The organism is Cypionkella sp., assembly GCF_034376685.1.
GTDB lineage: Bacteria > Pseudomonadota > Alphaproteobacteria > Rhodobacterales > Rhodobacteraceae > Cypionkella.
In genome coordinates, this window is the sequence record NZ_JAXMJJ010000067.1 from 1 (window position 1) to 57,671 (window position 57,671).

Consider the following 57,671-nt stretch of genomic DNA (forward strand, 5'->3'; position numbering starts at 1 on the left):
GCGCAGTCGATGAAAACCAGTTCACCCTCAGTGCCAAAACAACGGCGTGCCACGGTCTTGGCAAAACTGGTTTTCCCCGATCCGGTTTCGCCTGACACGATCAAAGGCAATCCAGCATTCACCAGACGCGTCGCCCGATCCAAGGCTTGCGAGGTAATTGGGTCGATGCGCAACTCCTCCTCGACCAGATCGGTCGTGTGCAGCGGCATAATTGGGGGGGACGGGGCAAAGCTGCCCGGCACCACAGCTACACGTTGCTGCCGGGTTTCTGGTGTTGCCAACACGGCTTGCAGCGTTTTACCGGCAAACCCCATGCTGACAGGGCGATGGGGGCGAATGTCAGACAGCGCGCGCCCCAGATCGAACAGCTCTTCCGCGCGGGCGCCAATCAGTTGATCAACCGGGCGGCCCAACAACTTGGCCAGATGCGAGCTGGCGCTGAGGATCAGGCCATTGTCGTCCAATGCAATGCGGCCTTCTTCCGCCAGATCGGCGGTCTCGGTATTTTCCATCAGGCGCAGCATGTGGCTTTGCCGGTGCAGACGGCCGAAATAGCCGTTCTCAATCCGGCGGGCGGAGCGTTCTACGATGTTTTGCACGACGCGGTTCATCCGCTCATCGCCACTGCGCGCTGTGGTGACATTGATCACACTTTCAATCATGCCATTCCGCCCGAAAACCGGCGAGGTAAGGCAGGTCAAAGATTGGGTCGCCACGCCGTAGTGCTGGCTGCCAACGATGGACACAGACTTGCCGATGTTAATGCAGGTGCCGACACCATTGGTGCCCTGACGTTCCTCGGTCCAGACAGAACCGGGCAGAACCCCCTGCCCCGCCAGATCGCCCAAGTATTGATAATCGCAGCGAAACAACAGCATCACACCCTGCGGCGAGGCCAGCGATACCAAGTATTCACTGTCCACAAGCCGCAAAAACAGCCGCTCCACCTCTGGCTCGGCGATGCGCAGAAGATCTTCGCTGGCCCCCATCAGATCACGCATTTCAGAATGCGCCAGCACTTCGGCGCGCGGCACACGGTCGGGCAACAGGTTGTAATCCGCCAGACAGCGCTTCCAGGAGTCGGCGACGACTCCGGGCAAGGTTAACTGGCCCTCCAACCCGCGCGACCGACATAGACTTGCAATTTCATCCTGCACCGGGTCTTGCGACAGGGCAGGCCTCGTTTCAGCGATGTTCCACATAATGTCCCTCCCAAGACATTGACGGGATAACTTCAACACACTTTTCAGCGTGGTTTAGGCATACTCCCTGCTAGCCAGTTTGGCCGGCCCTCCATTGATCCAGATCAGCGGATCAAAGCCATCCGCGCCGCAACGCAGGCCAAGCCGGACATCCTCGATACGGCTGACAAAGATGGTCTGATCGTCATATTCGTGCGCCCCCAAAACATTGCAGAAGAAACAAGCGGTCGCCGTTTCGAGATAGGGCAAACCATGCGGGCCGGGCCGCCATGCGTCAGAGGTGAAGCGCTCGGCCCGTTGGTCGCTGCGGCTAAAGCGATCCAAGATATCAAGGTCGCAGCTGGCGATCTGGTTCAGGCAAAACAGTCCGCTGTCCCGGATCACCGGATAGGCTGAGGCGCTGTGGCTAACCGCAACGATCATCGAAGGCTGCTGGTTTGAAAACGGCACTGCGGTGGTGACCGCCAGCCCGTGATAGCGGCCCTCTAGGTCGGTGGTGGTCAGCAATGCGACATTGACCGCCGAGGCGCGCAGCCCTTGCCGCAGCGTTTCGGTGAACGCGGCATCTGTCTTTCGCATTTGCTGCGTCACGCGTCGCCTCCCCCTTGTCGCCAAAATTCCAGTCTCGTCCGATCCCTTGTGGCGATCATAATAGAGCCGAGTAGCGCTTGCGGCCTATGCCTCAGTTGCGACGCAGTAGCCAAGATCACTGTCTCATCTGAGACAGTGCCGATGAGACAGTTGCTCTGCACAGTGCTGTCGCAGAAGGCACAATTGTCTAACCCCGTACGCGCGTGGTCCGATCCCTTGGCAAAACCGAAAGAGAAGTCTTTCGGCAGATACCTTTAGAGGAGGAACACCATGGCAAATTCACAGTTTTCACTGAAGGGCCGCGTCGCCCTTGTCACCGGCGGCGGGCGCGGCATTGGTGCTGGCATCGCGGTGGCTTTGGCACAAGCGGGTGCCGAGCTGGTCATCGCGGATTACACGATGGCTTTGGCCGAAGAAGGCTGCGCCAGCGTCAAAGCCGCAGGCGGTAAAGCGACCGCGCTGCAAGTTGATGTGCGCAGGCCCGAAAGCGTCAAGGCGATGATCGCGTCGATTGAAATGCAGCATGGGCGGCTGGATGTAGCGGTCAACAACGCGGGTATCGTCAGCCTTGGCAGCGTGACTGAACTGACTGTCGAGCAATGGGACGATGTGCTGGACGTCAACCTGCGCGGGGTATTCCTGTGCACCCAAGCCGAGATTGACCTGATGCGGAAGGCGCAGTTTGGTCGGGTGATCAACACGGCATCCATTGCAGGCAAAACCGGCTTCCCGCATCTGTCGCACTACAGCGCATCAAAGTTCGGCGTCATTGGCTTTAGCAATGCCGTAGCCAAGGAAGTGGCGAAAGAGGGCATCACGGTGAACGCGCTGTGCCCCGGTATCGTCGGCACTGGCATGTGGCGCGGGGAAACCGGGCTTTCTGGCAAATGGGCGCTGCCGGGCGAAAGCGAAGAAGCTTCGTGGGAACGTCACCAAGCCAGCTTCTTGCCGCAGGGCGTGGCACAAACGTCGGAAGACATGGGGCAAATGTGCGTCTTCTTGGCCTGCGCACCGCATGTGACGGGCCAAGCCGTTGCTGTTGATGGTGGTTTCTCGCTGTAATGAAATAGGGCGCGCCAACCGTGGCGCGCCCTATTGCTAACGCACAACGTTGGCGCGCATCAACTGCACGATCTGATCGGGCTCAACACCGAACCGCTGCAACACCTCTTGGCTATGCTCACCAATCGCAGGTGGCGGCAGATGGACCGATCCCGGGGTGCGATCCAGCTTGATCGCCAATCCGGGGCCGATGTAATCGCCCAGCGCCACCGTCATTGCGCGGGTTTTGGTATGCGGCAGGGCAAGCGCCTGATCAACGCTGAGAACAGGCGCACAAGGCACCCCCACAGCCATCAGCCGTTCAAACAGCACCATGGCATCGTGACGCAACAGCAGCGGCTCTAGCCGCGCGCGCAGCGAAATCCGATTGATCACGCGTTCGCCGTTGCTGCGATAGAGCGGATCGGCGCTCAGGGCATCGTCACCCAATTCACCGCACAGCGTCTTGAACTGCCTGTCATTGCCGACGGCCAGAAACAGCTTGACGGTGGCCGTGGGGAACAAATCATAGGGCACGATATTCGGGTGACCATTGCCGGTGCGGATGGCCTTGCCACCGTTCAGCACGTTTGAGGCATGAGGGTGTAGCATGGCGATGGCGGTGTCATACAGCGTCACCTCAACCATCTGACCCGTGCCCGAGCGATTGCGCTCTAGCAGTGCAAACAGGATCCCCATGCAGCCATACATGCCGGTGCAAGTATCGACGATCGGCACGCCAATGCGGCAGGCGTCATCTTCCGGATTGCCATTCACCGCCATCAACCCCGACATCGCCTGCAAGGCCGCGTCATAGCCCGGCATGCCGCCATATTCTCCGGTTTCACCAAAACCACTGACCCGGCAATGCACCAGCCGTGGGAAACGCCGGGTGATTTCGGACAGGTCAGTGACGCCCCATTTGCGCCAGGTGCTCATCTTGAAATTCTCGATGAAGACATCGGCGGTTTCCAGCAGCGCAAACAGCAGGTTGATGCCGTCAGCGGTCGAGAAGTCGATGGCCAGATCCTTCTTGTTGCGGTTCAAGCCCAAATAGTAAGGTGCTACCCCATCGACAAAAGGCGGGCCGAAACGCCTTGTGTCATCGCCGTCGAATGACTCGATCTTGATGACCTCTGCGCCATGATCGCCCAGAAGCTGGCCAGCAAATGGCCCCGCAAGCACGCGGGAGGCGTCCAGAACGACGGTGCCGTGCAGCGCACCAAGTGGGGATGCTGTCATGGAATCCTCATGATTCTAAAAGAAAAGCGAAAGGGGCGCGATAAAGCGCCCCTCCTTGTGATGTAGGCATGGCGTCACAGATCCTTGCGCATTTTCCGCCAAGCGATCAGCTGCGCCACTGAAATTTTCAGCAACCCCGACCGTGCCGCAAAGTTATCAATCTGCGCTCCCTGCATCATCGTGCCATCCGGGTTGACGAGTTCGCACAGCACTCCCACCGGCACATGGCCAGCAAGACGCACCAGATCAAACGTTGCTTCGGTGTGGCCCTCGCGAACCAGAACGCCGCCTTCGCGTGCCCGCAATGGGAAGATATGGCCGGGGCGCCGCAACCCGTCTGGTTGCGGCGTCTCGTTTGCTAAAAGCCGCAACGTCAGGGTGCGGTCTTTCGCCGAAACCCCGGTGCCGCACATCCTAGCATCGCAGGTGACGGTGAACGCCGTCGCCTGCGGATCAGTGTTGTTCGCAACCATCGGCGGAAGTTGCCATGCGTCGGCCTGTGCACCGCTCATCGCAGCACACAATATCCCGGTGGAATGGTTGACCATGAAGGCCACCATGCCATCGGTGATCGTGGAGGCCGAGGCGATCAGATCGCCTTCGTTTTCACGCGTGTCATCATCGACGACAATCACCATGCCGCCAGCCGCGATGATGTCGATGGCAAGGCTGACCTGATCTTGTTTGACCGGATAAGGTAATGCGTAGACCGGTTCGACGGCCGGGGCAAAGTTGGTGTCGATGTTCATGGTGTTCTCCTACCGTTGATCCGTTGCGGTCAGCCTGCGTTGATGACAGGCAGAACGTCTTCGGCCAGACGACGCATCGTCAGGCGTTCGCGTTCACGGTTCTTGCCAGAGCCGTCCATCGCCGCCTTCAACAGCACGTTCCAAGGGCCAGAGCGCTCACGCAGGTCCATGATCTTGTCGATCACCGTCTTGCGCGATCCGTAGATGACCGAGGCCTTCACGATCGATTCAACGGTCACGTCAGCGTCATCCATCGTCGGGATCGGCTTGATGACGGCGGTGTAGTTCGCCACCTTCAGCACTTCCCACAGATAGTCAAAGTAGTAGAAATCCGAACCTGCCGGATCCAGCAGCCAATCTTCAGCCTGCGCGTCGCTGTCGGCGATCAGGATGTTGCGGGCGACTGACCAGTCCTTGCCATCGGCCTTCTTGCCGACAGCTTCGCAGCCTTCGACATATTTGTGCCAGTGGTTGATCACGGTACTTTCCGGCGAGAAGTTGGCGGTGATCGGCTTCCAGCCCATCTTCACGGCATGCGCGACAGAGTTGCCATCCGGCGACATCGACGACAGCGAGATCGGCGGATGCGGCTTGGTGAAGGGTTTGGCCATGTAGCCCACGCCCAGCTTCGGGATGATGTTGTCGGTCAGCTTGATGGTCCAGTGCTTGCCCTTGATGTCGTAGGGCGGATCTTGCGACCAGATCTGCTTGATCATACCGATGGATTCAGCGAACTTTTCAGCGCGAACTCCGCCGTCCAGCACGTCGAACAGTTCCATGTCAGACGCCAGACCGCCCGGCCCAATCCCCATCATGAAGCGACCCTTGCACATGTGATCGAACAGTGCAGCTTGGCCTGCGATCTGTGCCGGATGGTGGTTGGGCAAGCAGATCACGCCGGTGCCAAACCGGATATTCTTGGTCTGCGGCAGCACAGAGGCCATGAACATCATCGGCGCGGTGATTGGTTCTGTCGAGGCAGAGTAATGCTCGCCGATCCAGGTTTCCGAGAAGCCGAGCTGATCCGCGTAGATGATCTTTTCAGTGTTTTCTGCCAGAACGTCGACAAGCGGTTTATCTGCCGGGTGCAGCGGCATGTGGAAGAGTCCGATTTCCAAGATTAGTCCTCCCTTGGTGGTCTGATGCCCAGTGCGGGCGTTGGTTGTTCGCAGCGTCAGGCGATGGCGCGCAGATGTCGGCGCGTGCCATTCAGCCAAATGATCGGCGCAGGGTTTTGCGCCATGGGTTCGGGCAGGATCACGTCATCGACCTGACCGAAGAAAACGGTGTGGGTGCCGAAATCATGCGCGGCCGCAACCGTGCAGACATGGACGGACAAGGCGCCGCGCAGGGTGGGCAGGCCGCCCAAACCCTCGGCCCAATGCTCGGGCGTAAAACGGCGCTCGCGCATGTCGCTGCGCGAAAAGCATTCCAGCAAGCCGCCGTGATCGTCATTCATCAGGTTCAGGCAAAAGCGGCCCGTGCGGCTGATCACCGGAAAAATCGACGCGCTGCGGTTCACCGCCACCATCATCGAGGGCGGCTCCATCGACAGCGACGCGGCGCTGGTCACTGCCATGCCGTGAAAACCACCGCTTTCATCGCGTGCCGTCACCAGCGAGACAGAGGCGGCAGCAACCCGCATGCTGGAGCGAAAATCGTCCGTCAAGGAGTGTGGCTTGGTGGCGTGCAGCGTCATGGCGGTCTCCGAACTGTTCTGGTCGCGAGGCTGCCGAGATTCGTTTGGGGCCTGTTGATAGTCCGAACCTTATCAATTGGTTATGATGCCGATACTGGCCCAGATGCGCTACTCCGGGGCGTCCGGCCTGTCTCACTTAAGACAGTTGTGACAGTGGATCATCAGCCGCACACACGGTCTGGATTAGGCCCCTGCGCATCTTGCGACGTCATTGCGCGCCGACACTGGGCCTGACCCGTCTTGCAACTTTGCCCCGACTTGCATCCCAGCATGGAGACCCCGCGATGACCCTGACAGCCTATCCTTCCATCGAGATCATCATTGGCGGTCGTCGAATCGGCCCGCAAAACCGCCCCTCCCGCGATGTGATCAATCCGGCCACAGGTGCGGTTCTGGCCCAGCAACCCGCCGTCACGGCTGAGGAATTGATAACGGCGGTCGAAACCTCGCAGGCAGCGTTTTTGCAATGGAAAGACCGCTCGGCCTTGGATCGCAGCGGTATTTTGCGTCGCATGGCCGAGTATCTGCGCCGCGATGAGCAAAGCATCGCGCAAAACCTGACGCAGGACATGGGCAAACCCTTGGCCGAGGCTTTGGCCGAGGTGCGCTCGGCCGCCGATTACATGGATTGGCACGCCGAGGAAGGCCGCCGGGTTTATGGCCGGATCATTCCGGCACGACTGGCCGGGGTGCAGCAGGTTGTCACGCGTGAGCCGGTGGGCGTCTGTCTTGCCATCGCGCCGTGGAACTTTCCTCTCAGCCAATCCATCCGCAAAGTTGCTAATGCCTTGGCGGCGGGTTGCACGGTGATCCTGAAGGGGGCGTCGGAAACGCCCTCCAGCATTATGGTGATCGCCAATCTGCTGGAGGAAGCCGGGCTGCCAGCGGGCTGTCTCAACATCCTTTGGGGCGATTCCGCGATGATATCTGAGACGCTTCTGGCGCATCCTGATGTGAGGAAAATCAGCTTCACCGGCTCAATTCCGGTTGGCAAACATCTGGCGGCGCTGGCTGGTCGGCATATGAAACGCGCGACGATGGAGCTGGGTGGCCATGCGCCGGTCTTGGTGTTTGACGATGTCGATGCAGAAGCCGTGGCGCGCACTCTGGCGCTGGGAAAGCTGCGCAACGCCGGGCAGGTTTGCATCTCGCCGACCCGGTTTTATGTGCAGGGCAAGGCCTATGATCGTTTCATGCCCGCGCTGGTCGATGCGTTTGAAAAGATCAAGGTGGGCAATGGCTTGGATGCAGGCACCCAGATGGGCCCGTTGTGCCATGCAGGCCGCGTGGCCGCGATGGAAGGCCTGATCGCCGACGCGCGCCAGAACGGTGCAAATGTCGCGACAGGCGGGCAGCGGATCGGCAACGAAGGCTTCTTCTATGCCCCGACAATCGTTGAAACGCCGGATGACCGCATTGCGCTGATGCAGGAAGAGCCCTTTGGCCCCATAGCCGTGGTGTCACGTTTCAGCACCCCCGAACAGGCGCTAGCGCGAGCCAATGGCCTGCCCTTTGGTCTTGCGTCTTATGTGTTCACCAACTCGCTGGAACGCGCCGATATGGCGGCGGCACAATTGCAGGCGGGAATGGTCAGCATCAACCACTTCGGCCTTGCGCTGGCCGAGACGCCGTTTGGCGGTATCAACGACAGCGGCTACGGCAGCGAGGGCGGGATGGAAAGCTTTGACGGCTATCTGAACACCAAATTCGTGTCGCGCCAATCACGTCCTGTGCGGTGACGATGATGTCCGTTCAGTTTGAAATGGCCTCTGGGGCCGCCATTCTCACCTTTAACAATCCACCGCTGAACGTGGTCGGCAAAGCCCTGCGTGTAGGTTTAGCCGAAGCGCTGGAGCGCGCGGTTGCCGCAGGTGCCGAGCGGATTATCCTAACCGGGGCTGGTCAAAATTTCGCCGCAGGCGCCGATGCAAAGGAGTTCGATCACCCGGCGCAACCGCCGCATCTGAATGATGTGCTGGCGAGCTTGGTGATGCTGCCGATCCCAACCATTGCGGCGATCCATGGCGCGGCTTTGGGTGGCGGCTTGGAAATTGCTTTGGCCTGCCGCTATCGCATTGCCACATCCGACGCGATGCTTGGTTTGCCCGAAGTCACCCTTGGCATCATCCCCGGCGCAGGCGGCACCCAGCGTTTGCCGCGCTTGATCGGGCTGAAAGCGGCGCTTGATCTGATCTGGCAGGGCCGTCGGATCAGTGGGGCCGAGGCGCTGGCTTTGGGCGCGATTGACGCCGTTTCGGATGATCCCTTGGCCGCCGCAAAGGCGCTTGGCAATGATGTGCTTGGCAAGGCATTGAACCCCGATTTCCGGCCCGCCCCCACAGCTGACCCCGAGGCCGTTGCTTCCGCGCTGGCACAGGCCAAGAAGCGCGCTTTCGGGCAGATCGCGCCGCCCTTGGCGATTCAGATGATCGCCGACAGCGCCAGCCAAACCATCGAAACCGCGCTTCTGCGCGAAAGGCAAATCTTTCTCGAACTGCGCGCCTCGGATCAAGCCCGCGCGCTGCGCCATGTGTTTTTCGCCGAACGCTCGGCACAGTCGCAAGGCAAGTCCTATCCAGCCCCCAAGCGCGACATCAACGCGGCCATCGTGGTGGGTGGTGGCACAATGGGGGCGGCAATTGCCTACACCCTTGCTTTGGTTGGCATTGCGGTGACGGTGGTGGAAACCGATACGGCAGGGCAAAGCCGTGCCAAGGCCAATGTCACCGGCCTGATCGCGCAGGGCGTGGCACGCGGCACACTGACCCAGGCCCGCGCCGATGCGGTGACCGCGCGGATCAATTTCACTATAGGTTACACGGATCTGCCGCCCGTCGATCTGGCGATTGAAGCGGCGTTTGAGAACATGGCGGTCAAGCAGACAATCTTTGCCGCTTTGCAAGCAGCCCTGCCCGAAACCACGATCCTGGCCAGCAACACATCCTATCTGGATGTCAACATCATTGCCCAAGGTATCAGCACCCCGGGACGTTTCCTGGGCCTGCATTTCTTTGCACCCGCCCATATCATGAAGCTGCTGGAGATCGTAAAGGCAACCCAGACCGCGTCGAAAACCTTGGCGGCAACCTTTGGTTTGGCCAAACGCTTGGGCAAAATTCCGGTACTGGCAGGCGTTTGCGATGGCTTCATCGGCAACCGCATTCTGACCCGCTATCGGCAGGCCGCTGATCTGGAATTGCTAAACGGTGCCCAGCCAAAAGACGTTGATCAGATCATGCAGAAATTCGGCCTGGCGATGGGGCCGTATCTTGCGCAAGACATGTCCGGGCTCGACATCGCCTATGCCAATCGTCAGCGCCAAAATCTGCGCCACCGTACCGATTTGCGCTATGTCACGATTGCGGACACGTTGGTCGAAGACCTGAAGCGACTTGGGTGCAAAACCAACGCAGGTTGGTATGACTATGACGCGGGCGAAGCAAAGCCTTCCGCACGGGTTGCAGCTTGTATTGCTGCCGCCTCGGCCAAGGCAGGGATTTTGCCGCAGGCCTCGCGGCTTGAAGATATTGCTGAACGCCTGATGCTGGCGATGATCTCGGAAGCTGTGGCGATTCTAGACGAGGGCATTGCCGCCCGTCCGCAAGACATTGATCTGGTGATGGTACATGGCTACGGCTTTCCGCGCTGGCGCGGCGGCTTGATGCATTATGCTGACAGTTTAGGACCCACGCTGCTGGTGGAGCGATTGGAAAGACTGACTGCCAAAGACCCACTGTCATGGTCGGTGCCGCCGTTGTTGCGCAAACTCGCCCATGACGGCCGCAGCATTGACAGTCTGAACCACCCAGGAGCCAAGCCATGACCGAGGTTTTCATCTGCGATTTCGTCCGCACCCCGATTGGCCGCCATGGCGGTGCCTTGGCGATGCTGCGCGCCGATGATCTGGCTGCGGTGCCGTTGGCGGCCCTCTTGGCGCGCAACCCCAATCTGGACCCTGCTGCGATTGAAGAAGTGTGGATGGGCTGCGCCAATCAAGCAGGCGAAGACAACCGCAACGTCGCCCGCATGGCGGCGCTGCTGGCGGGTATGCCCAGTTCGGTGCCCGGCGTCACGTTAAACCGGCTGTGCGCTTCGGGGCTTGAGGCTGTATTGACCGCCGCCCGGGCCATTAAGGCGGGCGAGATGGATTTGGCGATTGCGGGCGGCGTGGAAAGCATGTCGCGCGCGCCGTTTGTGATGCTGAAGTCCGAAGCCGCGTTCTCGCGCAGCGTGGCGGTAGAAGATACCACCATCGGCTGGCGCTTTATTAATCCCAAAATGCGGGCAGCCTACGGCGTTGATTCTATGCCTGAAACGGCCGAAAATGTCGCCACAGATTTCGGCATCCGTCGCGAGGATCAGGATGCTTTTGCGCTGGCCTCGCAACAAAAGACCGGGCGCGCAATAGCGTCGGGCCGCTTTGCCCGCGAGATTGTTGCAACAACCGTCAGCCTTGGTCGCGGTAAATCGCAGGAAGTAACCCAAGACGAACACCCCCGCCCCGACACCACGTCCGCAGATCTGGCCAAGTTGCGCCCCATTGTCTCGCCGCAAGGCTCGGTGACGGCGGGCAATGCCTCGGGCGTCAATGATGGTGCGGCGGCCTTGCTGTTAGCCACGGCCCGCGCGGTCAAGCTGCACGGCTTGCGCCCAATTGCACGGGTGGTGTCAGGGGCGTCGGCAGGGGTTGATCCGCGCATCATGGGCTATGGGCCGGTGCCAGCGGTGCAAAAGCTGCTGGCGCGCGCAGGGCTGACCGAGGCCAACATTGATCTCTTTGAGGTGAACGAGGCCTTTGCGGCACAGGTGCTGGCCGATCTGCGTGCGCTGCGGATTGCCGATGACGATCCGCGCGTCAATCCGAATGGCGGCGCGATCGCTTTGGGCCACCCCTTGGGCATGTCGGGCGCACGGATTGCGGGCAGCGCCGCGTTAGAGCTTCAGCTGACCTCGGCGCGCCGTGCCGTGGTGTCGATGTGCGTCGGCGTCGGGCAAGGCGTGGCCCTGCTGCTTGAAGGCGTCTGACCGTTAGCCCCAAATCCCCACGCTTCCAAAAGCCCTGCACCCGAAAGGTTGCAGGGCTTTTTCAGGACCGCACCCCAGCAAAAAGCCCAGACGAGCATCGCTCGTCTGGGCATCTGCACGTTAGGTCTGACCACCCAAGGCGGGAGAACCCGGTGTCAGCGGCGCAGATCGATCAAGATTTTCAACTGGGTGCCAGCCGGATCAAGCAAGGCATCAAAGCCGTCCTTGATTGCGGTCTCCAGCGTCACGGTTTTGGTCACAACCTTGCGCGCCGGGATTTGTCCCGAAGCAATAAGCCGCATCACGCGCGGCCAGATCTGTGCCGGATAGGCCCAGGATCCGCGCAGGTCGATATCCTTATAAACCACGCTGAACCAGTTGATCGGAGCCTCGCCCGCATGCAGACCGATTTGCACCACAACACCCTGTTTGCGCACCGCATCCACACAAGATTGCAGCGCAAGCGTGTTGCCCACACATTCCAACGCCACATCACAACCGACATTGCCTTCGGTCGCGGCGCGCACGGTATCGCCCACCGATTGCTCACGCGGGTTAATGGTGATGACGTCGGGCAGGATCTGTTTGGCAATCGCCAGACGGGTGATGTTAGGGTCTGAGACAAACAGTTGCACCGCACCAGCCGCGCGGGCAGCCAACAGGGTCAACAGACCAATCGGACCAGCCCCCGTCACCAGAACCGCATCGCCTTCTTTGACACCACCGCGTTGGCAACCATAAACTGCAACCGCCGTCGGCTCGACAAGCGCCGCGTCTTCGTCGGTCAGCGCATCGGGCACCTTGTAGACGTTGTACCCCTTCAGCAAGCACGCCTCGGCCATACCTCCGCCCAGCCAGCTCAGACCCGCAAGCGCCATCGTATCCGAAAGGTTGAACGCGCCGCGATCCAGATAATAGTCGCCACTGCGCGGCGTGATGAACGGCTGCACCGAGACCCGGTCGCCCACCTTCACATGGGTCACATCCTTGCCGACTTTGGTGATGACGCCGCCATATTCATGGCCCAGAACCTGCGGCCCCGACACACCGGTGATCGGATGTGGCTCTTTCGGAATGAAGATCGGGCCATAGGCATATTCATGCAGATCGGTGCCACAGATGCCGACGTAGCGATTTTCCATCACCACCTCGTCGGCAGCCGGTTCGCCCGGCGTGGCGATATCTTCAACCCGCAAATCCTTAGCCGCGTGAAAACGCAATGCCTTCATATCCATATCCTCCCTGATGATGAGACTTCGCGTCTCCAAGCTGCGCCACACATCACATCGGTGCCGAGGGAGAGCTAAGCCTTCAAGCATCCGGTAATGGTGGCGCATGACAGTTAGGCGCGGATTTTGGCATCGGAACAATTGTCTCTTATGCGACAGCGGCGCACGCAAATCTTGACGCAGCTGCGGCACTGACCATGCCCGCAAGCATTTGTTATTGACAGGATTTGAAACACCGCAAAGCGGCTTTGCCGCAGCGGTTAAACTGTAGCGCACCACTACCCTGTCGCACACCATTGGAAGGACGCCCGTCCCATGAGCCTCGACCCCGAAACGCTTGCGCAATTCCTCGATACCCTTGATCGGTTCGTGCGCGAACGCCTTGTCCCGCATGAGGCGCAGGTTGCCGATGCTGACGCGATCCCGCCCGCCGTTATTCAGGAAATCCGCGACATGGGGTTGTTTGGCCTGTCGATACCGGAAGAATTTGGCGGCCTTGGCCTGACTATGGCCGAAGAAGTGCAGGCGGCTTTTGTGCTGGGCCAAACCTCACCAGTGTTTCGCTCGCTGGTCGGCACCAACAATGGCATCGGATCACAAGGCATCATCATCGACGGCACGCCAGAGCAAAAGGCAAAATATCTGCCGAAACTGGCCTCGGGCGAGATGATCGCGTCGTTTGCGCTGACCGAGCCGGATGCCGGATCGGATGCTGGTTCCTTGCGCACCTCGGCCGCCAAAGACAGCGACCATTATGTGTTGAACGGCACCAAGCGCTATATAACCAACGCGCCGCACGCAGGGCTTTTCACCGTGTTCGCGCGCACCGATCCCTCCAGCAAAAACTCATCGGGCGTCACCGCCTTTCTGGTCGAGGCTGGCACGCCGGGCCTGTCGCTCGGTGCGCGCGACAAGAAGATGGGGCAGAAGGGCTCGCACACCTGCGATGTCATTTTGGAAAACTGCCGGGTTCCGGCCAGCACCATCATCGGCGGGCCTGCGCGGGAAAATCAGGGCTTCAAGACTGCGATGAAAGTGCTGGACCGTGGCCGTTTGCACATCTCGGCGGTTTGTGTCGGCGCAGCAGAGCGGCTGATCCGCGATGCGTTGGCCTATGCGATGGAGCGTAAGCAGTTCGGCGAACCGATTGCCGAGAAACAACTGATCCAGGCCATGTTGGCCGACAGCCGCGCCGAAGCCTATGCCGCGCGCTGCATGATCGAGGAAACCGCACGGCGCAAAGATGCCGGGCAAAACGTGTCAACCGAAGCCGCCTGCAGCAAGATGTTTGCTTCGGAAATGGTCGGCCGCGTGGCCGACCGCGCGGTGCAAATTCATGGCGGCGCGGGCTATATGGCCGAATATGCCGTCGAGCGGTTCTACCGCGATGTCCGCCTGTTCCGCATCTATGAGGGCACGACGCAAATTCAGCAGATTCTGATCGCCCGCAACATGATGAAGGCAGCAGCGCAGTAGCCCGAAATCCTGCTAGGAAGCTATGCCGTTATGGCATAGCCTACATCACCAACTGGCCACACATGGGACCACAGGTGAAGCGCGAGATTGAGCAGTTACACCGCCGTTTCGAACCGAACGCCGCGCCCATTCCGGCGCTGGTGCAAGACAGTTGGGCGCGCTGTCTGGACACCTATCACCTGCTGCCCGATGCCCGCCGCCACACCACTGTTCTGACCCATGGTGAATTGCGCGAGGCTGTCGAACAGCAGGCCGATCTGGTGCTGTCGGCTACCCCGGAAATCAACCGCCTGTTCCAACGGCTGGTGCAGGGCGAACATATCGTCTCGCTGGCCTCCTCCAATGGCACCAAACTGCTGTTTCGCTGCGCACCGCCCCGTTTGGCCGATCTGAACGCGGCAGGGGTGTTGCCGGGGTCAATCTGGTCTGAGGAAGCCGAGGGCACCAATGGCATCGGTCTTTGCCTGAAGCTGGGACGAGCGGTATCCGTTGTCGGTGGCCAACATTTTCATCAATCCCTGAAGGGGCTGACCTGCTCTGTCGCGCCGATCTTCGGCTTGGGCGGTCAAGTCGAGGCCGTGCTGAACGTATCGTCTTTGCAGCCCGAAACCGATCGGAGCGCGCATCTGTTACAGAGCATCGTCGAACGCGCGGCATGGCGGATCGAGATTCAGCATTTTCGCAGGCGCAACAGCCAGCGCCGCCTGATCAATCTGGCACATGAGGCCGATTTTGGCGATACCGCGGCCCAAGCCTTGGTCGCGATTGATGAGGCTGGGCGCATTGTCGATCTGACGTCGAACGCCCCATCAATACTGCGACAGCCGCGGGCGGCATTGCTGGATCGCCGCATTGATCATGTGCTGGAACTGGGCAGCCATTCCGATCAAATGGTGGTTTCGCAACCAAGCGAAGACCTGTTTGCGCGCTGGGAAGCCCCGGCGAAGCGTCACGCGCCGCCCACACGCACCCAACGCCCGCTGCGCCAAGGCTTGGCTTGGATGCCCGATCCGCGTCACCATGAACTGATGGCACGCGCCGAACGTCTGCTTGCCGGCAACCAGCCTTTGATCATTTTGGGCGAAACTGGCGTCGGCAAAACCCTGTTCGCGCAAGCCCTCGCTGATCGTATCCCGCGCCGAAGCCTGTTTTTGAACTGCACAGCGGACCCAAGCGAAACCTCCGCGGCCCTGCGCCAGTTGCAGGCGGAGGCCGATTATACTTTGGTTCTGGACCATGCCGATGAAATGCCGCCAGCCTTGCAAAACCAGCTGCTGGCGCTGTTGGCAGACGATGACGTCTTGGGTTCGCGCGGCATTTCGCTGATCACGGTTAGCAAGAATGGCCTTGCCGCTCAGGTGAACGAAAATCGACTGCGCAGCGATTTGGCACATCGGCTGGATGGTTCAGCGCTTTGCCTGCCGCCGCTGCGCCAATCTGTGAATCTGACTGAAATCATCACCGCGGTTTTTGCCACCGAGGCCAGTTCGGTTGGGCGTGCTTTGTCACTCAACCCCGCCGCATTGGCGGCCCTGCTCAGCCACCATTGGCCGGGTAACCTGCGTGAGCTGCGCAACGCCCTGCGGCACGCGGTTATACTGGCGCAAGATGGGGTTGAACTGGCTGACCTTCCGGCCAGTTTTGCTGATGCCGCAGGCCTCCATGATCTGCAAGCCCGTTCCCAAGCCGAGGCCGCGCGAATTGAAGCAGCCCTACGCCATCACGGTGGCAACGTGGCCGAGACGGCGCGCTATCTGGGGATGTCGCGCGCGACGCTGTATCGCAAAATCCAGATCTCGCAGGTGCGCAAGCCGCATTAAATGGTTCGACCCCGACGAGTGACGGCACCAAGACCAAGTTCAGGCACAAAGGTTAGGCGCTGCGGCGTACATAGAACGCGGCGGCCACGACGATCACCACACCTTTGATGATGATTTGCAACTGAATGGGCATCCCCATTAGCAACACCGCGTTGAACACCACAACCAAGATGGCAGCCCCCAGCAACGCGCCGGGAATAGTGCCGCGCCCGCCCGAAAGCGCCACGCCCCCCATCACCGCCGCCACGATGCTGTCAATCTCGAACCCCCGGCCTACCCAGTTGTCAACGATGCCAACAAAGCCCGACAAGATCAGCCCGGCCAGTGCCGCCAAGCCGCCCGAAAAAACATAGCACAGGATGGTGACACGGTCAGAATTGATGCCGAGTAGCCGTGCGGTGACCGGATTTCCCCCGGTGATATAGACCTGACGGCCAAAGATGGTTTTGGACAGCAATACGCTAAAGACTGCAGCCAGCACGACCATGATGATCAGGTTATACGGCACACCGTGGAAAAGCTCTGACCCGATCACCCGGAAAAACGGCGGCACGTTGCCCGAGGGCGCACCTTGCGTATAGGCCGAGCGCATGCCCTGCAACACGATCATCGTCGCCAAAGTTGCGAGGAACGGCGAGACATTGCGCTTGGCCACCAACAAGCCGTTTGCCAGCCCCGTGGCCAAACCAACCCCAATCGCCAGCGCAAACACCGCCAGCGTGTCACTGTCTTGCCCGCTGAAGCTGGTGGCGATCACCGCAGCCGTCGCCATCACCGAAGCCACAGAAAGATCCAGGCCGCGCACCAAAATCACGCAGGCCTGCCCGATCACCACAATACCCAAAGGCGCTGCCTGTAACAACATATTGGCGATATTGCCACCGCTTAGAAAGCTGGGCGAAATCAGCGTCGACAGCACGATCATCACCAAAAGCGTGACATGCAGGCTGTAGCGGCCAAGAAAATCTTTCGCCGAAAACGTCGCTTTGGGCATCGCACCCGAGGTTTCAACTGCCTGTGACATCAGAGCTTCCTTTTGTTTTCGACATAGACCGACACCGCAAGGATCACGATCACGCCTTGCACGATCAGTTGGTAATGCGACGAAATATCCATGAAATTCAGCACGTTATTCATAAGGGATACAAGGTAGACCCCCAGCAATGTTCCAATCACACCGCCTCGCCCGCCACTCAGCAAGGTGCCACCCACCACAACCGGGGTGATTGACGTCAGCGTGAAGTTTTGCCCGGTGTAGGGTTGCCCGACGCCAAAGCGTGACACCAGAAAGATCGCTGTCAGCGCGGCCATAAAGCCCGAGAAGCCATAGACAAAGAACATCACCTTCACCCGTGGCAGGCCCATCAACTTGGCGCCTGCAGCGTCGTCGCCTATGGCGTAGATGTAGCGGCCAAACGGTGCATAGCGCAGATAGGCCGCAACGATCAGGCTGAGCGCTATCGCAATCAGTGCGCCCGCAGGCACACCCCAGACGCGGCCAAACGCCAGCCAGTCAAATCCCAGCGGCATCTTTCCCGCAGGCCCGTTGGTGTAAAGCAGAGTGATGCCCTGTAGCGCCGCCCCCATGCCAAGCGTTACGATCAACGGATGCACCCGCAGCCAGACGATGGCGGCTGCGTTCAGCAAGCCAACTGCAATGCCGACACCCAGCACCACTAAAATAGCGATGGCCACCATGCCCGGATCGCCGTTGGTAATGCCCGACAACAGCACCCCGGTCAGGCTGATGATCGAGCCCACCGAAAGGTCGATCCCGCCCGTCAAGACCGCAAGTGTTTGACCTAGGCTGACGATGGCCAGCGTGGTGGATTGCTCAAGGATGTTCATAAAGTTCGCCACCGTCAAAAAACGGTCAGAAACCACGGCCCCTATGATGGTGAGGATGATCAACAGACCAACCACGATCAGTTGGTTGCCATTGGTTTTGGCGAAAGAGCGACGGCTTCTTGGTGCCAGCACGGTCATGGAATTTCCCTTCAAGCGGCAAGGTGTTGGGTGGCAAGTTGCATGATCCGCTCTTCGGTCACGTCGACGCCGGACAATTCGCCAGTGATGACACCCTCGCGCATCACCACGACACGGTCGGCCATGCCGATGACCTCGGGCAACTCCGAGCTGATCATCAAAACCGCGATGCCCTTGGCGGCAAGTTCGCGCATGATGCGGTAAATCTCGGCCTTCGCACCAACGTCAACGCCGCGCGTCGGCTCATCCAGGATCAGCACGCGGCGACAGGTGCGCGCCCAGCGCGACACCAGAACCTTTTGCTGATTGCCGCCAGACATCGTCATCACCGGGTTTTGCGGCCCCCGGCAGGCAATTTGATACGAGGCGATTTCTTCCCGCGCGATGGCGTTTTCGCGGCGATGATCCAACATGCCCCAACGGCTGACGGCAGACAGATCTGCAGCAGAAATGTTGGCGGCAATATCCAGCAGCATGGCCAAGCCCTGCCCCTTGCGATCTTCGGTCAAAAGGCCAACCCCTTCGGCAATCGCCTGCGCCGGGGTGATGTGGCGGAACGTTTTGCCGCCGATCACCACTTCGCCCGCAGCCATTGGCAAGCCGCCAAAGATCGCCAAGGCAAGTTCGGTGCGCCCAGCCCCGACCATCCCGGCCAAGGCCGTTACTTCCCCGGCGCGCAGTGCAAGCGAGGCATTCAGCACCCGGCCTTTAACAAAGACGCCGCGCGCCTCCAGCACGATCTCGCCCTGCCCTGCCGAAACTTTCGGCGGGAACAATTCCGACATATTGCGCCCGACCATCAGTGATACCAACTGATCGCGCGTCACGTCTTTGGTGTCGCAGCTTTTGACGAATTGGCCGTCTTTCATCACCGTCACCCGGTCGGTGATTTCAAAGATTTCCTCCAGCCGGTGCGAAATATAGATAATCGCCACCCCATCGGCCTTCAACGCGTTCAGGCGCTGAAACAGCAAGGCAACCTCTTTGCCAGAAATAACGGCTGTCGGCTCGTCAAGGATCAGCAGTTTGACCTTGTGCACCATCGCCTTGGCAATCTCGACCATCTGCTGATCGGCAACGCTCAGTTCAGCCACCAGACGATCCGGGTCGATGTCTACGCCCAAACGGTGCAGCAAGTCCTGTGCGTCTTTGAAAGTCTGCTTGTGATCAACGCTGCCCAGCAGGCCGCGCCGCTCATGACCAATAAAGATGTTCTCGGCCACCGACATATGCGGAAACAACACAAATTCTTGATAAATAACGTGAATACCCGCAGCCTTCGCCTGTCCCGGCGAGGCCCAGTGCGCGATTTCGCCATCAAATTCGATAGAGCCTTCGTCGGGCTGAAAGACACCTGCGATGATCTTGGTCAGGGTCGATTTGCCTGCGCCATTCTCGCCCACCAGAGCATGAATTTCGCCCGCGCGCACATCCAGCGTCATGCCCGAAAGGGCTTTCACGCCGGGAAACGATTTCGACAGGTTTGAAATGGTCAGCATATCTTTCTCCCGAGAAGATGCCGGGGCCTGTGATGGCCCCGGCGTTTTGGCTTACTGCGGATAGTTGATCGAGAAGGTGTTCGGGTCGTAATCCGGCCCCATTCCACCGGTCACCAGCAGATCCGCCGGGCCATCCAGAACGACCATGTCCTTGATGCCCAAACGGGTGTCGATTGACGGGGTATTGTCACCCTCGGTTACCGCGATCTGGCTGTTGATCTCAGTCACGCAAGGCACCTGCGCGCCATTCAAAACTGCCAGCGCAGACTTGATCGCTTCACCTGCCATTGCTGGCGGATAGCCGACTTCCAGTAACGGAACCTTGTGCTGCAACGCCAATTGCATCGGCCCGTTCACGTCAGCCGTGGTGTGCGGCGGAATAGTGCCATCGGTCCAGCCCGCATCAACGAAGGCTTCAATAGATCCAGGGGTCATCAGACCATGCGCCGACCAGACCGCATTGATGTCTTTGCCGTACTTCTGGATCATCGAAGCCATGACCTGCTTGGATTTCACCGGGCTCCAGTCGCCATAGACCGTGTCGATGATCTTGATGTCGGGATATTGGTTGAACACCTGCATCGCGGTCTTCATGCGGATTTCCGACGGGCTAGAACCGGACTGGCCGCCCAGCATGATCACATTGCCCTTCCCATTCAGCTTCTCGACAATCCACTGGGCAAACAAACGGCCCGAGATCGCGTCGGATGCGGTCACGAAGGTGACAAAGTTGTCAGACTCAATGCGGCGGTCGACCATAACCACCGGGATGCCAGACTCCATCACACGGGTCACGGCCGGGTCCAAAGCCTGCGCGGTGTTTGCCGAAACGATCAGCAAATCAACGCCGCGTGACACCAGATCCTGAATGTCAGCAACCTGCTTGCTGTCATCATGGCCAGCATCGGTGATCAGAAGTTTCGCAATCTTGTCCTTGTTCTCGGCAGCCGCTTTCATCATCGAATGCAGCGCCACAACGCGCCAACTGTCGCCCAGACCAGCGTTGGAAAAGCCAATCGTATACGGGCCTTCCTTTTTATACTGCGCGGTGTCTTTGAAGCAGACATCCTGCGCCGGGTTGAACAGGAAAGTGCGCGGCGCACCGGTATAGGCATTGTCCGCAAAGGCTGCCGTCGCAAAGGCGGACAGCACGACAGGAGCGGCGAACCGCTTAAGCATGTTTTTCATTATTCCTCCAAGTGTTGTTACCCCGCGCCTGAAGGCCTCCACCTTCACAGGTGGCGCGGGCATTTGACCGATTTTTCCTTTGTCGGTGTGCAAAACCGCGCGGCGGCTACCTCAACGACACTCCTTCGGCTTTAGACATGGTTCGCGATTGCAAGTGGCGCTCGTCTTGCAAGACAGGATCAACGGTTTGACCCAAGGCTTGCCGATAACCTCGGTGCAAGCTTTTGATAGGCTGGCAGCGGCTTTCTGAGAACTGTCTCTTGTGCGACAGCCGCCCGTCAGCGCAGCGACACAAGTGTCGCAATGCCGCGCCTCTACGCAACAATCAGTCGCGGTGGCGCAAGACGCTCCTGACAACTGGGTTTGCAAAAAAGATAAAGCTGATACCAGCCGTTTCACTCGTATCAACTTTCTTTTGATGCAAAGTGGCTTTGCAGAAGCGGGCACGGCAGCTGGAAAAGGCTTGGGCGAGCGCCGACACCGCCCACTGAAAAGCGATCCACACGCCATGCCGCGCCGGATCGCTGGTTTTCATCGAAGCCCAACACCTGTTTTCAGATGGCGGTAGGGGAAGCAACGCAAGGCACGCAAACCTCTACTTGGTGAAACCATCAAACCGGGTGAAATATACCGCACCAAACCCGTCAAGGATCGCGCGAGCGGCACTATCGGGGGTGCCATAGACGATAAAGCTTTGCACCGCAGCCAAGGCTGTGAAGGCGTCCGCAAATTGGGAGAATGTCTTGGTAACATGATGCAGCACCGCCGCCGAATCCCGATAATGCTAGATGATATGGATCGAACTTTGATCCGCGCCGACGCTGTATTCATAGGCCATCGACCCAGATTCTGTTCGCGTCATTTCGACCAGCGGTCTTACAACGGCTTTGAATTTACTTAGATTTATCGGCTCAACACGAAATACGCAGACCCAATAGATATCTTCGGACATGTCGATCCCCTCTGGCGATTGTTGCAAATTGAACGCGCATCACCAAAGTGCCGAAGCCGCAACCGCTGCAATTGTGAGATCTGCGACAGATAGAGTGATCCGATCTGTCGCACTGTTAGATTTGTCGCCCAGCTTCCGTTGAATGTCTGTGCGCTATCCCAACCATGATAGGCCGCTTGTGATATCGCAACGTGCTTGAACGCGGTCGTAAGCCGGTCTTGCTGACTGATCGCGCGTCTCGCCTTATTTGCAAAATTTCCAAGACAGGTGTCTACAAAGCTGCAGGCTCCTCAGAACTATCGCCGCCGCAGCCAGACGGGCAGAACAATCCCGTCAACGATCTCGAAGATATCGGTTTCGGTCAGGTGCTGGAAGGTGATCATCATCTCGTGGCGAGCAAGATCCACCGGCAACCGGACCAGCCGCGGGGTGAGACCCTTGGCCTCAATCTCACCCCGGGCGACCGCTCGATCCACAATTTGCTGGGTCGGATATCCTGCGCCCCCCACCTGAGACCGCATATCTGCAAAACTGGCGAATGCGGCCTCCAGATCCTTGCGCATCTCATAGATCAGCCGCACCAGTTTCGGCGATGATCGCCGCCCGACTTGCCGTAGCAAAAGCAGCAGTTCTTCCCGCACACTGCCAAGATCAGGCACCTCTATCGGGTTCTGAACCGCATATCGGGCGATCGCGGCAGAAGCGAGTTTCGCAAGGCTATCCCAGCGGCGGCTCAGAACTGGACGGCTGGTTCCCGCGCGGCGCGCCACCGCTTCTAAGGTCAGGTTTTCATAGCCATGTGCGGCAAGTTCCTCCCAAGTCGCATCAAGAATGGCTGCTTCCAAAGCCGCACCCCGCCTGCGCCGCGTCTTCTCATCACCGGTTTCCGTCATCGCCATGCGTCGCCTCTCCGATAACTCTGCGCTCACCGTGCCTGATGCCGCCATAAGCGCATCAGTGCCTCGCAGTTGCATTACCATTCTGCCGCACCCAACGCCACGTCGCGGCGGTAATCGCACGGCGGCACAACTGAACCTGTCGCCTCAATTTCACGCATCGCACATCGCTCAGAACGCCCAAAGCATACTATCGCCCGCCAAATAAGATGCAGTTAAGAATCCTATTGACAGAGACAATCGCCATGCAAGATACATCACAGCATCTTAATGGCAGCAAGGCATGACCGTGAACCGACACCCATCTCCAAACCAGCCGGGTTTGTTTCGCAACGGGCAGATGCCCCTGCCCCCAGAATTGCATCTCGAACAATGGAGCCGAACATGAAGAAACCAACCCCAACTCGCCTTGCACGACTCGGTGCCGTCTGTCTGACGCTCACCAGTACGGCGATGGCCACCAACGCGGCGGCTCAAGACCGCATGATCTTCGGCCTAGGGGCCGCCAATGGCCCCGAGTATCAAGGGTCCGACACAACAAGCACCAAGGCCATCCCGCTGATCGACATCGCCCGCGGGCCCTTTTTCATCAACCTGCGCAATGGTATCGGTATCAGCCCGCTAGAGTATGGCGACTTCAAGTTCGGGGCGAGCGTCGTCTACCTTCCCGGTTTCGATCTGCGCTACGCGCTCGGTGAAGTCTCCGGCAGCGCAGGTGCCCGCCTGTTTACAGACTGGCAAAGCGGTGACGTCAATGCCACGTTTGGCCTCACCAAAGCTGTGTCCGGCGACCTGAAAGGCACGCTTGCGGATGCGAGCCTGTCCTACCGCTACAACGTGACGCCCAAACTCACGCTGATCCCGGTCATCGGAACCACCTGGTCGGATGGCGATTACAACCAGAGCTATTTCGGCGTCACACCGACGCAGGCGACGCGTTCAGACATCGACTCCTTCACGCCCGGTAGCGGGTTCAAGGATGTCTCGATCGGGCTGACCGCAAACTACCGGGTCACCGAGCGTGTCAACCTGACGGCCTCGGCGACGATGTCCAAGTTGCTTGGCGACGCACAGGACAGCCCAATCGTCTTCGACGATACACAAAGCTTCGGCTTCATAGGGCTTTCCTATCGTTTCGGTGGATAGGGCACCATTGTCCGCCGCAGTGCGACGCTGAGAGCATACCATGTGTGTCGCCCAGCCGCAGTTATAGAACCAAAAGCACGCGTCCGGTAACGCCCCGGCTTTCCAGCATGGCATGGGCACGGGCCGCCTCGGCCAATGGCACTGTCGCATAATGCGGTGCGGTCATGCTACCATCTTGCACCCAGCCAGCGAGGGCCGCGACGGCATGTCGAAGGGCGGGGCCGTCGAGCGTTTCCGACGAGTATCCTGTCAAGGTGATCGGTCGGATCAGCTCCCAAAGGTCGAGGCGCACATCACTTCCCCCCACAGCACCGACAAGCGCCAGAACGCCACCGGGCCTCGCGCAAATGCCATGGTCAAAGGTGGCCCCGGCCGCTGTTCGATGGCCGCCTTTTGGAAGTGCTGCCAGGCCACGCCACCGCTACCGTCAGCATCCACGCCCTCTGGCCCGAGACACGTCATCTGGCCCGAGACACGTCATCTGCTGGCACGTGTCCTCCATGTGGTCGATGTTTTGACACTGCGCGGATGTCACGGGCAGTTGTGACTACATTGCACTCGAATGACCCTTTTTAGACTTCGCTACCGCGGGCAACGCCTCACAATGCGCCGCTTTGAGCGGGGTGTTTCCTTGGCATGTTATTAAAAGTGCATTGCCACCAGCACCCGCCGAGCTTGGTATATGCACCAGCAAGAACACTGGCAGGGCTGGCTGACCGCTTATGACGGGCCGGGGCCTATGGCCGCAATGAATGGGCCAGCTGTGACGCGAAGTTCATCTGGAACCACATTCAATGCGCCCCGATGCTGTTCTGGCTGGCTGAGACGCTAGGACTACCAGAAGCCGATCTGGACCGCGCCTATCAAAACATCCTAGCCGCACCCAGTCGCAACGCCTCACAATGCGCCGCTCAGCGCAGAGTGGTTCCTTGGGAAGTCATTGAAGCCGCACTGCCGCCAGCACCGCGAAGGGCGCCGATAGCCAAGCTAAAGGCTCTTGTGGCCCGCATCACGCGAAAATCCGATAAACTGACATAGAGTCGGCAAATGAAGCTGGCCTAAGCGTTTTTCTATGATGGGTCGGTAGATGATTACATCTCGAAAATTCTGAATTATTCAATGATTTCAAGGATATTTGGCGGATCGATAGGGATTCGAACCCTAGAGACGGTTCCCCGCCTACACACTTTCCAGGCGTGCGCCTTCGACCACTCGGCCACCGATCCGTTGCGGGGTGTTTAGCCTGCAACTGCGGCGGGGCGCAAGGGGGGGAGATTTGGTTTTCTTGGCGATTTCGTCAGATTTTCCGCCCCTCTGCATCCGGGCCTAGTCAATCAGCAGCAAGGACACCCGACGGTTTTGTTTGCCTTTGTTTTCAATCTTGCCGATCTCGACCCGACCGATCTCGGCAGTGCGGGCGACATGGGTGCCGCCGCAGGGCTGCAGATCAACCTGCGCCTCGCCCTGCCCGATCCGCACCAGACGAATGCGGCCCTGCCCCATTGGTGGGCTGACCGACATTGTTTTGATAAGCTGCGGATTCGCCAGCAATTCGGCATCGCTGATCCACGATTCCGTGATCGGAAGATCACGCTCGATCAACAGGTTAAGCGCGGCGTTGAGGGCGGCCACATCTTGCGGTGGCTCTGGCATCATGAAGTCGAGACGGCCTTTGTCGGCACCGATCTGTCCGCCCGTCACCGGCAACGGGATCACCACCGAGAGCAAATGCAGCGCGGTATGCACCCGCATATGGCGGTGGCGGCGGTGCCAGTCGAGGCGCTGGGTGATTTTACTACCGACCGGCGGCAAGGCGGTGGCCTCGGCAGGCACCAGGGCTATCAGCCCGCCTTCGACCTTCACCGCAGTGGCAATCGGCATCCTGCCGCCGGACCACGCGATCAGGCCGCTGTCACCGGGCTGCCCGCCCGCTGTGGCGTAAAAGATCGAGGCATCCAGCACGATGCCGCCCTCCGGCGTATGGGCCAGCACGGCGGCCTCGGCCTCGCGCAGATAGGCGTCGTCGCGAAACAGCAGATGCGTGGTCATACGCCAGTGTCCTTGGCTTTTGGGCGGCTTTTAGGGGCGGCGTCCGGCTCGGCCAAAAACACAGCAACAGCGTCCAATGCGGCTTGTTCCTCGGCCTTGGCTTCGGCATCCGCCGCAGCCTCATCCGCCAGCCGCTTCAGATAATCGCGATGGGCGTTCGAGAACAGGATACCCTCGGCCCGGAAACGCTCGGCAATCTGGTGGTTGATCTCGGACCGCACGGCGACCTGAAAATTGATGTCGCGGATGATCATGCGGATCTCGAAATTCATCAGCTCAGCCGTGAAGCCCATCAGCGCAATAACCGGCGGTGGCGTCAAAATCGCCAGAGGCTGCGCCTCGACGATCTCCCGCAGGATCGCCTCGACCAGGCGGCTGTCCGAGGTGAACGGCACCGAAACCGGCACGATTACCCGGCCCGACAGATTGAACCGCGTCCAGTTCGTCACCCGCCCGGTGATCAGATCCGAGTTCGGCACGATCACGTCAGAGCGGTCAAAGGTCTGGATCCGGGTCGAGCGCACCGAGATCGCCTTGACGATGCCGGACGTGGTGCCAACCTCGATCCAGTCGCCCTCAGACACCGGACGCTCCACCAACAAGATCACGCCTGACACGAAGTTCGACACAATCGTCTGCAGGCCAAAACCGATGCCCACCGACAGGGCCGACGCCACCAAGGCGAAGCCCGACAGATCAATCCCCGCCGCGTTGATCGCCAGCAGCGCCGACAGAAAGATCCCGGCATAGCCCACGCCTGACACGACAGCATTCTGGCCGCCCTGATCCAGCGAGGTGCGCGGCAGGATCGAAGATTTCAGCCCACCCTGCAACAGCCGGGTCACCGCATAACAGATCGCGAATACCGCCGCGAGGATCAGGAAGCTGGTCGGCGAAATCCGCACCCCGCCCAGCGAAACGCCGCTGCGGAACGAACCCCACAACTCCACCAGATCGACCACCCGCGCGCCCCAGATCAGGGCCAGCAACGGCAGCGCCGCAAGCGCAATCACGAACCCGGCCAGCAGCGGCATCAGCGCATCGTGGCGCGCCTCAGGCGCGCGGGTGAAGGTGACGTAAAGCTCGGCCACAAAGCCTTGCAGAACCACCAGCATCGCAAACAGCGACAGCGTGTTGATCGCAGGCCAGATCAGCGCGTTTGCCGCACTGACATAGCCGATCACGCCCAGCGTCGGGGCGATCACCGCGATGGCGATGGCGGCAGAAGACACCCAATACACCAGGGTCGAGCGGAACGCCGCATCCGCGTCGCCCTGCCCCGCCGCGCTTTGGCGCCGCAAGATCTGGCCCAGCCGAAACAGCGCCAGCGCCGCGAAGATCTGCAATGGCACGACCAGCACCGAAATCGCCGCATCGGTCGCCTGCGCCACCTGCTGTGCGCGATCTGCCGCGATGTTGCTGGCCGATCCGCCCAGAAAATTGGCCGCGCGCGGCACGATCCACGCCGCCACCAGATCGTAAAGCGCCACAGACACGCCCAGCAGCACCGCTTGCAGACGGCCCTCTGTGCGGCCTTCCACGCCAAAGCCAAGCGCACTTTCCTGCGCAGGGTCGGCCGGAAAAATCCGGTTCGCCAGCCAGCGCGTCAGGAAGATCACCAGCACCACAGCCGGCAAGGTTTCGAACAGCGACAGGATGATCGGACCAAACAGCGAGGTGCGCTCCAGCGCCATCCACAGCAGGATCGCCCCCGCCACCGGCAGCACCACCTGCCCCAGCGAGACAAAACCCGAGATCAGGTTGCGCCCGCGCATATGGGTCTTGGTCAGCAGCCAATAGGTCAGCCGCCGCATCCAATGCCCGCCCCGCACCAGCAGGATCATCGCGGCCAGCAGCAGCCCCACAATCAGCGGCGCGTTGTCGCGCAACTGATCGACGTTCATCGGCCGGGTGAAACGCCAGCGGGTTTCATCCCAGATCCACTGCCCCATCCAGCGAAACATCGACACCGCAGGCGGCCAGTTCACCGGATTGACCGCAGAGGGCGACAGACGCAGCAGTTTGTCGGCCTGACGTTCGCGGATCAGCTTGTCTATCGCGCCGATAGTGCTGTCCGCGCGGGTGGAGGACTCGGCGGCGGTCAGCACGGGCACTTGCAGCTTGGCCAGCGCGTCGTTCAGATCAACCCGCCGCTTGGCAATGCTCGGATCCTCGGTCTGACCCTCGGTCGGCGTCGGACCAAGCGCTGCAATCTGGTTTTTGACCGTGGCGATCTGGTCCGCATTCACCCCCTGCGCAGCGGTGAACGTAGAGCGCCACTTCACCATTTCGGCGCGCATACTGCTCAGCCGCTCATCACTGACCTCGGCTTTGGCGACCAGATCTTCGGTCTGCGACACAATGCTGTCAAAGGCTTTGTAATCGCTTTCCGCAGGCGCGTCTTGCGCCAGAACGGCCCCAGTCTGCGCCAGCGTTGCCAGCAGCAGCGCCAGAACTAGCAGACCCCTGCGCAACATCAAGCCAATCATGCGTCTTCAAACACCGTCGGGATATTCGACGGCGCACGGTCCAGCCATTGCGGCACCGGCAACCCCTTTTCCTTCAGGAACGCCGGGTTATACAGCTTGGACTGATAGCGGTTGCCATAGTCGCACAGGATGGTGACGATGGTATGCCCCGGCCCCATTTCGCGCGCCATCCGCACCGCCCCTGCGATGTTGATACCGGACGAGCCGCCCAGACAAATCCCCTCATCCTCCAGCATTTCAAAGCACAGGGGCAGCGCCTCGGCATCTGGGATGCGATAGCTGAAATCCGGGGTGAAGCCTTCCAGATTGGCGGTAATCCGGCCCTGCCCGATGCCTTCGGTGATCGACGTGCCGGGCGCATCGAACTTGCCGGTGGTGTAGAACGCGTGCAGCGCAGCACCTTCCGGGTCGGCCAGACCGATCTTCACGCCCTTCGGCTGCAACGCCATGCCGACGCCCGCCAAAGTGCCACCAGAGCCCACCGCACAGATGAAGCCATCCACCTTGCCGCCGGTCTGCTCCCAGATCTCGGGGCCGGTGGTCTCGATATGGCTCAGCCGGTTGGCGACATTGTCAAACTGATTGGCCCAGATCGCGCCGTTCGGCTCGGTCCGCGCCAAAGCCTCGGCCAGACGGCCCGAATAACGCACATAGTTGTTCGGGTTCTTATACGGGGCCGCTGGCACCTGCACCAATTCAGCACCCGCCAGCCGCAGCATGTCTTTTTTCTCTTGGCTCTGCGTCTCAGGGATCACGATCACGGTGCGAAACCCCATGCTGGCCCCGACCAGCGCCAAACCAATCCCGGTGTTGCCCGCCGTGCCTTCGACAATCGTGCCGCCGGGCTTCAACTGGCCTTTGGCGACCGCATCGCGGATCATATACAGCGCCGCGCGATCCTTCACCGACTGACCGGGATTGAGAAACTCGCATTTGCCCAAAATCGTGCAACCGGTGATCTCAGACGCCCGTTTCAGCTTCAAAAGCGGGGTGTTGCCAATCGTGTCAGCCAGGTCACTGTGAATCCGCATCGGGTCCATCCTTTATACCGTTGCCAAAGGAATAGGCGAGCGCACAGGCAAACTCAAGCGCAGCCCCACCGAAAAGGAAATCCGCGCGGCTTGTGCAAGCGGCGTTGAACCGCGTTCCAGCAATCCCCCGCCAGCCCAAACAATCCCCACCCATGGGCTTTCATACTGGCTTAAATATTCCCGCCGGAGGCTTCGACGCCTCCGATAAGCGCTGCCATCAGGCGCTCTACCGCATGCCTCAGCAATCGGCCCGCACATGCAGCATATGGGACGCAGCGCCCGCCGCATTGGACACCAGCGCATTGTAAGCCGGATCAAACCCCACCCAACGGCAGGTCTGCGCGACAGCCAAAGCCTGCTGTGCCATTGCCGCACGTTGTGCGACCGAAAGGTTCAACTGGTGGCCGCAGAGGCCTTCATCAATCGCGCCAATCGTGCAGATCGCCAACCGGCCGTTTTTACCATTGTAAACCTCTGGTCCCATGATCGAGCGCAGCGTGTAGACATCCACCCCCTGCAATGCCGCTTCCCTCTGCCAATCCGCCTCAGACACCCCCGCCCCGCCAGCGGGCGATGCCCAAGCGAACATGAACATCAGCGGCGTCAAACCGTCATTCTGGCGGGTAAGCTCTGGGCCTTTCATCCATGTCACGCGATACGGCCCCACAATCGCTTCGGTCTTGCTGCCAGCGCCGAAATTACCAGAACCCGCTCCGACGCAAGCGGCAAGCAACCCCAACGCACCCAAACCAAGCGCCCGCATCCACAGTCTCCGCATACTAAACTCCTACAATCCCACCATTTCACGGGCCATATAGCCCTGCGCCACTGGCCCCCACAACTTCTAACAAGACATTAACGCCGAAAACCAACCCCTTGATAATACGGCACAACCCTATCGGTCCACGCGCGGACCACAAAAGAAAAGGGCGAAGCCTTCCAGCCTCGCCCCCCATCTTTTTCTAAAATCGGCTTCAGATCACTTAAACAACCCGTCCGCCTTCAGACCCGCATAGCACTCATCCAACGAGGTCTTGGCCCGCGCGATCAACACGTCGATTTCTTCCGGCGTGATCACCAAAGGCGGCGCGATGATCATCCGATCCCCAACATGCCGCATGATCAGATTGTTGGCAAAGCAACGCTCGCGGCAGCGATAGCCGACCGTCCCGGTATCGCTGGAAAACTTCGCCCGCTTCTCTTTGTTCGGGGTCAAGGCAATCGAGCCCATCAACCCCACCAGCTGCGCATCCCCCACCATCGGATGATCCGCCAGTGCTTCCCATTTCGCTTTCAAATAGGGATGCGCCACATCGCGGACATGCTCGACGATCTTCTCTTCCTGCATGATCCGCAGGTTCTCCAACGCCACCGCCGCCGCGACCGGATGGCCGGAATAGGTGTAGCCGTGGTTGAACTCATCCGAACCCAGCACCGCCGCCACCTCATCACAGACAATTGAGCCGCCAATCGGCTGATAGCCCGAGCTGAGCCCCTTCGCGATCGTCATGATATGCGGCTTGATGCCAAAGGTCTGGCTGCCAAACCAATTCCCAGTGCGACCAAACCCGGTGATCACCTCATCCGCGATCAGCAGGATGCCGTATTTGTCGACGATACGCTGGATTTCCGGCCAGTAGGTCGACGGCGGCACGATCACCCCACCCGCGCCCTGAATAGGCTCGCCGATGAAGGCCGCGACGTTTTCGACGCCAAGGTTCAGGATCATCTTTTCCAATTCCTGCGCCCGCATCAGCCCGAAAGCCTCGGGCGTCATATCGCCACCCTGATCCCAATAGTTCGGCTCGCCGATATGGACCACGCCCGCAATCTTGCCACCATGGGCATGGATGCCTGACATGCCGCCCAAAGACCCGCCACCGATGGTCGAGCCGTGATAGCCGTTGGTCCGCGCGATGATGATGCGCTTTTCCGGCTGGCCCTTGATATCCCAATAGCGCCGCACCAGACGGATGTTGGTGTCATTGGCTTCCGAGCCCGAACCGGCAAAGAACGTGTGGTTCATGCCTTCTGGGGCCAGTTCGGCGATCTTGGCGGCCAAAGCGATGGCCGGCACATGGCTGGTCTGGAAGAAGGTGTTGTAATAGGCCAGCTCATCCATCTGCCGCTTGGCCACTTCGCCCAGTTCCGGGCGGCCATAGCCGATGTTGACGCACCACAGCCCCGCCATGCCATCGATGATCTTGTTGCCTTCCGAGTCGGTCAACCAGACACCCTTGCCCTGCGTCATGATCCGCGCGCCTTTTTTACCAAGGGCGGCGTTGGCGGTGAACGGGTGCATGTGGTGGGCTGCATCCAGCGCCTGAAGTTCAGCCGTCGGCATGTGGTTGGTGATTTTGTTCATCGCATGACCCTCTTGATACGCGCGGGCCATGCCGATTCCGGTGGCCTTTGGATCAGGATATGATCAAACGCAGCGGGGTTCAAGAAATTTGATCAAATTATTGCAGGACGCAGAGAACCGGCTAAATCTCACCGCGCTGCAAGGCCGCGCGCACCTGATCAACGCCTTGGCCAATATCGCGGTGAATCGCTGCGGCCACACCAGCAGCATCGCCCGAACGCATCGCCGCAAGCGCCTCTTTGTGGCTGTCCGGCAGGCTGGTCGCCCCGGATTTTGACGACACCACCCGCAGGCTTGGGCCAAAGCGCAGCCAGAGCGAGCGTGCCATATCCAGCAGAACCCCCGGTCCCGCCGCCTCATACAGCGCGAAATGGAAGGCATGGTTGTTTTGCAGATAGGCCGAGACATCATCGGCACGGATCGCGGCATCAACGCGGGCGTCAATCGCCGTCAAACGCTCGATTAGCGCAGGCGACACCGCCGCCGCCGCCAGTTCCGCCAGACGCGGCTCGATGGTCAGTCGCGCGAAGGCCACTTGCGCCAGATCCGAGGCGGTAAGACGCGGCACCGTCACGCGGCGGTTGCCCTGCGGCAGCAGCGCCCCCTCGGCGGCCAGTCGGCGGATCGCTTCGCGCACCGGAGTCATCCCGGTCACCAGCCCAGCGGTCAGGCCCTGAATCGTCACCGGTTGACCGGGTTCCAGCACGCCAAACAGGATCATGTCGCGCAGGCGGGCGTAGGTGACCTCATGGGTCGGGATTTTACGGGCGTCTTCGGTCATGCGGCCTGCACTCATTGATCTGACCGCCGTTTATGACGGCAATGGGCCATGTTGCAAGCCCGCCGTTTGTCACGCCGTGGGATGATAGCCAAAATGGGTGAAATCGGCACTCCAGCCCTGCCCGGTCAAATCATAGGCCACCATGCCCACGAAAGCCCCAGTGAACGAGGCATGCTCGCCGCGCCCGCCTTCATCCGAGATCACCGACGCGTCGAGCACAGGGCCAAGCGGTTGCGGCGCGCCATCTTGCGCCCAGAAGAACTGCTGGGTGGCGCGGTCAACTTTGACCGACAGCGTGATCGGACCATCGGGCACCGGCACGGGATCGGTGAAGGTCAAAGCCTCGGTCGTGTCGCCAATGCACGAGACGATGCGGGCACAGCGACCGATCTGAGGCTCATGCGTGATCAAAGCGGCGTGGAATTTGTGGCGGTTGTAATAGGTGGTCAGCCCCGCCGCGCGTTGCCAGTTTGGCGGATCGGCGAGGATAGTGGTCTCGGCGCGATAGGCCTGATCTTCTTGGCGGCGGGCAACAAGCGCTTGCTCAAACCAGCTGCCCAAGCTTTCGCGGCCAGTCAGGCGCAAGGCTTGCCCGGTCATCTGAAAAATCCGCGCAGGATACGGGGTGCGCAGCCATTGGAATTCAGGCGGCAGAGTGGTGGTCAGATCATGCACGGTCGACGGCCCCGCCACGCGGGCAGGCCCCGGCAAGGTGGCAGGCGGCACCAGCCCGCCGCCTTCAAGGTAAAGCCAATCCTCGACCCAGACGCATTTCGCCAGCCCGGTCTCACGTCCCGTTGCACAGAACGCGCCATGCGGCCCCTGCACGGGTCGGCCACACAGATAGCTGTGAAAGGCCTCGCCCTCGGGTGTCTCAAAATATTGGCCGTGGCCAACCCGCTGGATCGGATTGCCGGGGGCAAAGCGCGCGGTCATCAGGTGCTGATTGGGATGAGTCTCATACGGGCCGAAGATCGAGCGCGACCGCGCCATCGTCACCGCATGATCATAGCCGGTGCCGCCCTCGGCGGTGGTCAGGTAATACCAACCATTGCGCTTGAAGAGATGCGGCGCTTCGGTCAAGCCCAGCGTGGTGCCGGTGTAGATCGTGGCAACCTCGCCCAGCAGGCCCTGTGCGGGATGCCATTCCTGCAGCTCAATCCCGTCAAAGCGATCCTGCGCGGGGTTCAACCCGCTGCCTTTGGGCCGATGGTTCCAGCGCATGTTGCTGAACCATTTGCGGCCATCGTCGTCGTGAAACAGCGACGGATCAAACCCCGACGAGGTGACATAGATCGGGTCCGACCAATCGCCGTCAATCGTCTCGGATGTGACGATGTAGTTGTGGGCATCCTTGAACGCGCCGTCGAGGCGTTTTACATCGGTATAGACCAGCCAGAACCTGCCATCGGCATGGCTGAGGCACGGCGCCCAGATGCCGCAACTGTCCGGGTTGCCACGCATATCCAACTGGCTGGCACGGTTCAAAGGCCGCGCCACCAGCCGCCAATTCACCAGATCACGGGAGTGGTGGATTTGCACGCCGGGATACCATTCAAAGGTTGAGGTGGCGATGTAGTAATCGCCCCCCACCCGACAGATCGAGGGATCGGCATTGAAGCCACGCAACACCGGGTTCTCGATCATGGGCATCCTCTGTGCAAAAATATCCCACGGGGGTGCGGGGGTGTGAAACCCCCGCATCGTTTATCGCAGCAAAGCCCACGCCTGATCCGGCCCCAAAGCCGCAGGCCGGGTGCAGGTCGTGGTCAGGGTGATGAACTCGCCCGTCTCGCCAGACCGCAAAGCCGCCGTCATCACATCAACGCCGTGCAAGGTCCGTTCCAGCGAGCAGCGCGCATCGCGCCCCTCAGTGATCGCCAGCACCATATCCGCCATGCCTGCAGTGCGGTAATTCGCCTGATCCTCGCCGCGATGGCCCTGCTGGTTGACGATGCCGAAAGGATGATCCCAAGCCTGAACCGTGTGCAGCACGCCATCGCGCCCGGCCATTTCCAGCGGCCCGCCGAAGAAGTTCGGGTCGGGGACATAGAGCGTGCCCTCGGTTCCGTAGAGTTCGAAATGGTTACGCTTGTGGTGCCAAACGTCCCAAGACGCCGAAAAGCTGATCGTGGCACCCGAGTGGAACTCCAGCAACGCCTGAATGTTGCTGGGGGTTTTCACCGCAATCTCTTGCCCCGCCTTGTCACCCGACCCGATCACCCGCGTGGGCGTCGCCGCCGACGTCAGCGCCCCCACTCGGCGCACCGGGCCGAGCAGGTTGATCAGATTGGCGATGTAATACGGGCCCATATCCATGATCGGGCCCGCGCCGGGCAGATAGAAGAAATCGGGCGACGGGTGCCAGCTTTCCGGGCCGTGGCCTTGGATCGCGGCACAGCCTGTGGTGATGGTCCCCAGCTTGCCCTCGTCAATCAAGGCGCGGGCCTGCTGATGGGTGCCGCCCAAGAACGTATCGGGGGCGCAGCCAACAGCCAAACCCTTGCTGGCAGCCAGATCGCGCAAAGCCACGCCTTCGGCCAGCGTCAGCACCAGCGGCTTTTCCGAATAGGCGTGTTTACCCGCCTCCAGAATCCGCTTGGTCACCGCATAATGCGCGTCGGGGATGGTCAGGTTGATCACCACATCGACGTCATTATTCGCCAGCAGATCATCAACTGACTGCGCCTTGACGCCAAATTCCGCCGCCCGCGCCTGCGCGGTGGCCATGTTCATATCGGCCACCGCCCGCACTTCCAGCCCTTTGAACAAAGGTGCCAGCCGCAGGTACGAGGTCGAGATATTGCCGCATCCGATGATGCCAATGCCCAGATTTGCCATGATATATCCTTACAGCTTTTCCGCCGAAGCCAGCGAGCGGCGTGCAAAGCGCGCGTGGTCTGCGGGGTTGTCATGCTCCATCACGAAATTCGTGACGCCAATTTTGCGCAGCGCGGGCAGGATCGCCGTCCAATCCACCACCCCATAGCCGAGATCGGCCCAGCCATCTTCGGCCAGATTCTCACCCTTGGCCGCGATGTCTTTGACATGGGCTGCGACGATGCGGGACTTGTGATCGGCAATCCACGCCAACGGGTCGGCACCCCCGCGCACCACCCAAGCCACGTCCATCTCCCACGCCAGATCCGGGCCACCTTCGAACAAAGCGGTTTGCGGGATCGCGCCGTCTGCGGTTTTCACAAATTCAAAGTCGTGGTTGTGCCAGCCGAATTTCAACCCGGCATCGCGGATCGGCCCGCCTGCCTTCTGCAACCGCGCGCCCAGATCGTGCCAGCCTTTGCCGGTCGTCGGGCGCTCATCCGGGTGGATCCACGGCACGATCACCTGTTCCATGCCCAAGGTCTTGGCCACTTTGATCGCCCAATCCGGGGTATCCTCGACCTGTGACAGCCCAAAATGCCCGGAAGGCATCTTCAGCCCACAGGCGTGCAGACCCGCGTGCAGATCGCTCAGGCCCGCTTGATCGGCATAAAGCCCGCCGAAGCCTTCGACGGCGCGGTAGCCGGTTGCGGCCAGCATCTCCAAGGTTTTCGCCAAGGGCGGGAAGTTGCGCGAGGAATAGAGTTGATAGCTGAACATAAGTGCCTCCTCAGGCAGTCGGACCATAGGTCGCGGAATGAAGGTCTCGGATGGTGAAACGGGGCTCCACGCCAGATTGCGCGGGGGTGAAGGTGATGGTGTCGGGGTAGCCGGGGAACAGCGTCACGGCGTTGTGCGAGAACCGCCCCGGCAGGTCGGATTCCACCGCGACGAACAGCGCGAGGGCCTCGGCAGAGAGGGTGATTTCGTAGTGGCTATTGATCTTCTGAACCTGATGCGTCAGATGCGCAGGCAAAAGATCGTAGTGTTTGTAAGGCTTTGGCGCGAACGTATCGCCGGAAATCAGCGTGTCACCGTCTGACCATGTATAGGCCAGCATCTCTTGCACACCGAGATCGGCAGCGTCGATTTTCAGAGCGAGAACAGCGGTTTCGCCGACGTTTACCGTGGCTTCTGCCAAGTCGCGAATGCTGCCATCCATCGCCACAGCCAGCGCCTTCACCGTCACCTTCAGCGCAGGCCCGTCATTCACCGCACGCAATTCGATGCCACCGTCGACAGGAACCGCCGAAACCAGCACCGTTTGGAAAAACTGTTTCGCCATATGGTGCAAAAGCTTCCAGCCGCCGCCGTGATCAAGGCTGGACCACGAGCACACCGGCCAAGTGTCGTTCAACTGCCAGATCAGCGCCCCCATGCAATGCGGTTTCAGACTGCGCCAATGCGTGACGGCGGTTTTGATTGCCAATCCCTGCTGAACTTGGCTAAGGTAGACGAAATTCTCAAAATCCACCGGGAAGCGGAAATAGCGGAACATGGTTTCCGCAATCCGCGCATTGCCACCGGCGTTTTTCTGATGGCTCTCCATCACCGGGGCGGCGATGTTGAAATCCTTGGAGTCCGCGAAGCGGCGGATCACATCCATGCTGGGGTAGCTTTGGAAGCCAAATTCCGAGCAGAATCTTGGGCTTACATCGCGGTAGTGGTCGAAATCGCGGCCCTCATGCCAGACCGACCAGAAGTGCATGTCGCCCTTGCTATCATCATGCCAAGCATCGCCGAAATCCATCGGGCCGGGGCTGGGGCTGGACGGCCACCACACCGCATCCGGCACCGCAGCTTTCAACGCGGCTTCGATCGTGCGGTTCAGCCGATCATAGCCGACCAGATACAAATCCCGATTGGCACGGGTTTCGGGAAACCACGTCAGCGCCCCGATCAACTCATTGTCGCCGCACCACAGCACCAGACTGGCGTGGTGGTGCAGGCGCTTGGCTTGCTCGGTGACCTCAATCGTCACGTCATTCAGGAAGGCCGCATCGGCGGGATAGATATGGCAGGAGAACATGAAATCCTGCCAGACCATCAGGCCCAACTCATCGCACAGGTCGTAGAACCAATCCGGCTCGTAGCGCCCACCGCCCCAGACACGGATCATGTTCATGTTGGCATCCACCGCCGATTGCAGCAGATCGCGGGTGGCTTCCGGCGTAATCCGGCCTGACAAGGCATCCTGCGGGATCCAGTTCGCGCCCTTGGCAAAGATATCGCGGCCATTGATGCGGAATTTGAAACCCAGCCCTGCCGCGTCTTTGACATTGACCAAGGCGGCATCGCGCAGACCGATACGGCGGGTCAAGACCTGATCGCCAAAGCCGATCACTAGATCATGCAGCGGCTGTGCGCCCTGCCCCGCTGGCCACCACAAAGCCGGGTTTTCCACCACCAGCGCCGCCGCAGCCTGCCCGCGCTGCACTTTGGCTTGTGCGCTGACCCCACACAGGGCGAAGGACACATCTGCGCCCTCGGCCTCACCTTCCAGCTCTGCCGTCACCGTCACCACCGCGCGATGGGCCGCATGCGATTGCGCAACCCCGACCGCCGCGATGCGCGCCTGCACCAATGGTTCCAGATAAAAGTCGCCATAAACCCCGAAACTGCCCAGCGCGATGTTCCAATCCCAACCGAAATCGCAGGACGGCTTGCGCAGCATGTTTCCGTTATGGATCGGGGTGTTATTGGCAGAGAACGGCACGAAATACGGCTGTGCGGCTTGGCGCTTGGCAGCCTCCAGCTCGGGCGAGCGGAAGGTGATCGCGATGTCATTCGCACCCAGCCGAAGCACGGCAGACAGATCAACGCGGTAGCTGCGGAACATGCTGTCCGAGGCCAGCACCGTCACCCCGTTCACCGCGATTTCGGCCACCGTGTCCAGCATCGACACCACCAACGCCAGATCGCTGCGACTGACGTTAAAGCTGCGTTTCGCCACCCAATCGCGGCCACAAATCCAGCGCAGATCGTATTCGTTGCGGCCCCAATAGGGATCGGCAATCGCGCCCGCTGCATGAAGCGCGCTGACGCCATCCCCCGGCAAAGCGAAGGCGACAGAATATGCACCGCTTTCGTCAGAAAGCGTCCAGCCTTCGGCCAAATCCATCATCTTAGACCCGTTGTTCGCTCACTGTGTCGAAGATCGACGCCTTTGAGATATCCACCTTCAGATGCACCGGCGTGCCTGCCGCCATCCGCCGCTCCACGGGAACACGCACCGACATTTTCACCCCGCCCTCAGCCTCCAGCCAGACCAGACTGTCTGCGCCCATCGGCTCGTCAATCTCCACTACCGCCGGAATCGTGAGGCCCGGTTCGGCGTGGTCCTGAATCTGCAGATGCTCGGGGCGCAACCCAAGGATCGCTTTCGGGCGGTCCAAAATCGCACCGCCCTCATAGCCGGCAAGGTTGATCTTGGTGCTGGCGAATTGGAATGCCGTCCCGCCATCCGTCGTCGCCCCATGCAGGAAGTTCATCGACGGGCTACCGATGAAACCGGCCACGAACAGGTTCGACGGGCGGTTGTAAATTTCCTGCGGCGCGGCAAGCTGTTGGATCAGGCCACCGCGCATCACCGCAATGCGGTCGGCCAGCGTCAAAGCCTCAATCTGGTCATGGGTCACATAAACCATCGTGTTGTTCAACCGGCTGTGCAAGCGCTTGATTTCCACACGCAATTCGCTGCGCAGCTTGGCGTCCAAATTCGACAATGGCTCGTCAAACAGGAACACATCAACGTCGCGCACCAAGGCCCGCCCGATCGCCACCCGCTGGCGCTGACCGCCTGACAAAGCCGCAGGCTTGCGGTCCAACAACGGTTCAATCTGCAAAATCCCAGCCGCCCGCGCGATGCGTTTGTCGATTTCGTCCTTCGGCATCTTGGCGTTTTTCAAACCAAACGACAGGTTTCCGCGCACCGTCATCTGCGGGTACAAAGCATAGCTCTGGAACACCATGCCGATGCCGCGCTCACTGGGTTCGGCCCAAGTAACGTTCTTGCCCTTGATCCAGATTTCACCGTCGGTGATATCCAACAACCCCGCCAAGCAGTTCAGCAAGGTCGATTTCCCGCAGCCCGACGGCCCCAGCAGCACGATAAACTCGCCCTCTGCCACGTCGATATTCATGTTTTTCAGCACCGAAACCGAACCGAAATTCAAGCTCAGGTCTTTAACTTGGATGGAATGGGTCATGTGTCAGCCTTTCACGGCGCCAGCAGCAATGCCGCGAACAAAGAGTTTGCCAGAGACGAAGTAGATGAACAGCGGCACAAAGCCCGTCAGCAGCGTTGCCGCCATGTTGACGTTGTATTCCTTGACGCCCTGCACCGAGTTGACGATGTTGTTCAACTGCACCGTCATCGGGTAGATCTCGGGCTTGGTGAACACCACGCCGAACAGGAAGTCATTCCAGATCCCGGTGATTTGCAGGATCAGCGCCACCACGAAAATCGGCAGGCTCATCGGCACCATGATCTGAAAGTAGATCCGCCAGAACCCAGCGCCATCAACGCGGGCGGCTTTGAACAACTCTTCCGGCAAGCTGCTGAAATAGTTGCGAAACAGCAGGGTCAGGATCGGCATGCCGAAGATGGTATGCACAAGGATCAGACCGTAAAGCGTGCCGTAAATCCCCAACTCACGCAGCAGGATCACGATGGGATAAAGCATGATCTGATAGGGAATGAAGCTGCCGAAAATCAGGATGGTAAAGAACACTTCACTGCCCTTGAACCGCCAGTTCACCAGCGCATAGCCGTTCACCGAGGCCACGATGATCGAGATGATCACCGAAGGCACCGTGATCATCACCGAGTTCCAGAAGCCCCTTGAAAGCCCGTCACAGTTCAACCCGGTGCAAGCCTCGGACCAAGCCTTGACCCAAGGCTGAAAGGTGATCTCGACCGGCGGCGCAAAGATATTGCCCATGCGGATTTCCGGCATGCCTTTCAGCGAGGTCATCACCATCACCCAAAGCGGCAGCAGGTAGTAAATCGAGACCACGAACAAGATGCCGTAAAGCATGATATTTGCGCCAGAGAACCGCCGTTTCGGCTTGGCACCGCGCGGCTGAACGGCCGTCATTGCTCCAAGCGGCGGCGTGAGTGTTGCAGCATCAGCCATGCTTTTTGCCTCCGAATTCCAGATAGGCCCAGGGGATCAGCACAATCAGCACCGACAACAGCATCATCGTGCTGGCGGCAAAGCCTTGGCCAAGGTTCTGCGCGGTGAACATGTAGCGATAGACATACATCGCAGGCACTTGGCTGGCATTGCCCGGCCCACCCGAGGTTTGCGCCACCACCAGATCGTAAAGCTTGATGATGCCCGCCGCGACGATGACCAACGTGGTGATAAACACCGGGCGCATCATCGGGATCACGACAAAAATATAGGTTTTCCACTTTGGAATGCCGTCAACGCGGGAGGCTTTCCAGATATCTTCGTCAATGCCGCGCAGGCCGGCCAGCATCAGGCACATGGTAAAACCAGTGCCCTGCCACAGCCCCGCAATCAGCAGGCCATAGAGCACGGTATTGGGGTTGTGCAGCGGATCGAAGGTGAAGGTTTCAAACCCCATCCGGCGCACCACCTCTTGAATCCCCATCTCGGGGTTCAAAATCCATTGCCAGACCAGCCCGGTGACGATGAACGACAGCGCGAAGGGATACAGCATGATGGTGCGGAAGGTGTCTTCAAATCGGATTTTCTGATCCAGCAGCACCGCCAGCACGAACCCCATCACAATGGTGAAAACCAGCGACATCACGCCATAAAACGCCAAATTCCAGATCGCGGCATTCCACAGATCATTCGACCAAAGCCGCCGATACTGATCAAGGCCGACGAACTCCCAGCGTGGTAACAGCTTGGAATTGGTGAACGAATACAGCACCGTCCACAATGTGCCGCCGAGAAACACCACCAGCGTGGTCAGCACCATCGGCACCGCCGCCACCTTGGCATTCAGGTTGCGAAACAGCCGCAGCCCCCTTGGATGTCCTGCCATACCCGGAATTCTCCCCGCAAATGTCCATGCACCGGTTAAAAAAGCGCCGCCCGAACCGACCGGACGGCGCTTTTTGCCGCGAAGGGCTTAAAGCCCGGTTTTCAGGATCTCGACATAACGCGCCTGAGCATCTTCCGGGGTCATGTCGCCGCTCCAGAATTCGCTTTGCATGTCGGCAAGCTGGGTCTGCACATCCGGCGACCAGACCTGATCGCCTGCGGGCACGACATTGCCGGATTTCAGGATCTCAAGGCCCTTCTTCATGCAGTCATTGGCCGAAGACATATCAATGTCGCCGCGGATCGGCAGCGAGCCTTTCTTCAGGTTGAAAGCCACCTGCACTTCCGGGCTGACCAACACAGCGGCCAGACGTTTCTGTGCAGCTTCCTGCTCGGGATCGGCCAGTTTCGGGAAGTAGAACGCGTCGCCCCCGGTCGAGAGATAGGCGTTCAGCCCCAGACCCGGCAGGCAGGTGTAATCCGTGCCCGCAACCTTGCCAGCCACGGCAAACTCGCCCTGCGCCCAGTCGCCCATGATCTGACCAGCCGCATCACCGTTGATCACCATGTTGGTGGCCTGGTTCCAGTCTTGCACCGTCGATTTCGTCGCCAGCTTACGCGCCTCGGCTGTCGCCTGGAACACGGCGAGCATTTCCGGGCCAGCGGCCGCGTCCATGTCTTTATCGACATTGACCTTCTTCCACAGATCCAAGCCGCCAACACCCACGGTGATCGCGTTGAACGCGAGGTTCGACTGCCAGGCCTGACGACCCAGCGCCAACGGGATCTTGCCAGCGGCTTCAACCTGCGGCGCAGAGGCTACAAATTCGGTCCAGTTCGTCGGCACTGGGATGCCGAGATCTTCGTAAATCTTGTTATTGATCCACAGCCATTCCGGCGAGTGGATGTTCATTGGCGCACAGTAGACCTTGCCATCAATCGTGCAGCCATCCAGCAGCGAGACCGGATTGACCACTTCGCGCCACTTGTTGGCCTCGGCCACATCGGTCAGATCCAGCATCATGCCGGCCTGCACCAGTTCCAGTGCTTGCTGGCCGTGGTTGAACTGCGTCGCCGCCATCGGATCGCCGCCGGTGATCCGCGAGATCATCACAGGGCGGGCCGTATCGCCGCCGCCCGCAATCGCGCCATCCACCCATTTGTCACCCGAGGCGTCAAACGCCTTGGCAAGCTCGGCCACCGCCGCCGCTTCGCCGCCCGATGTCCACCAATGCGTCACTTCCAGATCGGTCGCAAGCGCCGCCTGCGGCAAAGCAACCGACAACAACAGGCCAGCGGCCAGTTTCCAATTCTTCATATGATCCTCCCAGATCGTTAGGCTTTCGCGGTTTCTATATCGTTATAGTCGATCCTATAACGTTATAGTTTTTCCAATCAAGCAATCTTTTCGCTTGTCGGTTGTAAATTTCTGGGCCTTGATTGGGGGTGGCATCTGTCGATGTTCCAGCTTTTCACCCTGCTCTGCGTCACGGCCCGTGTTACAGGAAGTCTCTGAAATTATGGGCAAGTTGCGACCTGCGTGCAGGGTCTCAGAAAGGGGCGTCGCATCCCGTTTGCAAGGGTAGGCGCCGAATCACAGGGCTGGAAGAATGCGCGGATTGCCGCCAAAAGAGGCCGCAGGCTTCGGGAATGGATGAGATGACAGAATCACCGCTGCCCTTGGTCGGGGCGGAACGGCCCACGCTGAAAACCATCGCCGCCGCCACTGGGCTTGCGATTGCCACGGTCAGCCGGGCGCTGAAAGACGCACCGGATATTGGCGAGGAAACCAAACGCCGAGTCCGCGAAACCGCCCTGCGTCTTGGCTACCGCCAGAACCGCGCAGCTGTGCGTTTGCGCACCGGAAAGACCAATGTCATCGCCCTGCTGCTGTCGACCGAATCCGATGTGATGAACCACACCTCAAAGCTTTTGTATTCCATCGCCGATGCCCTGCGCGGCACCGCTTATCATCTGGTGGTGATGCCGTTCTTCCGCGATCAGGACCCGATGGACCCGGTGCGCTATATTGTAGAGACCGAAAGCGCCGACGGTATCATCCTCAATCAGACCAAGCCGGACGATCCGCGCATCCGCTATCTGGCCGAGCATCACATCCCCTTCGCCACGCATGGCCGCACCGATATGGGCTTTGAGCACCCGTATTTCGACTATGACAATGAAACCTTCGGGCGTCTTGCCGTGCAGGCCTTGGCTGAACGGCAGCGCCGCCATGTCTATATCATCGCCCCACCACGCAATCACATGTATGCCCGCCATATGATCATGGGGGCCAGTCAGGAAGCCGCCGCGCGGGGCATGCGGTTTGAATTGGCCGAAGGTGTCACCTCGGACAGTTCCGCCGATGATATCGAAACAGCCGTCGCCCAGCGCTTTTCCGACACAGCACCGGATGCGATCATCGCAGGCTCCACCACCTCGGCGATTGCGGCGGTGGCCGGGGCAGAACGTGCGGGCCTGCAAATCGGCAAAAATCTGGATGTCGTCTCAAAAGAAGCCATCCGCCTGTTGCACCGTTTTCGCAAAGAGATGATCGTGGTGCAGGAGGATGTGGGCCGCGCTGGCAGCTTTCTGGCCCGCGCGCTGATCGCGGCGATAGAGGGGCGCGCGCCGGATGAAGGACAAGCATTGGAAGTGCCGCAAGCGTCGGACTTCCGCACGGGAAACTAGGGAGAGACCATGAAGACGATCAAAGGCCCAGCGCTGTTTCTGGCGCAATTCGCAGGCGATGCCGCGCCATTCAACAGCTTCGATTCGATCACCAAATGGGCCGCCGACTGCGGCTACAAGGGCGTGCAGGTGCCGTCCTGGGATGCGCGGCTGATTGATCTGGACAAAGCCGCCAGCTCGAAAACCTATTGCGACGAATTGAAGGGGATTGCCGCCGCGAATGGTGTCGAGATCACCGAGCTTTCCACCCACCTGCAAGGCCAACTCGTCGCCGTCCATCCCGCCTATGACACCCAGTTTGATGGCTTCGCTGCCCCAGAAGTGCGCGGCAATCCGAAAGCCCGGCAGGCTTGGGCGGTGGATCAGGTCAGCAAGGCGCTGACCGCCAGCAAGAACCTTGGCCTCACCGCACATGCCACCTTCTCGGGTGCCTTGGCTTGGCCTTACCTTTATCCGTGGCCGCAGCGCCCCGCCGGTCTGGTCGAGGAAGCCTTTGACGAACTCGCCCGCCGCTGGACTCCGCTTTTGAACCACGCCGACGCCTGCGGCATTGATCTGGCCTATGAAATTCACCCCGGCGAAGACCTGCATGATGGTGTGTCGTTTGAGATGTTTCTGGAGCGTGTGAACAACCACCCCCGTGCCAACATGCTGTATGATCCCAGCCACTATGTGCTGCAACACCTTGATTATCTTGAGCATATCGATATCTACCACGAACGCATCAAGATGTTCCACGTCAAGGATGCCGAGTTGAACCCGACAGGCCGCCAAGGCGTTTACGGTGGCTTCCAGTCTTGGGTCAACCGCGCGGGCCGCTTCCGCTCGGTAGGCGATGGGCAGGTTGATTTCAGCGGCATCTTCTCAAAACTGACACAACACGGCTTTGATGGCTGGGCGGTGGTGGAATGGGAATGCTGCATCAAGCACCCGGAAGACGGCGCGCGCGAAGGCGCGGCTTACGTCGCCAAACACCTGATCCGCGTGACTGAGAAGGCGTTTGACGATTTTGCCGATGCAGGCACCGACCGCGCCGCCAACCGCCGGATGCTGGGGCTCGACTAAGCCTTGATCACCATCGGCATCAACCTGCTGCTGTGGACAGCCAAGCTGCGGCGCGATCATGCGCCGCTTTTGGCACAGTTGCCGGGCTTGGGCTATCAGGGGGTCGAGGTGCCGTTCTTCAGCGGCAGCTTGGCAGAGGCTGCCGAAGCCGGGCAAATCGTGCGCGATGCGGGCCTGATCCCGGCGATGATCGGCAGCCTGCCCGATGCCGCGCACAACCCGCTGTCAGACGATCCAACCTGCGCCGCAGCGGGCCGCGATCATCTGCGCTGGTTGGTCGATTGCGCGCAGGCAATGGGGGCGGTCTCTATCGCGGGGCCGTTCACCCAGCCGCTTGGCCTGTTCAGCGGACAAGGCCCGACCCAGGCCGAATGGGCGCGTCTGGTCTCTGCGCATCAGGCGATGGCCGATCACGCTGGCCCCGATCTGGCGCTGATGGTCGAGCCGCTCAACCGGTTTGAATGCTATATCCTGAACACCGCCCGCGATGCCGCCCGGCTGGTGGCCGAGGTAGATCGCCCGAACTACCGCTATCTCTACGACAGCTTTCACGCCCATATCGAAGAGCAAAATCCGGTCGCAGCGCTTGTGCAAACCCTGCCCGCCGTTGGGCATGTGCATATCTCGGAAAATGACCGCGGCACGCCGGGGCGCGGCCATGCGGCGCTGATGCCGACCCTGCACGCGTTGCGCGATGCTGCGTTTAGCGGCTGGGTCTCGGTCGAAGCCTTTGGGCAAGCCCTGCCCGACCTCGCCGCCGCCACCCGCGTGTGGCGTCCGCTGTTCACCTCAGAAATCGAACTTGCCACCGAGGCCATTGCGCTGATCCGCGCCGGTCTCGCCAGATAGAAAGGACATCTTATGGCCATCACTGCAGCCCATACCGCCCGCGCTCCCCGCATCCGTCTTGGCATGGTCGGCGGCGGACGCGGCGCGTTCATCGGTGCCGTTCACCGCATCGCCAGCCGGATCGACGACCAATATGAACTGGTAGCAGGCGCGTTTTCGTCTGACCCCGAACGCTCTGCCGCGTCTGCCGCCGATCTTGGCGTGGCGCGCAGCTACGGTTCATACGCGGAAATGGCGCAGAAAGAAGCCCGGCGCAAAGACGGCATCGAGGCCGTCGCCATCGTCACCCCCAACCACATGCACGCCCCTGTCGCGCTGGAGTTTCTGAAGCGCGGAATCCATGTGATCTGCGACAAACCCCTGACCGCAACTTTGCCCGAGGCGAAAAAGCTGGCCAAAGCCGCCGAAGCCTCAGGCGTGGTCTTCGCGCTGACCCATAACTACACCGGCTACCCGATGATCCGGCAGGCCAAGGCGATGGTCGCGGCGGGCGATCTGGGCGAGATCCGTCTGGTGCAGGTCGAATACGCGCAAGACTGGCTGGCCCATGAAGTTGAGGGCAGCAAGCAAGCCGATTGGCGCACCGACCCTGCCCGCTCCGGCGCAGGCGGGGCCACAGGCGACATCGGCACACATGCGTTCAATCTGGCCAATTTCGTCAGCGGCCTGACCCTGTCGGAACTTGCAGCCGACCTGCAAGCCTTCGTCCCCGGTCGCCGCGTCGATGATAACGCCCATGTGCTGATGCGCTACAGCTCTGGCGCGCGCGGCATGTTGTGGTGCAGCCAAGTGGCGTCCGGTCAGGAAAACGGCCTGCGCCTGCGTATCTATGGCACCAAAGCTGGCATCGAATGGGAGCAAGAGAACCCGAACTACCTCTGGGTCACCCCGTTCGGCGCACCGCGCTACCGGCTGACCCGTGGCGGTGCCGGATCAGGCGAAGCCGCCGCCCGCGTCACCCGCGTGCCGCCGGGCCACCCCGAAGGCTATCTCGAAGGCTTCGCCAACATCTACGCCGAAGCCGGTCGCGCCATCATTGCCCGCCGTGATGGCAGCGCCGTTGATGCGGCGGTCAGCTTTCCGGGGCTGAAAGAGGGGTTGGAAGGCGTGGCCTTCGTCGATGCCTGCGTGCGGTCATCGCACAAGAATGGCGCCTGGACCAAACTGGCGCTGTAAGCTTGCAAAACCGCGCGGGGGTCAGCCCCCGCGCAACCGCTCGCGGTTCTGCGCCAGCCAGAAGGCCGTCAGGATCGTCGGCGCGTTGGAAATCTCGCCCGACCCAACCAACGCCATCAGCCGATCAAAGCTGATCAGATGGCCGCGAATATCTTCCGCCTCGCCTTCCACACCAAACACCCCCGCCACCGCATCCGGCAAATCGGTCAGCGCCACGAATGAATAGAGATATTCCGCCGAGCACCCTGGCGTCGGATAATAGCTGGCCACCGGCAGCAGATCGGTCAGCGCCAACCCCGCCTCTTCCACAGCTTCGCGCCGCGCCGCAGCTTCCGGCCCCTCGCCCGGATCAATCCGCCCCGCAATCGCCTCGATCTGCCACGGCTGTGGATCGCCGCGCAGATAGGGCCCGGCGCGGAACTGATCCACCACCAACACCCGATCGCGCAGCGGGTCATAGGGCAGCACCGTCACGGCATCACACGCAATGAACCCCGCCCGCGTCACCTGCGGGCTCATCGAGCCGTCAAAACGCCGAAAGCTGACGTCGATTTCTTCCATCGCAAAGAACCGCGCATAGGGCTCGCGCAGTGCCGCCACTGTCACATCCCCCGATGCAGCGTGATGGCGCAGCGTGGTCGCCGCAGCCTGCCCCGCCCGCACCCGAGACGCCCCGCGCGCCAGAATCTGCTCAAACCGCGCCGCCACCGCACGCGGCGGCTTCAGTCCGAACTGCGCCAGATAATCCTTGGCCATCGCGACAAATTCTGCACCAAACTGTTGCTGCCACTGCTCGAACATCCAAACTCCGCCGCGCTCGCAGTGATGCGCGCAAGCCTCGGGATGAAACACCAGGGCCACGACCGCCCCATCGTGGCGCATCACCTCCATCACGCGGCCGCTAAATCCGAAACCGCCCTCGAAGAAATCCATCCTTGCCACATCGGATTCAGAGCAAGCCGTAACCAAGATCCCCTCGGTGCGTGTCCCCGGCTCTTCGATCAAAATTGGAAAACTGCGATCCTTCACCCAGTACAGCGCATGATCCGCCAACCAAGCCGACGTGGCCACGACTTCATGGCCAAGCACCGCCTCCAACAGCGGCAGGTGCCGCAACGTGCCGTAAAAGAAATAAGGGCGGTTCACGACCAGCGTTTCCCTGCCCATTCCGTGATCAGCCCCGCCAAAACGCCCCCGACCAAAATCACGCCCAACATATCTGGCACCACCAGCATTTTGCCATAGTCAAACATCAGTTGGAAAATTCCCACCACAGCTTCCATCGGGCCATCATACATCATTCGCGTGGATTTTTTCAGCATGAAGTATACCGAAAATGCCAGCAGCGCCCAGAACACCAGGATCAGCGCCGTCACCAGACCCGAGTTGATCGCCTCCCGGTAGCCCTTGCGCGTCAGTTTGCCCATCACCAGCCAGCCCACTGCGAACCCAATCGCCGCAGTGATTTCGCGAAAATAGCCCAAGGGCGTGCCCTCTGGCAGATATTTGACAAAAGTCTGTGCAGCGACAAAGCCAAGCAAGGCATAAGCGATCGCGGCGACAAGTTTAGAGGCAGTTGGCATGACGGTCCTTCACAGCTTGGGCCTGAGCGACTGAAACTTCAGACCCCCGCCGCCCGGATCGTCAGATCGGACGGGTCAATGTGATCTGCGTTACATCGCAGTTTCCGCCCTCAAACGTGCCAGCACAAGAGGCGAGATAAAAGTTCCACATCCGTCGGAACCTCTCATCAAACCCCAATCCCGCAGCCTCGGCCCAGCGCGCGTTGAAACTGTCATACCAGCGCCGCAGCGTCTGACTGTAGCTTTTGCCAAACTCGATCGAGCCCTTCACCCGCAGCCCCGCGCGTTCCGCCTCGCGCTTCAACACCGAAGGGCTGGGCAACATGCCACCGGGGAAGATGTATTTCTGAATGAAATCAACAGCCTTACGGTAGGTTTCAAACCGCGCTTCTTGCACGGTGATGATCTGCAAAGTCGCGTGGCAGCCCGGCTTCAAGCGATCCCGCACGGTGTCAAAATACACCGGCCAGTATTTCTCACCCACCGCCTCGAACATCTCGATACTGGCGATGCCGTCGTACAGCCCGGTCTCGTCGCGGTAGTCCTGAAGCTTGATCTCCACCTTATCCTGCAAGCCCAACCGTTGCATCCGCGCCACGGCAAAATCATGCTGGGCCTGACTGATCGTCAAAGCCGTCACCCGCAGCCCGCGTTCCTTGGCGGCATATTCGGCAAAACCGCCCCAACCGCAGCCGATTTCCAGCACATGATCACCGGGCTTCGCCCCCATCTGATCCACCATCGAGGCATATTTCTGCGCCTGCGCGGTCTCAAGGCTTTCCTGCCCGGTGCGGTAAATCGCGGACGAATAGGTCATGGTATCGTCCAGCCACAGCCGATAGAAATCATTGCCCAGATCATAGTGATGCGCGATGTTCTTGCGGGCCTGCCGTTTCGAGTTCGATTGCAACCAGAACCGGAAGCGCTCATACGCCCGCACCAAAGCCATGCCGGGGAACGCGTCATAAACCTCGCCATTGCCCTCATGCACCAGATCCATGAAAGCCATCAGGTCGGGGCTGGACCAGCCGCCCTCGACATAGGCCTCACAAAACCCCAGATCGCCCTCACGGATCAACCGCGCAAACAGATCGGTGTCATGCACCGCAATCTCTGCCACCGGCCCCGGATTCTGCCCCTCAACGCGAAAACGGCGGCCATCGGGCAGTACGAAATCCAGCCGCCCGTTGCGCAACTTTTGCGCCAGTTCAAACACGGCGGAAAAGTAGCGCGGCAACTGTTTTTGACCTTTGGTCGTCGTCAACACGTCCATCATTCCCTCCCAACTGGATCTGTTAGCGCAGCAGCGCCACTTCGCGCCGCATAGGCTGCCAGCGCCCGCGCCCGCCCGTCGGCAAGGGTGACAATCGGCTTGGGATAAGCCTGCGTCACTGCCAAGTTCCAGCGCTTGGGCACGGCATCAAAATAGCTCTGCGCCTCTGCTCCCGGCTGGGCCGAGATCTCGGCAATCCAGCGTCGCCGATATGCCCCGTCGCTGTCAAATTTTTCAGCCTGTCCCGCCGGATTGAACACCCGAAAATACGGTGCCGCATCGGGGCCAGATCCTGCCACCCATTGCCAGCCCATCGCGTTGGCAGCCTCGTCCCAATCGGTCAGGCAATCGGCAAACCACGCCTGCCCCAACCGCCAATCACTCAGCAGATGCTTGGTCAGATAAGACGCCACCACCATCCGCGCCCGATTGTGCATCCGCCCGGTGACATACATCTCACGCATCGCCGCATCGACAAACGGCTCGCCGGTCATGCCACGCCGCCACGCTTCGGCCTCTGGGTTGTCGCCACGCCACGCGAAATCCTCCCAGCCCTCGCGCCAGCTTTGCGTCAGAATATGCGGCGAATGGTGCATCAGATGATATGCAAACTCGCGCCAGACCAGTTCCTTGCAAAACTGCTCCGCCCCCGCATCCCCCTGATGCAACGCCCGCTGCCCTGCCGCCCAGATCGTCCGCGGCCCAATCTCCCCCCAAGCCAAATTCTCCGACAGCCCCGAGGTCGCCCCAATCACCCCCGGAAAATCCCGCGCCGCGCGGTAGCGATCCACCGCCGTATCGATAAATTCATCCAACCGCGCCAGCGCCGCCGCCTCGCCCACCCGCTGATGTGGCAAACATACCGCAGCCCCGCGCCGCATCGCCGCCCCCATCTGCCAGTCGGCCAGATCCTCCGAGACAGGCCAAACCGAAGGTGCGCGCAGCGCCGTCACCGCAGGCACCGGCCCGGCAAATCCCCGCGCCGACACCGCCTTCCAGAACGGCGAATAGACCTTGTAATAACCGCCCTGCCCGGTCGCCACCTCCCAAGGTTCGATCAACAACGCGCCCGGAAAACTCTCCGCCACCAGCCCCTTGGCCTTCAGCGCCGCCTTCACTGCCGTATCCCGCGCCACCGCCTGCGGATCATACATCCGCTGCCACATCACCCCCGCAGCCCCGGTCTCCGCCACCAGAGCCTGCAAAACCGCCAGCGCATCGCCGCGCCGCAGGATCAACCGCTGCCCCATCGCAGCCAAGGTTTCAGCAAACCGCGCAAGCCCCAACCCCAGCCGCCATTTCGCAGCCGCCCCCAAAGCCTCCGCCTGCCCATCCAGTACAAACACCGGCAGCAAAGGCCGCCCCGAGGCCACCGCCGCCGCCAGCATCGGATGATCCGACAGCCGCAAATCCCGCCGGAACCATAAAATCAAAGGCTGATCGCTCATCACATCCCACACTGTTTCAAATGCTTACGCGTCAAACCTCCGATCAGATCACAAGTTCATCCTCTGCGCACAAATATCCTGCGGGGGAAGCCGCAGGCGGGGGGCGCAAAGCCCCCCGATTTCCGTCACGGAAATCGTCACGATTTTTCTCAAAAATCGCTACAGCACCCGGTCCAGCGCCGCGATCAACTGCACAACCTCGTCAGCCGAGGTGTAATGCACCAAAGACATCCGCAGCACGCCCTGCTCCAGATCCACCCCCATCGCGGTCAGCGGACGCACCGCGTAGAAATCCCCGGCCCAACAGGCGATGCCTTCGCGCCCCAAAGCCTCTGACACCGGCTCTGCCGCGCGGTCCAGCACCACCGCCACCGTCGGCGCGCGCGCCTCTGCCGCCCGTGGCCCGATCAGCCGCAGATCATTGCGCGCGGCCAGATAGTCCAGCAACGGCGCCACCACCGCCACCTCATGGGCCCGCATCAAATCATGCACCGCCCGGTTGCGCTGCGCCGCATCCGCCTGCGCGCCAAAATGATGCGCGTGCAAAGCGTCGATGTAATCCGCCATCCCGGCACAGGCCGCAATCTGCGCATGGTCCGGCCCCGCTGGCGTGAAGCGCTTATACAGCGAACCTGCGTTGAAATAATGCCCCTGCGCAGGCAGTTCCGCGCCGAACGCCTCAGAGATCACCATGATGCCCTGATGCGGCCCATAGGTCTTATAGGCCGAGAACAGATACACATCGCAGCCGAGTGCTGCAAAATCCGGCAGCCCATGCGGCGCATAAGACACCCCATCGACCACCACCCGCGCGCCAGCCGCCTTCGCCATCGCTGACACAGCCGCCACATCATTGATCTCTGCCACCACGTTCGAGCAATGCGGCAAGCACACCAGCCGCACCTGACCATCCGCCAAAAGCGCGCTCAAATCTGCTGGGTCCAGCGAACCCGTCTGCGGATCAATCTGCCACTCGCGCACCTCGATGCCCTCATCGGCCAACCGCCGCCAGACCCCAGAGTTCGCCTCATGGTCCTGATTTGTCACCACAATCGCCGCGTTCGCACCCTTCAGCCAAACCCGCACCGCCTGTGCCAACACATAGGTATTGGCCGAGGTCGAAGGCCCGAACGACACCTGCGGCCCGTTCACCCCCATCAGCCCGGCCAGACGCTCCCGCGCCTCATCCATCTCGGCGCCGCCCGCCTGCGCTCCCGGATAGGGGCCATAGGGCTGTACCTTGCGATCCAGATAAAACCGATGCAGCCGGTCCACCACCTGACGGCAGGGATAAGACCCACCAGCATTCTCAAAAAACGCATGGCTTCCCAGCACAGCGCTGTCAAAAGCCGGAAACTGGCTGCGCACAAAATTCAGATCAAGTTCGGTCATCAGACACCTCTTATTGCGGTTCAGACAAACGGCCCGGCAGGAGTCCACGGAAAAGCAAGGCCGTGGCAGGTCTTCCAGCCAAGCCGCAGCCCCGCACAGGCGCTGTGGCAGACCCCGCGCAGAACGCAGGTTCGCAGCAAACCTAGCGGCGGATTTTTGCGCCGTAAACCCCCCGCAAACGCCGATCACAGCCGCCATGATTCGGCCGGATCCTGCGGCGCTGCGCCAAGATTTTCGCCAAAGCCGCAGCCGCATTCGGGTTACCCCCCGCCCACGCCGCCCGATCTTGCAATAAGCGCTTGAGCCAACCGCGTCCCCGCTTTAGCCTCATCACCATCAGATCGCAGCCTGAAAAAGCGGTCGCCCTACAACCGGAAGGAACTCCATGCGACTCACCCGTCTATTTGCCAGCACGGCCATCACCCTCAGCATTGCCACCTTCGCCCATGCCGGAGATGCAGAACTGACCGTGTTCGACTGGGCTGGTTTTGAAAGCCAGTCTCTGATCGAGGCCTATGTCGCCAAGCATGGCGATATGCCGACCTACTCCTTCTTCGGAGACGATGACGAAGCGTTTCAGAAAGTTTCCAACGGCTTCAAGGCCGATGTCGCCCATCCCTGCGCGCAGATGGTGCAGAAATACCGCGACGCAGACCTGATCGAGCCTTGGGATGTCAGCAAAATCCCGCTCTATGGCGAAATTGGCGAGCGTTACAAGAACTCCAAGATCTTCGCCGATGAAGGCGGTGTCTGGTATATCCCGACCGATGGCGCATACACCGCCGTGGCCTACAACACCGATGCGGTGAAACCCGAACAGGTCGCCTCGCTGCAAGTGTTCACCGATCCGGCCTTTGCGGGCAAAATCTCGCTGCCCGACAACACCGACGACACCTGGTCGCTGGCGCTGCTGGCCACCGGTGTGTCTGACTGGACCAACGTGACCGAAGAGCAGTTTGCTGCCGCAGCTGCCTGGCTGCGTCTGGCTCATGCCAATGTGCGCACCTATTGGGCCGACCCTTCGGAACTGGCGCAGTTGATGAAAACCGGTGAGGTCGTCATTGCCTGGACGTGGAACTATGGCGTTGCCAACATGAAGCGCGAAGGCGTGCCGGTTGCCTTCAACCGCACCCCGACCGAAGGCGTCGCCAGCTGGTTCTGCGGCTATGTCAACTTCAAGGACGCGCCCGGTTCGGAAGAAAAGGCCTATGACTTCATCAACGCGTGGCTGGATCACGGCTCGGCCAAGGGTCTGCTCGAGAATTTCGGCTATGTCCACGCCAATGATGTGGCGATGAAAGACATCCCGCTGGAAGAGTTGAAAGCGGCCGATGTCGATCCGGTCGAGGGCATTCTGCTCAGCCAGGTGCCGATTGATCCGACCATGCGGGATCGCATGACGCAAGAGTTCGAGATGATCAAATCCGGCTTCTGATCCATCGCTGAAACCGTCAAAACGCCCGCAAATCCTTGCGGGCGTTTTGCATTGCGGCAGGTGCGGACCGCAAGAAACCCCGCAAACCTTAACAAGGCGTTAAATCCGCATCATCAACCCATTGATATAAAACAGATAAAAAAGGTCCCGAGTTGGGACCGCACACCACCTTGCGCCACCCCTCCCCTGCCCCTATATTGACCCTGTCCGGGGCAACTCGGACTATGGCGATAAACGCACCCATAATAAACGGCTCGGACCCGGGGGCGGTACCCGGCGACTCCACCAATTCACCCTTTCATTTGGGGCGTGTGGGGTCGAAACAGGATCGACGAACGTCTAAAGGGGCCAGCTTTTGCTCGGTGAGGTACCACCGTTATCGGTCCAAACGTACAGTTGCAAATGACAACCGTGCTCCGGCAATGGCTTTGGCTGCGTAAGCAGTTCGAGTCGCCGAAACTAAGCCCTTGCGCTTAGCCGCGTAAGGCGGGGTCCGCCGGAACCTGGCAACAGAATCCGGCACTTTCCCCTTCTTGGCTTGACGCAACTCCGCGAATTTCCTATCCAAATTCATGGGGTCCGCGAACACCCCGTGAGGCTTTGGCCCAAGCGTCGCATCCATTGTCATAGCAAAGGATGCCCGGCCATGCCGCAGCTTAACCAAATCACGCCCGCCCAACTGATCCGCCTGATCGGTCTGCCAGATGCCCCTGTCATCGTCGATATCCGCATCCCCGAAGACATCGCCGCCGACCCGCGCCTGATCCCCGGCAGTTTTCTGCTGGCGCACGATCGTTTTGATCCTGCCCCAGCCACCCTGCTTGGCCAACGCGTCGTTGTGGTCTGCCAAAAAGGCCGCAAGCTCTCCGAAGGTGTCGCAGCTCTGTTGCGCACTCAAGGCATTGACGCGCAAGTTCTGGAAGGTGGCTGCATGGCTTGGGCCGAAGCCTCCCTGCCCATGCTGCCAATCAAATCCCTGCCGCCAAGCAACCTCTGGGTCACCCGCCACCGCCCCAAGATCGACCGCATCGCCTGCCCGTGGCTGATCCGCCGCTTCATTGACCCCACCGCGCGCTTTTTGTTCGTCGCCCCATCCGAAGTGCAATCCGTCGCCGATCGCTTCAACGCCACCCCGTTTGATATCGAGGACACCTTTTTTAGCCATCGTGGCGACACCTGCACCTTTGACACCCTGCTGGAAGAATTTGCCTTGCACACCGAAGCCCTGCAACGCCTCGCCCAAGTCGTGCGCGCAGCCGACACTGATCGCCACGACCTTTCCCCACAAGCCGCTGGTCTGCTTGCGATTTCCGTTGGATTATCGCGACAATACCGCGATGATCTGGAACAACTCAGCGTTGGCATGACGCTCTATGATGCGCTCTACCGCTGGGCGCGCGATGGCCATGAAGAAGGCCACGACTGGCCCGCAGGCCGCGCGCAATGACCACGATCCCAGAGCTGACCCAAACCTTCGCCCGCATCGGCATCCTGTCGTTCGGCGGCCCTGCCGCACAGATCGCCATGATGCACCGAGAATTGGTTGATGAGAAACAATGGGTGACCGAAGAGGAATATCTCTCGGCCCTGTCCTTCTGCATGCTCCTGCCCGGACCCGAGGCGATGCAACTGGCGACATGGATCGGCTGGCGCAAGCTGGGCACACTGGGGGGCTTGATCGCGGGAGGCCTTTTCGTGCTGCCCGGCGCGGTGATCGTTCTGGCCCTCTCGATGATTTATGCAGCTTTTGGCACGGTGCCTCTGGTCGCGGCCTTGTTTATCGGGGTTCAAGCCGCGGTTTTGGCAGTGGTCGCGGAAGCGCTGCTGCGCGTCTCAAAACGTGCCCTGAAATCCCGCGCGCAATGGGCCATCGCAGTGCTTGCGTTCGTTGCCCTGTTCTTCTTCGCAGCCCCCTTCCCCGCGGTCATCCTTTCAGCAGGTCTTTGGGGATTTTTCACCGTAAAATCAGACCCATCTGCCAGTCAGACCACCCCCGCCCCCTGGGCGCAATCGCTGCGGGCCACTGCAATCTGGGGCGCTGTCTGGCTGATCCCTCTCTGTCTGATTGTGCTGTTTGGCCCAGACATCCTTGCCGATATTGCGCTGTTCTTCTCCAAACTCGCGATGCTGACCTTCGGTGGGGCTTACGCGGTGCTGACTTGGATGGCGCAGGATGTGGTTCAGCAAAAACAATGGCTTACCCTGCCGCAAATGATCGACGGGTTGGGGCTGGCCGAAACCACCCCAGGCCCGCTGATCCTTGTGACCGAGTTTGTAGGCTACCTCGCTGCGGCAAAACACGGTGTTGCGATGGGCCTTGCGGGCGCGTTGATCACCCTTTGGATGACGTTCGCGCCCTGCTTTCTCTGGGTCTTTGCGGGGGCGCCGTGGATTGCCCGACTGACCCACGCCCCCCGCCTGTCACAAGCCCTCAAAGCCATCACCGCTGCGGTGGTTGGGGTGATCGCCAACCTGTCGCTGTGGTTTGCGGCGCATGTGATCTTTGCCACCGTCACCCCGCTCACCTACGGCCCGCTGCATCTGATCTGGCCTGATCCCAGCAGCCTAAAGCTGCTTGCCACCGCCCTCGCCCTGCTTGCCGCCTATCTTTTGCTGCGTCGTCACTGGCCGCTTCCCATTGTGCTGGGTCTTTGTGCGATAACTTCCGCTGCAGTTGCAGCATTCTGAGCCGCCCCCCTTCCCTTTGAAGGCGAATCCCCTATGGTGGCAGCATTAAGAAGAGGTGGCGCATGGCAAAGTCTATTGATTACGGAAACCTCATGCACCGCGCGATGCGGGGATTGATTCAGACCGTTCTCAAGGATGTGTCGGTTCACGGATTGCCCGGCGCGCATCATTTTTTTATCACCTTCGACACCACGGTTGAGCGTGTAGAAATGGCCGATTGGCTCCGCTCGCGCTACCCTGGTGAGATGACCATCGTGGTGCAGCACTGGTTCGAAGATCTGATTGTCACGGACGAAGGCTTTGAAATCACGCTGAACTTTGGCAATCAACCCGAACATCTGGTGATCCCCTTCGATGCAGTGCGCACCTTTGTCGACCCCTCGGTCGAGTTTGGCCTGCGCTTTGAGACCCATGAAGATGATGACGAAGACGACGAGGAAGACGATCCCGAAGACGATCCCACCCCGCCACAGAACGATGCGCAAATCGTGCGTCTGGATAAATTCCGCAAGCAATAGATTTGCTTAGTTTTACAGGAGGCTGCCATGCCGAAAGAAACTGCTCTGTTCTTGCGTCAATTCGTCACCAATCCACTGCAAGTGGCATCCGTCGTGCCCTCCTCGCGTTGGCTGGCCCGCGCCATGGCGCAAGGATTGGGTCCGAACTCTGGTCGTGTGGTTGAATTTGGCCCCGGAACCGGCGTTCTGACCAG

51 protein-coding genes, 1 tRNA gene and 1 other RNA gene (1 of these 53 running past the window's edge) are annotated in these 57,671 nt (G+C 60.3%); 17 read left to right on the forward strand and 36 right to left on the reverse strand.

Going from position 1 to position 57,671, the window contains the following annotated elements; translation table 11 throughout:
* Both U1A24_RS12995 and U1A24_RS13000 read right to left on the reverse strand, forming a co-directional pair.
* Positions 1–1,202: sigma-54-dependent Fis family transcriptional regulator (locus U1A24_RS12995; protein WP_322322398.1), on the reverse strand; the 1,202-nt coding region annotated here is incomplete at its 3' end.
* A 54-nt stretch (positions 1,203–1,256) separates the two neighbouring features.
* Complete coding sequence (locus U1A24_RS13000; protein WP_322322399.1) at positions 1,257–1,781, reverse strand: flavin reductase family protein; 525 nt, start codon at positions 1,779–1,781, stop codon at positions 1,257–1,259.
* A 282-nt stretch (positions 1,782–2,063) separates the two neighbouring features.
* On the opposite strand from U1A24_RS13000, the gene U1A24_RS13005 reads away from it, so the two are divergent.
* Positions 2,064–2,855 (forward strand): SDR family NAD(P)-dependent oxidoreductase, encoded by a 792-nt coding sequence (locus U1A24_RS13005; RefSeq protein WP_322322400.1) that lies wholly within the window; start codon positions 2,064–2,066, stop codon positions 2,853–2,855.
* A gap of 36 nt (positions 2,856–2,891) precedes the next feature.
* Here U1A24_RS13005 and U1A24_RS13010 read toward each other — a convergent pair whose 3' ends face one another.
* From U1A24_RS13010 to U1A24_RS13025, 4 genes are all read right to left on the reverse strand, one after another.
* Entirely contained in the window at positions 2,892–4,076 is a 1,185-nt protein-coding gene (locus U1A24_RS13010; protein WP_322322401.1) for a CoA transferase, read from the reverse strand.
* A gap of 74 nt (positions 4,077–4,150) precedes the next feature.
* Positions 4,151–4,825: a 3,4-dihydroxy-2-butanone-4-phosphate synthase gene (ribB, locus tag U1A24_RS13015; protein ID WP_322322402.1), complete on the reverse strand. Its 675-nt coding sequence runs from the start codon at positions 4,823–4,825 to the stop codon at positions 4,151–4,153.
* 29 nt (positions 4,826–4,854) lie between these two features.
* Positions 4,855–5,943 (reverse strand): LLM class flavin-dependent oxidoreductase, encoded by a 1,089-nt coding sequence (locus U1A24_RS13020; protein ID WP_322322403.1) that lies wholly within the window; start codon positions 5,941–5,943, stop codon positions 4,855–4,857.
* Positions 5,944–5,999: 56 nt separating this feature from the next.
* Positions 6,000–6,524 carry a flavin reductase family protein gene (locus tag U1A24_RS13025; RefSeq protein WP_322322404.1) on the reverse strand — a complete coding sequence of 175 codons (525 nt, stop codon included), beginning with the start codon at positions 6,522–6,524 and terminating at the stop codon, positions 6,000–6,002.
* Between the two features lie 284 nt (positions 6,525–6,808).
* Here U1A24_RS13025 and U1A24_RS13030 point away from each other — a divergent pair, with 284 nt between their 5' ends.
* Genes U1A24_RS13030 through pcaF form a run of 3 tightly spaced genes read left to right on the forward strand, consistent with a single transcriptional unit; the run spans position 6,809 to position 11,549 of the window.
* Positions 6,809–8,263 (forward strand): NAD-dependent succinate-semialdehyde dehydrogenase, encoded by a 1,455-nt coding sequence (locus U1A24_RS13030; RefSeq protein ID WP_322322405.1) that lies wholly within the window; start codon positions 6,809–6,811, stop codon positions 8,261–8,263.
* A 5-nt stretch (positions 8,264–8,268) separates the two neighbouring features.
* Positions 8,269–10,347 (forward strand): FAD-dependent oxidoreductase, encoded by a 2,079-nt coding sequence (locus U1A24_RS13035; RefSeq protein ID WP_322322406.1) that lies wholly within the window; start codon positions 8,269–8,271, stop codon positions 10,345–10,347.
* Positions 10,344–11,549, forward strand: coding sequence for a 3-oxoadipyl-CoA thiolase (pcaF, locus tag U1A24_RS13040; protein ID WP_322322407.1), 1,206 nt, complete (start codon positions 10,344–10,346; stop codon positions 11,547–11,549). The genes U1A24_RS13035 and pcaF overlap by 4 nt, the downstream gene beginning before the upstream one ends.
* Before the next feature lie 155 nt (positions 11,550–11,704).
* On the opposite strand, the gene U1A24_RS13045 is transcribed toward pcaF, so the two are convergent.
* The gene (locus tag U1A24_RS13045; RefSeq protein ID WP_322322408.1) at positions 11,705–12,778 is read right to left on the reverse strand and encodes a 2,3-butanediol dehydrogenase; all 1,074 of its coding nucleotides are present in this window, start codon (positions 12,776–12,778) and stop codon (positions 11,705–11,707) included.
* A gap of 315 nt (positions 12,779–13,093) precedes the next feature.
* On the opposite strand from U1A24_RS13045, the gene U1A24_RS13050 reads away from it, so the two are divergent.
* Positions 13,094–14,254, forward strand: coding sequence for an acyl-CoA dehydrogenase family protein (locus tag U1A24_RS13050; RefSeq protein WP_322322409.1), 1,161 nt, complete (start codon positions 13,094–13,096; stop codon positions 14,252–14,254).
* A 74-nt stretch (positions 14,255–14,328) separates the two neighbouring features.
* The gene (locus tag U1A24_RS13055; protein ID WP_322322410.1) at positions 14,329–16,074 is read left to right on the forward strand and encodes a sigma-54-dependent Fis family transcriptional regulator; all 1,746 of its coding nucleotides are present in this window, start codon (positions 14,329–14,331) and stop codon (positions 16,072–16,074) included.
* Between the two features lie 52 nt (positions 16,075–16,126).
* Here U1A24_RS13055 and U1A24_RS13060 read toward each other — a convergent pair whose 3' ends face one another.
* The 8 genes from U1A24_RS13060 to U1A24_RS13095 form a co-directional block, all read right to left on the reverse strand.
* Entirely contained in the window at positions 16,127–17,098 is a 972-nt protein-coding gene (locus U1A24_RS13060; protein WP_322322411.1) for an ABC transporter permease, read from the reverse strand.
* The gene (locus tag U1A24_RS13065) at positions 17,098–18,060 is read right to left on the reverse strand and encodes an ABC transporter permease (RefSeq protein WP_322322412.1); all 963 of its coding nucleotides are present in this window, start codon (positions 18,058–18,060) and stop codon (positions 17,098–17,100) included. The genes U1A24_RS13060 and U1A24_RS13065 overlap by 1 nt, the downstream gene beginning before the upstream one ends.
* A gap of 11 nt (positions 18,061–18,071) precedes the next feature.
* Positions 18,072–19,559 (reverse strand): sugar ABC transporter ATP-binding protein, encoded by a 1,488-nt coding sequence (locus U1A24_RS13070; RefSeq protein ID WP_322322413.1) that lies wholly within the window; start codon positions 19,557–19,559, stop codon positions 18,072–18,074.
* Positions 19,560–19,610: 51 nt separating this feature from the next.
* Positions 19,611–20,747 carry an ABC transporter substrate-binding protein gene (locus U1A24_RS13075; protein ID WP_322322414.1) on the reverse strand — a complete coding sequence of 379 codons (1,137 nt, stop codon included), beginning with the start codon at positions 20,745–20,747 and terminating at the stop codon, positions 19,611–19,613.
* 325 nt (positions 20,748–21,072) lie between these two features.
* Complete coding sequence (locus U1A24_RS13080; protein ID WP_322322415.1) at positions 21,073–21,282, reverse strand: hypothetical protein; 210 nt, start codon at positions 21,280–21,282, stop codon at positions 21,073–21,075.
* Between the two features lie 60 nt (positions 21,283–21,342).
* Positions 21,343–21,510 (reverse strand): hypothetical protein, encoded by a 168-nt coding sequence (locus tag U1A24_RS13085; RefSeq protein WP_322322416.1) that lies wholly within the window; start codon positions 21,508–21,510, stop codon positions 21,343–21,345.
* A gap of 21 nt (positions 21,511–21,531) precedes the next feature.
* A complete protein-coding gene (locus tag U1A24_RS13090) occupies positions 21,532–21,699 on the reverse strand; it encodes a hypothetical protein (RefSeq protein ID WP_322322417.1) in 168 nt (55 codons plus the stop codon).
* Positions 21,700–21,995: 296 nt separating this feature from the next.
* The gene (locus tag U1A24_RS13095; protein ID WP_322322418.1) at positions 21,996–22,598 is read right to left on the reverse strand and encodes a TetR/AcrR family transcriptional regulator; all 603 of its coding nucleotides are present in this window, start codon (positions 22,596–22,598) and stop codon (positions 21,996–21,998) included.
* 381 nt (positions 22,599–22,979) lie between these two features.
* Between U1A24_RS13095 and U1A24_RS13100 the strand changes: the two genes are divergently transcribed.
* Positions 22,980–23,741 carry a MipA/OmpV family protein gene (locus U1A24_RS13100; RefSeq protein ID WP_322322419.1) on the forward strand — a complete coding sequence of 254 codons (762 nt, stop codon included), beginning with the start codon at positions 22,980–22,982 and terminating at the stop codon, positions 23,739–23,741.
* A 61-nt stretch (positions 23,742–23,802) separates the two neighbouring features.
* On the opposite strand, the gene U1A24_RS13105 is transcribed toward U1A24_RS13100, so the two are convergent.
* The 16 genes from U1A24_RS13105 to U1A24_RS13180 form a co-directional block, all read right to left on the reverse strand.
* On the reverse strand, positions 23,803–24,150 hold the full coding sequence (locus tag U1A24_RS13105; protein WP_416173493.1) for a zinc-binding dehydrogenase: 348 nt from the start codon (positions 24,148–24,150) through the stop codon (positions 23,803–23,805).
* 727 nt (positions 24,151–24,877) lie between these two features.
* Positions 24,878–24,967, reverse strand: a tRNA-Ser gene (locus U1A24_RS13110).
* A 100-nt stretch (positions 24,968–25,067) separates the two neighbouring features.
* Positions 25,068–25,790: an alanyl-tRNA editing protein gene (locus tag U1A24_RS13115; protein WP_322322421.1), complete on the reverse strand. Its 723-nt coding sequence runs from the start codon at positions 25,788–25,790 to the stop codon at positions 25,068–25,070.
* Positions 25,787–28,279 (reverse strand): DUF3772 domain-containing protein, encoded by a 2,493-nt coding sequence (locus U1A24_RS13120; RefSeq protein ID WP_322322422.1) that lies wholly within the window; start codon positions 28,277–28,279, stop codon positions 25,787–25,789. The genes U1A24_RS13115 and U1A24_RS13120 overlap by 4 nt, the downstream gene beginning before the upstream one ends.
* Entirely contained in the window at positions 28,276–29,310 is a 1,035-nt protein-coding gene (locus U1A24_RS13125; RefSeq protein WP_322322423.1) for a cysteine synthase A, read from the reverse strand. The genes U1A24_RS13120 and U1A24_RS13125 overlap by 4 nt, the downstream gene beginning before the upstream one ends.
* 238 nt (positions 29,311–29,548) lie before the next feature.
* Positions 29,549–30,088 carry a hypothetical protein gene (locus U1A24_RS13130; RefSeq protein ID WP_322322424.1) on the reverse strand — a complete coding sequence of 180 codons (540 nt, stop codon included), beginning with the start codon at positions 30,086–30,088 and terminating at the stop codon, positions 29,549–29,551.
* Positions 30,089–30,289: 201 nt separating this feature from the next.
* Positions 30,290–31,675 carry an aspartate aminotransferase family protein gene (locus U1A24_RS13135; RefSeq protein WP_322322425.1) on the reverse strand — a complete coding sequence of 462 codons (1,386 nt, stop codon included), beginning with the start codon at positions 31,673–31,675 and terminating at the stop codon, positions 30,290–30,292.
* Positions 31,676–31,796: 121 nt separating this feature from the next.
* Positions 31,797–32,471, reverse strand: a complete 675-nt coding sequence (locus U1A24_RS13140) for a GntR family transcriptional regulator (RefSeq protein ID WP_322322426.1) — start codon at positions 32,469–32,471, stop codon at positions 31,797–31,799.
* A 54-nt stretch (positions 32,472–32,525) separates the two neighbouring features.
* Positions 32,526–34,103 (reverse strand): glycoside hydrolase family 43 protein, encoded by a 1,578-nt coding sequence (locus U1A24_RS13145; protein ID WP_322322427.1) that lies wholly within the window; start codon positions 34,101–34,103, stop codon positions 32,526–32,528.
* 60 nt (positions 34,104–34,163) lie between these two features.
* Entirely contained in the window at positions 34,164–35,297 is a 1,134-nt protein-coding gene (locus tag U1A24_RS13150; protein ID WP_322322428.1) for a Gfo/Idh/MocA family oxidoreductase, read from the reverse strand.
* Positions 35,298–35,306: 9 nt separating this feature from the next.
* A complete protein-coding gene (locus U1A24_RS13155; RefSeq protein ID WP_322322429.1) occupies positions 35,307–36,056 on the reverse strand; it encodes a sugar phosphate isomerase/epimerase in 750 nt (249 codons plus the stop codon).
* A gap of 10 nt (positions 36,057–36,066) precedes the next feature.
* Entirely contained in the window at positions 36,067–38,457 is a 2,391-nt protein-coding gene (locus U1A24_RS13160; RefSeq protein WP_322322430.1) for a beta-mannosidase, read from the reverse strand.
* 4 nt (positions 38,458–38,461) lie between these two features.
* On the reverse strand, positions 38,462–39,544 hold the full coding sequence (locus tag U1A24_RS13165) for a sn-glycerol-3-phosphate ABC transporter ATP-binding protein UgpC (protein ID WP_322322431.1): 1,083 nt from the start codon (positions 39,542–39,544) through the stop codon (positions 38,462–38,464).
* Between the two features lie 3 nt (positions 39,545–39,547).
* Complete coding sequence (locus U1A24_RS13170) at positions 39,548–40,474, reverse strand: carbohydrate ABC transporter permease (RefSeq protein WP_416173492.1); 927 nt, start codon at positions 40,472–40,474, stop codon at positions 39,548–39,550.
* Positions 40,467–41,360, reverse strand: coding sequence for a sugar ABC transporter permease (locus tag U1A24_RS13175; RefSeq protein ID WP_322322433.1), 894 nt, complete (start codon positions 41,358–41,360; stop codon positions 40,467–40,469). Before U1A24_RS13175 ends, U1A24_RS13170 begins: the two co-directional genes overlap by 8 nt.
* Positions 41,361–41,447: 87 nt before the next feature.
* Positions 41,448–42,677, reverse strand: a complete 1,230-nt coding sequence (locus U1A24_RS13180) for an ABC transporter substrate-binding protein (RefSeq protein ID WP_322322434.1) — start codon at positions 42,675–42,677, stop codon at positions 41,448–41,450.
* 332 nt (positions 42,678–43,009) lie between these two features.
* Here U1A24_RS13180 and U1A24_RS13185 point away from each other — a divergent pair, with 332 nt between their 5' ends.
* From U1A24_RS13185 to U1A24_RS13200, 4 genes are read left to right on the forward strand one after another with little or no spacing between them, the layout of a single operon-like run.
* On the forward strand, positions 43,010–44,050 hold the full coding sequence (locus tag U1A24_RS13185) for a LacI family DNA-binding transcriptional regulator (RefSeq protein WP_322322435.1): 1,041 nt from the start codon (positions 43,010–43,012) through the stop codon (positions 44,048–44,050).
* 9 nt (positions 44,051–44,059) lie between these two features.
* A complete protein-coding gene (locus U1A24_RS13190; RefSeq protein ID WP_322322436.1) occupies positions 44,060–45,115 on the forward strand; it encodes a sugar phosphate isomerase/epimerase in 1,056 nt (351 codons plus the stop codon).
* Between the two features lie 3 nt (positions 45,116–45,118).
* Entirely contained in the window at positions 45,119–45,964 is an 846-nt protein-coding gene (locus U1A24_RS13195) for a sugar phosphate isomerase/epimerase (RefSeq protein WP_322322437.1), read from the forward strand.
* A 12-nt stretch (positions 45,965–45,976) separates the two neighbouring features.
* Positions 45,977–47,140, forward strand: coding sequence for a Gfo/Idh/MocA family oxidoreductase (locus U1A24_RS13200; RefSeq protein ID WP_322322438.1), 1,164 nt, complete (start codon positions 45,977–45,979; stop codon positions 47,138–47,140).
* Between the two features lie 21 nt (positions 47,141–47,161).
* Here the strand turns inward: U1A24_RS13200 and U1A24_RS13205 are convergent, their stop codons facing one another.
* From U1A24_RS13205 to U1A24_RS13225, 5 genes are all read right to left on the reverse strand, one after another.
* Complete coding sequence (locus tag U1A24_RS13205; protein WP_322322439.1) at positions 47,162–48,286, reverse strand: NUDIX domain-containing protein; 1,125 nt, start codon at positions 48,284–48,286, stop codon at positions 47,162–47,164.
* Entirely contained in the window at positions 48,283–48,723 is a 441-nt protein-coding gene (locus U1A24_RS13210; protein WP_322322440.1) for a TrgA family protein, read from the reverse strand. The genes U1A24_RS13205 and U1A24_RS13210 overlap by 4 nt, the downstream gene beginning before the upstream one ends.
* Before the next feature lie 61 nt (positions 48,724–48,784).
* The gene (locus U1A24_RS13215) at positions 48,785–49,996 is read right to left on the reverse strand and encodes a cyclopropane-fatty-acyl-phospholipid synthase family protein (RefSeq protein WP_322322441.1); all 1,212 of its coding nucleotides are present in this window, start codon (positions 49,994–49,996) and stop codon (positions 48,785–48,787) included.
* Positions 49,996–51,447 carry a cryptochrome/photolyase family protein gene (locus U1A24_RS13220; protein WP_416173494.1) on the reverse strand — a complete coding sequence of 484 codons (1,452 nt, stop codon included), beginning with the start codon at positions 51,445–51,447 and terminating at the stop codon, positions 49,996–49,998. Before U1A24_RS13220 ends, U1A24_RS13215 begins: the two co-directional genes overlap by 1 nt.
* A 156-nt stretch (positions 51,448–51,603) precedes the next feature.
* Positions 51,604–52,836: an aminotransferase class V-fold PLP-dependent enzyme gene (locus U1A24_RS13225; RefSeq protein ID WP_322322443.1), complete on the reverse strand. Its 1,233-nt coding sequence runs from the start codon at positions 52,834–52,836 to the stop codon at positions 51,604–51,606.
* A 385-nt stretch (positions 52,837–53,221) separates the two neighbouring features.
* Between U1A24_RS13225 and U1A24_RS13230 the strand changes: the two genes are divergently transcribed.
* From U1A24_RS13230 to U1A24_RS13255, 6 genes are all read left to right on the forward strand, one after another.
* Positions 53,222–54,271: an extracellular solute-binding protein gene (locus U1A24_RS13230; protein WP_322322444.1), complete on the forward strand. Its 1,050-nt coding sequence runs from the start codon at positions 53,222–53,224 to the stop codon at positions 54,269–54,271.
* Positions 54,272–54,437: 166 nt separating this feature from the next.
* Positions 54,438–54,795: a transfer-messenger RNA gene (gene ssrA / locus U1A24_RS13235) on the forward strand.
* A 122-nt stretch (positions 54,796–54,917) separates the two neighbouring features.
* Positions 54,918–55,718, forward strand: a complete 801-nt coding sequence (locus U1A24_RS13240; RefSeq protein WP_322322445.1) for a sulfurtransferase/chromate resistance protein — start codon at positions 54,918–54,920, stop codon at positions 55,716–55,718.
* The gene (chrA, locus tag U1A24_RS13245) at positions 55,715–56,959 is read left to right on the forward strand and encodes a chromate efflux transporter (protein ID WP_322322446.1); all 1,245 of its coding nucleotides are present in this window, start codon (positions 55,715–55,717) and stop codon (positions 56,957–56,959) included. The genes U1A24_RS13240 and chrA overlap by 4 nt, the downstream gene beginning before the upstream one ends.
* 62 nt (positions 56,960–57,021) lie before the next feature.
* Positions 57,022–57,477 (forward strand): SspB family protein, encoded by a 456-nt coding sequence (locus U1A24_RS13250; protein WP_322322447.1) that lies wholly within the window; start codon positions 57,022–57,024, stop codon positions 57,475–57,477.
* Between the two features lie 27 nt (positions 57,478–57,504).
* Positions 57,505–57,671, forward strand: the start of a protein-coding gene (locus tag U1A24_RS13255) for a class I SAM-dependent methyltransferase (RefSeq protein ID WP_322322448.1). The gene runs 388 nt beyond the window's last position; only the first 167 of its 555 coding nucleotides appear in the window; its start codon is at positions 57,505–57,507; its stop codon lies off the right edge, out of view.

What these genes read in the sequence shown, in the direction of transcription:
- U1A24_RS13115 (WP_322322421.1), bottom strand. Translation starts at nt 25,790, where the DNA reads ATGACCACGCATCTGCTGTTTCGCGACGACGCCTATCTGCGCGAGGCC.
- U1A24_RS13065 (WP_322322412.1), bottom strand. Translation starts at nt 18,060, where the DNA reads ATGACCGTGCTGGCACCAAGAAGCCGTCGCTCTTTCGCCAAAACCAAT.
- ribB (WP_322322402.1), bottom strand. Translation starts at nt 4,825, where the DNA reads ATGAACATCGACACCAACTTTGCCCCGGCCGTCGAACCGGTCTACGCA.
- U1A24_RS13100 (WP_322322419.1), top strand. Translation starts at nt 22,980, where the DNA reads ATGAAGAAACCAACCCCAACTCGCCTTGCACGACTCGGTGCCGTCTGT.
- U1A24_RS13155 (WP_322322429.1), bottom strand. Translation starts at nt 36,056, where the DNA reads ATGTTCAGCTATCAACTCTATTCCTCGCGCAACTTCCCGCCCTTGGCG.
- U1A24_RS13175 (WP_322322433.1), bottom strand. Translation starts at nt 41,360, where the DNA reads ATGGCAGGACATCCAAGGGGGCTGCGGCTGTTTCGCAACCTGAATGCC.
- U1A24_RS13030 (WP_322322405.1), top strand. Translation starts at nt 6,809, where the DNA reads ATGACCCTGACAGCCTATCCTTCCATCGAGATCATCATTGGCGGTCGT.
- U1A24_RS13135 (WP_322322425.1), bottom strand. Translation starts at nt 31,675, where the DNA reads ATGAACAAAATCACCAACCACATGCCGACGGCTGAACTTCAGGCGCTG.
- chrA (WP_322322446.1), top strand. Translation starts at nt 55,715, where the DNA reads ATGACCACGATCCCAGAGCTGACCCAAACCTTCGCCCGCATCGGCATC.
- U1A24_RS13120 (WP_322322422.1), bottom strand. Translation starts at nt 28,279, where the DNA reads ATGATTGGCTTGATGTTGCGCAGGGGTCTGCTAGTTCTGGCGCTGCTG.
- U1A24_RS13170 (WP_416173492.1), bottom strand. Translation starts at nt 40,474, where the DNA reads ATGGCTGATGCTGCAACACTCACGCCGCCGCTTGGAGCAATGACGGCC.
- U1A24_RS13025 (WP_322322404.1), bottom strand. Translation starts at nt 6,524, where the DNA reads ATGACGCTGCACGCCACCAAGCCACACTCCTTGACGGACGATTTTCGC.
- U1A24_RS13165 (WP_322322431.1), bottom strand. Translation starts at nt 39,544, where the DNA reads ATGACCCATTCCATCCAAGTTAAAGACCTGAGCTTGAATTTCGGTTCG.
- U1A24_RS13080 (WP_322322415.1), bottom strand. Translation starts at nt 21,282, where the DNA reads ATGAAAACCAGCGATCCGGCGCGGCATGGCGTGTGGATCGCTTTTCAG.
- U1A24_RS13240 (WP_322322445.1), top strand. Translation starts at nt 54,918, where the DNA reads ATGCCGCAGCTTAACCAAATCACGCCCGCCCAACTGATCCGCCTGATC.
- U1A24_RS13130 (WP_322322424.1), bottom strand. Translation starts at nt 30,088, where the DNA reads ATGCGGAGACTGTGGATGCGGGCGCTTGGTTTGGGTGCGTTGGGGTTG.
- U1A24_RS13125 (WP_322322423.1), bottom strand. Translation starts at nt 29,310, where the DNA reads ATGCGGATTCACAGTGACCTGGCTGACACGATTGGCAACACCCCGCTT.
- U1A24_RS13180 (WP_322322434.1), bottom strand. Translation starts at nt 42,677, where the DNA reads ATGAAGAATTGGAAACTGGCCGCTGGCCTGTTGTTGTCGGTTGCTTTG.
- U1A24_RS13230 (WP_322322444.1), top strand. Translation starts at nt 53,222, where the DNA reads ATGCGACTCACCCGTCTATTTGCCAGCACGGCCATCACCCTCAGCATT.
- U1A24_RS13225 (WP_322322443.1), bottom strand. Translation starts at nt 52,836, where the DNA reads ATGACCGAACTTGATCTGAATTTTGTGCGCAGCCAGTTTCCGGCTTTT.
- U1A24_RS13070 (WP_322322413.1), bottom strand. Translation starts at nt 19,559, where the DNA reads ATGCTGACCATTTCAAACCTGTCGAAATCGTTTCCCGGCGTGAAAGCC.
- U1A24_RS13250 (WP_322322447.1), top strand. Translation starts at nt 57,022, where the DNA reads ATGGCAAAGTCTATTGATTACGGAAACCTCATGCACCGCGCGATGCGG.
- U1A24_RS13060 (WP_322322411.1), bottom strand. Translation starts at nt 17,098, where the DNA reads ATGTCACAGGCAGTTGAAACCTCGGGTGCGATGCCCAAAGCGACGTTT.
- U1A24_RS13200 (WP_322322438.1), top strand. Translation starts at nt 45,977, where the DNA reads ATGGCCATCACTGCAGCCCATACCGCCCGCGCTCCCCGCATCCGTCTT.
- U1A24_RS13075 (WP_322322414.1), bottom strand. Translation starts at nt 20,747, where the DNA reads ATGAAAAACATGCTTAAGCGGTTCGCCGCTCCTGTCGTGCTGTCCGCC.
- U1A24_RS13190 (WP_322322436.1), top strand. Translation starts at nt 44,060, where the DNA reads ATGAAGACGATCAAAGGCCCAGCGCTGTTTCTGGCGCAATTCGCAGGC.
- U1A24_RS13145 (WP_322322427.1), bottom strand. Translation starts at nt 34,103, where the DNA reads ATGATCGAGAACCCGGTGTTGCGTGGCTTCAATGCCGATCCCTCGATC.
- pcaF (WP_322322407.1), top strand. Translation starts at nt 10,344, where the DNA reads ATGACCGAGGTTTTCATCTGCGATTTCGTCCGCACCCCGATTGGCCGC.
- U1A24_RS13035 (WP_322322406.1), top strand. Translation starts at nt 8,269, where the DNA reads ATGTCCGTTCAGTTTGAAATGGCCTCTGGGGCCGCCATTCTCACCTTT.
- U1A24_RS13095 (WP_322322418.1), bottom strand. Translation starts at nt 22,598, where the DNA reads ATGGCGATGACGGAAACCGGTGATGAGAAGACGCGGCGCAGGCGGGGT.
- U1A24_RS13005 (WP_322322400.1), top strand. Translation starts at nt 2,064, where the DNA reads ATGGCAAATTCACAGTTTTCACTGAAGGGCCGCGTCGCCCTTGTCACC.
- U1A24_RS13150 (WP_322322428.1), bottom strand. Translation starts at nt 35,297, where the DNA reads ATGGCAAATCTGGGCATTGGCATCATCGGATGCGGCAATATCTCGACC.
- U1A24_RS13215 (WP_322322441.1), bottom strand. Translation starts at nt 49,996, where the DNA reads ATGGACGTGTTGACGACGACCAAAGGTCAAAAACAGTTGCCGCGCTAC.
- U1A24_RS13210 (WP_322322440.1), bottom strand. Translation starts at nt 48,723, where the DNA reads ATGCCAACTGCCTCTAAACTTGTCGCCGCGATCGCTTATGCCTTGCTT.
- U1A24_RS13185 (WP_322322435.1), top strand. Translation starts at nt 43,010, where the DNA reads ATGGATGAGATGACAGAATCACCGCTGCCCTTGGTCGGGGCGGAACGG.
- U1A24_RS13045 (WP_322322408.1), bottom strand. Translation starts at nt 12,778, where the DNA reads ATGAAGGCATTGCGTTTTCACGCGGCTAAGGATTTGCGGGTTGAAGAT.
- U1A24_RS13050 (WP_322322409.1), top strand. Translation starts at nt 13,094, where the DNA reads ATGAGCCTCGACCCCGAAACGCTTGCGCAATTCCTCGATACCCTTGAT.
- U1A24_RS13140 (WP_322322426.1), bottom strand. Translation starts at nt 32,471, where the DNA reads ATGAGTGCAGGCCGCATGACCGAAGACGCCCGTAAAATCCCGACCCAT.
- U1A24_RS13090 (WP_322322417.1), bottom strand. Translation starts at nt 21,699, where the DNA reads ATGTCCGAAGATATCTATTGGGTCTGCGTATTTCGTGTTGAGCCGATA.
- U1A24_RS13000 (WP_322322399.1), bottom strand. Translation starts at nt 1,781, where the DNA reads ATGCGAAAGACAGATGCCGCGTTCACCGAAACGCTGCGGCAAGGGCTG.
- U1A24_RS13010 (WP_322322401.1), bottom strand. Translation starts at nt 4,076, where the DNA reads ATGACAGCATCCCCACTTGGTGCGCTGCACGGCACCGTCGTTCTGGAC.
- U1A24_RS13160 (WP_322322430.1), bottom strand. Translation starts at nt 38,457, where the DNA reads ATGGATTTGGCCGAAGGCTGGACGCTTTCTGACGAAAGCGGTGCATAT.